Source organism: Phenylobacterium sp. GW823-FHT02A09 (genome assembly GCF_058797775.1).
The window spans coordinates 612,611-670,281 of sequence record NZ_JBXAJZ010000004.1; the positions used below are offsets into that span (position 1 = coordinate 612,611).

General features: G+C 68.7%; 37 protein-coding genes (1 of these 37 cut by a window edge). 24 read left to right on the forward strand and 13 right to left on the reverse strand.

All coding sequences use genetic code 11. From position 1 onward, the window contains the following. A protein-coding gene (locus AC1Q87_RS19470) for an amino acid adenylation domain-containing protein (protein ID WP_492610483.1) crosses the window boundary here: on the forward strand, positions 1–7,862 show its 3' portion. It extends 1,420 nt beyond the left edge of the window; only the last 7,862 of its 9,282 coding nucleotides appear in the window; its start codon lies off the left edge, out of view; its stop codon occupies positions 7,860–7,862. On the opposite strand, the gene AC1Q87_RS19475 is transcribed toward AC1Q87_RS19470, so the two are convergent. After that, positions 7,784–8,605: an alpha/beta hydrolase gene (locus tag AC1Q87_RS19475; protein ID WP_492610484.1), complete on the reverse strand. Its 822-nt coding sequence runs from the start codon at positions 8,603–8,605 to the stop codon at positions 7,784–7,786. The genes AC1Q87_RS19470 and AC1Q87_RS19475 overlap by 79 nt on opposite strands. A gap of 90 nt (positions 8,606–8,695) precedes the next feature. Then, the gene (locus AC1Q87_RS19480) at positions 8,696–9,280 is read right to left on the reverse strand and encodes a hypothetical protein (protein ID WP_492610485.1); all 585 of its coding nucleotides are present in this window, start codon (positions 9,278–9,280) and stop codon (positions 8,696–8,698) included. Positions 9,281–9,494: 214 nt separating this feature from the next. On the opposite strand from AC1Q87_RS19480, the gene AC1Q87_RS19485 reads away from it, so the two are divergent. Then, a complete protein-coding gene (locus AC1Q87_RS19485; protein WP_492610486.1) occupies positions 9,495–12,266 on the forward strand; it encodes a M14 family metallopeptidase in 2,772 nt (923 codons plus the stop codon). Positions 12,267–12,397: 131 nt separating this feature from the next. On the opposite strand, the gene AC1Q87_RS19490 is transcribed toward AC1Q87_RS19485, so the two are convergent. Together AC1Q87_RS19490 and gcvA are read right to left on the reverse strand one after the other, a co-directional pair. Then, on the reverse strand, positions 12,398–14,650 hold the full coding sequence (locus AC1Q87_RS19490; RefSeq protein WP_492610487.1) for a TonB-dependent receptor: 2,253 nt from the start codon (positions 14,648–14,650) through the stop codon (positions 12,398–12,400). Between the two features lie 138 nt (positions 14,651–14,788). Further along, complete coding sequence (gene gcvA, locus AC1Q87_RS19495; protein WP_492610488.1) at positions 14,789–15,694, reverse strand: transcriptional regulator GcvA; 906 nt, start codon at positions 15,692–15,694, stop codon at positions 14,789–14,791. 106 nt (positions 15,695–15,800) lie between these two features. Between gcvA and AC1Q87_RS19500 the strand changes: the two genes are divergently transcribed. The 6 genes from AC1Q87_RS19500 to AC1Q87_RS19525 all read left to right on the forward strand — a co-directional run bounded on the left by AC1Q87_RS19500 (position 15,801) and on the right by AC1Q87_RS19525 (position 21,063). Then, positions 15,801–16,832 carry a DUF1338 domain-containing protein gene (locus AC1Q87_RS19500; RefSeq protein WP_492610489.1) on the forward strand — a complete coding sequence of 344 codons (1,032 nt, stop codon included), beginning with the start codon at positions 15,801–15,803 and terminating at the stop codon, positions 16,830–16,832. Continuing rightward, positions 16,829–18,274 (forward strand): FAD-binding oxidoreductase, encoded by a 1,446-nt coding sequence (locus AC1Q87_RS19505; RefSeq protein WP_492610490.1) that lies wholly within the window; start codon positions 16,829–16,831, stop codon positions 18,272–18,274. The genes AC1Q87_RS19500 and AC1Q87_RS19505 overlap by 4 nt, the downstream gene beginning before the upstream one ends. 134 nt (positions 18,275–18,408) lie before the next feature. Beyond that, a complete protein-coding gene (locus tag AC1Q87_RS19510) occupies positions 18,409–19,716 on the forward strand; it encodes a dicarboxylate/amino acid:cation symporter (RefSeq protein ID WP_492610491.1) in 1,308 nt (435 codons plus the stop codon). A 205-nt stretch (positions 19,717–19,921) separates the two neighbouring features. After that, a complete protein-coding gene (locus AC1Q87_RS19515; protein WP_492610492.1) occupies positions 19,922–20,557 on the forward strand; it encodes an RNA polymerase sigma factor in 636 nt (211 codons plus the stop codon). Beyond that, positions 20,514–20,711 carry a hypothetical protein gene (locus tag AC1Q87_RS19520; protein WP_492610493.1) on the forward strand — a complete coding sequence of 66 codons (198 nt, stop codon included), beginning with the start codon at positions 20,514–20,516 and terminating at the stop codon, positions 20,709–20,711. The genes AC1Q87_RS19515 and AC1Q87_RS19520 overlap by 44 nt, the downstream gene beginning before the upstream one ends. A 19-nt stretch (positions 20,712–20,730) precedes the next feature. Continuing rightward, on the forward strand, positions 20,731–21,063 hold the full coding sequence (locus AC1Q87_RS19525; RefSeq protein WP_492610494.1) for a c-type cytochrome: 333 nt from the start codon (positions 20,731–20,733) through the stop codon (positions 21,061–21,063). Here AC1Q87_RS19525 and AC1Q87_RS19530 read toward each other — a convergent pair. Further along, positions 21,060–21,413 carry a c-type cytochrome gene (locus AC1Q87_RS19530; protein WP_492610495.1) on the reverse strand — a complete coding sequence of 118 codons (354 nt, stop codon included), beginning with the start codon at positions 21,411–21,413 and terminating at the stop codon, positions 21,060–21,062. The two genes, AC1Q87_RS19525 and AC1Q87_RS19530, sit on opposite strands and share 4 nt — an antisense overlap. Before the next feature lie 11 nt (positions 21,414–21,424). After that, positions 21,425–23,251 (reverse strand): thiamine pyrophosphate-binding protein, encoded by a 1,827-nt coding sequence (locus AC1Q87_RS19535; protein ID WP_492610496.1) that lies wholly within the window; start codon positions 23,249–23,251, stop codon positions 21,425–21,427. A gap of 335 nt (positions 23,252–23,586) precedes the next feature. On the opposite strand from AC1Q87_RS19535, the gene AC1Q87_RS19540 reads away from it, so the two are divergent. Further along, a complete protein-coding gene (locus tag AC1Q87_RS19540) occupies positions 23,587–26,403 on the forward strand; it encodes a M14 family metallopeptidase (protein ID WP_492610497.1) in 2,817 nt (938 codons plus the stop codon). A 121-nt stretch (positions 26,404–26,524) separates the two neighbouring features. Beyond that, entirely contained in the window at positions 26,525–27,856 is a 1,332-nt protein-coding gene (locus tag AC1Q87_RS19545) for an OprO/OprP family phosphate-selective porin (protein WP_492610498.1), read from the forward strand. Here the strand turns inward: AC1Q87_RS19545 and AC1Q87_RS19550 are convergent. Further along, positions 27,853–29,106, reverse strand: a complete 1,254-nt coding sequence (locus AC1Q87_RS19550) for a pyridoxal phosphate-dependent aminotransferase (protein WP_492610499.1) — start codon at positions 29,104–29,106, stop codon at positions 27,853–27,855. The genes AC1Q87_RS19545 and AC1Q87_RS19550 overlap by 4 nt on opposite strands. Before the next feature lie 305 nt (positions 29,107–29,411). Here AC1Q87_RS19550 and AC1Q87_RS19555 point away from each other — a divergent pair, with 305 nt between their 5' ends. From AC1Q87_RS19555 to AC1Q87_RS19575, 5 genes are all read left to right on the forward strand, one after another. Further along, positions 29,412–29,894: an RNA polymerase sigma factor gene (locus AC1Q87_RS19555; protein ID WP_492610500.1), complete on the forward strand. Its 483-nt coding sequence runs from the start codon at positions 29,412–29,414 to the stop codon at positions 29,892–29,894. Further along, positions 29,891–30,907, forward strand: a complete 1,017-nt coding sequence (locus AC1Q87_RS19560; protein WP_492610501.1) for a FecR family protein — start codon at positions 29,891–29,893, stop codon at positions 30,905–30,907. The genes AC1Q87_RS19555 and AC1Q87_RS19560 overlap by 4 nt, the downstream gene beginning before the upstream one ends. A 71-nt stretch (positions 30,908–30,978) precedes the next feature. After that, the gene (locus tag AC1Q87_RS19565) at positions 30,979–34,149 is read left to right on the forward strand and encodes a TonB-dependent receptor (protein WP_492610502.1); all 3,171 of its coding nucleotides are present in this window, start codon (positions 30,979–30,981) and stop codon (positions 34,147–34,149) included. A 58-nt stretch (positions 34,150–34,207) separates the two neighbouring features. Continuing rightward, positions 34,208–35,911: a gamma-glutamyltransferase gene (gene ggt / locus AC1Q87_RS19570; RefSeq protein ID WP_492610503.1), complete on the forward strand. Its 1,704-nt coding sequence runs from the start codon at positions 34,208–34,210 to the stop codon at positions 35,909–35,911. Between the two features lie 75 nt (positions 35,912–35,986). After that, entirely contained in the window at positions 35,987–37,669 is a 1,683-nt protein-coding gene (locus AC1Q87_RS19575; protein ID WP_492610504.1) for a sulfatase-like hydrolase/transferase, read from the forward strand. Between the two features lie 7 nt (positions 37,670–37,676). Here AC1Q87_RS19575 and AC1Q87_RS19580 read toward each other — a convergent pair whose 3' ends face one another. Further along, on the reverse strand, positions 37,677–38,579 hold the full coding sequence (locus tag AC1Q87_RS19580) for a haloalkane dehalogenase (RefSeq protein ID WP_492610505.1): 903 nt from the start codon (positions 38,577–38,579) through the stop codon (positions 37,677–37,679). Positions 38,580–38,666: 87 nt separating this feature from the next. Between AC1Q87_RS19580 and AC1Q87_RS19585 the strand changes: the two genes are divergently transcribed. From AC1Q87_RS19585 to AC1Q87_RS19595, 3 genes are read left to right on the forward strand one after another with little or no spacing between them, the layout of a single operon-like run. Next, on the forward strand, positions 38,667–39,761 hold the full coding sequence (locus AC1Q87_RS19585; RefSeq protein WP_492610506.1) for an MBL fold metallo-hydrolase: 1,095 nt from the start codon (positions 38,667–38,669) through the stop codon (positions 39,759–39,761). Positions 39,762–39,773: 12 nt separating this feature from the next. Then, on the forward strand, positions 39,774–40,805 hold the full coding sequence (locus AC1Q87_RS19590) for a glutathione S-transferase family protein (protein WP_492610507.1): 1,032 nt from the start codon (positions 39,774–39,776) through the stop codon (positions 40,803–40,805). Positions 40,806–40,855: 50 nt separating this feature from the next. Then, complete coding sequence (locus AC1Q87_RS19595) at positions 40,856–41,425, forward strand: TetR/AcrR family transcriptional regulator (RefSeq protein WP_492610508.1); 570 nt, start codon at positions 40,856–40,858, stop codon at positions 41,423–41,425. Here the strand turns inward: AC1Q87_RS19595 and AC1Q87_RS19600 are convergent. From AC1Q87_RS19600 to AC1Q87_RS19615, 4 genes are all read right to left on the reverse strand, one after another. Then, on the reverse strand, positions 41,422–42,918 hold the full coding sequence (locus AC1Q87_RS19600; protein ID WP_492610509.1) for a S10 family peptidase: 1,497 nt from the start codon (positions 42,916–42,918) through the stop codon (positions 41,422–41,424). The genes AC1Q87_RS19595 and AC1Q87_RS19600 overlap by 4 nt on opposite strands. Continuing rightward, positions 42,906–44,621: a M61 metallopeptidase family protein gene (locus tag AC1Q87_RS19605; RefSeq protein ID WP_492610510.1), complete on the reverse strand. Its 1,716-nt coding sequence runs from the start codon at positions 44,619–44,621 to the stop codon at positions 42,906–42,908. Before AC1Q87_RS19605 ends, AC1Q87_RS19600 begins: the two co-directional genes overlap by 13 nt. Further along, on the reverse strand, positions 44,621–45,871 hold the full coding sequence (locus tag AC1Q87_RS19610; protein ID WP_492610511.1) for an aminotransferase class V-fold PLP-dependent enzyme: 1,251 nt from the start codon (positions 45,869–45,871) through the stop codon (positions 44,621–44,623). Before AC1Q87_RS19610 ends, AC1Q87_RS19605 begins: the two co-directional genes overlap by 1 nt. A 159-nt stretch (positions 45,872–46,030) precedes the next feature. Continuing rightward, positions 46,031–46,513, reverse strand: a complete 483-nt coding sequence (locus tag AC1Q87_RS19615; RefSeq protein ID WP_492610512.1) for an Lrp/AsnC family transcriptional regulator — start codon at positions 46,511–46,513, stop codon at positions 46,031–46,033. 199 nt (positions 46,514–46,712) lie between these two features. Between AC1Q87_RS19615 and AC1Q87_RS19620 the strand changes: the two genes are divergently transcribed. The 6 genes from AC1Q87_RS19620 to AC1Q87_RS19645 all read left to right on the forward strand — a co-directional run bounded on the left by AC1Q87_RS19620 (position 46,713) and on the right by AC1Q87_RS19645 (position 56,070). Further along, positions 46,713–47,831 (forward strand): pyridoxal phosphate-dependent aminotransferase, encoded by a 1,119-nt coding sequence (locus AC1Q87_RS19620; protein ID WP_492610513.1) that lies wholly within the window; start codon positions 46,713–46,715, stop codon positions 47,829–47,831. A 243-nt stretch (positions 47,832–48,074) separates the two neighbouring features. Then, complete coding sequence (locus AC1Q87_RS19625; protein WP_492610514.1) at positions 48,075–51,047, forward strand: TonB-dependent receptor domain-containing protein; 2,973 nt, start codon at positions 48,075–48,077, stop codon at positions 51,045–51,047. Between the two features lie 103 nt (positions 51,048–51,150). Further along, positions 51,151–52,128: an ornithine cyclodeaminase family protein gene (locus AC1Q87_RS19630; protein WP_492610515.1), complete on the forward strand. Its 978-nt coding sequence runs from the start codon at positions 51,151–51,153 to the stop codon at positions 52,126–52,128. Next, on the forward strand, positions 52,125–53,432 hold the full coding sequence (locus tag AC1Q87_RS19635) for an APC family permease (RefSeq protein ID WP_492610516.1): 1,308 nt from the start codon (positions 52,125–52,127) through the stop codon (positions 53,430–53,432). The genes AC1Q87_RS19630 and AC1Q87_RS19635 overlap by 4 nt, the downstream gene beginning before the upstream one ends. After that, positions 53,432–54,382, forward strand: a complete 951-nt coding sequence (locus AC1Q87_RS19640; RefSeq protein WP_492610517.1) for an ornithine cyclodeaminase family protein — start codon at positions 53,432–53,434, stop codon at positions 54,380–54,382. Before AC1Q87_RS19635 ends, AC1Q87_RS19640 begins: the two co-directional genes overlap by 1 nt. Continuing rightward, complete coding sequence (locus AC1Q87_RS19645; RefSeq protein ID WP_492610518.1) at positions 54,382–56,070, forward strand: M61 family metallopeptidase; 1,689 nt, start codon at positions 54,382–54,384, stop codon at positions 56,068–56,070. The genes AC1Q87_RS19640 and AC1Q87_RS19645 overlap by 1 nt, the downstream gene beginning before the upstream one ends. A 15-nt stretch (positions 56,071–56,085) precedes the next feature. Here AC1Q87_RS19645 and AC1Q87_RS19650 read toward each other — a convergent pair whose 3' ends face one another. Continuing rightward, on the reverse strand, positions 56,086–57,573 hold the full coding sequence (locus tag AC1Q87_RS19650; RefSeq protein WP_492610519.1) for a S10 family peptidase: 1,488 nt from the start codon (positions 57,571–57,573) through the stop codon (positions 56,086–56,088). Between the last annotated feature and the right edge of the window lie 98 nt (positions 57,574–57,671).

A 57,671-nucleotide genomic window follows, 5' to 3' on the forward strand; every position in this document is an offset into this window, starting at 1 on the left:
GCGACGTTCCTGGCTTGTCCCACATCGCCTTCACCCTGCGCGAGGGCCGCCGGACTTTCGGCGAGCGCGTCGTCGTCGCCGCCCGGCACGCCAAGGAATTGCAGTCGGCAATGGCCGCGCGCAACTCGGCCTATCGCCAACAGGGCAGCGCAGGCGATCGCGCGCCGCGGGTCGTCTTTCTCTACCCTGGCGGCGGCGCGCAATATCCTGGGGCCGGCGCGGGAATGCTGGCGTCCTACCCGGTCTTCGCCGACGCCGTGCGCGCGTGTTTCGCCGGGCTGCCGCCGATCGCGCCCGCAGACCTCTACGAGATCATGTTCCGCCGCGAGCGCGACGACGCCGAGGCGAAGGCGAAGCTCGAACGCTCCGGCTACGCTATCCCGGCGCTGTTCATTCTCGAGTACGCCTACACCAAGCTCTGGCAGTCCTGGGGGGTGAAGCCGGCGGCGATCCTGGCCCACTCGGTCGGCGAGTACGCTGGCGCGGTCGCGGCCGGCGCCATGCAACTCGCCGACGCGCTCAAGATCGTCGCCTTGCGCGGCAAGGTCATGGACGAGGCTCCTGCGGGCGCGATGACGTCGGTGCCGCTGTCCGTCGATCGCGTGCAGCCCTATCTCGGCGACACCCTGGACATCGCGGCGATCAACACCGCCGAAACAACGGTGCTTTCGGGCCAGATCGCCGACATCCAGCGGGTCGAGGAAGCCTTGGCGAAGGCGGGCGTCGAAGCGCGGCGCATCCACATCGAGGTCGCAGCCCACTCTCGGCAACTGGACGGCCAGCTTGAGCCGTTCCGGGCCGGGTTCGCCGGCGTGACGTTCGATAAGCCGACCGTGCCGATGGCGTCGTCCATGCGCGGCGGTTGGGCGACAAACGAGGATCTTTGCTCGGCCGACTACTGGGTGCAGCACCTGCGCAGCACCGTGCGCTTCGCCGACGCCGCGCGGACGGTCCTGGCCGGCGAACCGAGCATCGTCATCGAGGTCGGCCCCGGGCAGTCGCTCGGGCCGTTGCTGGAAGCCTGCAACGCGCCGGTGCCGCCACGCGCCGTGCTCTACTCCTCGCCGCGCCCGCGTGACACGAACGACGAAGCCGGTGTCGCGCTCGCCGCGTTCGGCGGGGTCTGGGCTCACGGGGCCGACGTCGACTGGTCGCTCGCCGCGCCGACGGACGGCGCGCGCGTCTCCCTGCCCACCTACGCCTTCGCCAAGGAACGGCATTGGGTCGAACCGGGGCGCGGCGCGGCCCTCGCCGAGGCCGAGGAGGCCCCTGAACTCGTCCGCAAGCCGGACCTTGCCGAGTGGTTCGAGGATCTCGGCTGGAACGAGCAATCGCGCAACGGCGTGGCGGCGAAGCTGGACGGCGACTGGTTGGTCTTCGCCGGCGCCGACGAACTGTCCGAGGCGGTGTTGGCGCGGCTCGGCGCCGACGGCGCCCGTGCGGTCGCAGTTCGTATGGGCGCCGGCTTCAGCCGAGGCGGCGAAGGCTTCACGGTTCGCCCGGACGCCCAAGAAGACTTCGATGCGCTGGGCGAAGCCTTGCAAGCGCCGCCGGCGCGCATCCTCTACCTTTGGGGCGTCGATCCGAACTCGGCGGCCGACGCGTTCTCCGGCGCGTATCTGCTGGCGCGCCTGCTGCAACAAGCCGATTGCGGACAGCCGACACATCTGACCTTCGTCGTGCAGGGCGCTGCGAGCGTCGCCGGCGAGCCGGTCGCCAATCCCCAGGCCAACGCGCTGCTCGGGCCGGCCCGGGTCGCCCCGCGCGAGGTCCCGGGCCTGACCTCGGTGCTTGTCGATTTCGGAGAGGGCTCCGACCTGGACGCGCTCCTGGCCGAAGCTGCGGCGCCTGGCGACGCCGACCACGTGGCCCTGCGCAAAGGCCGCTTCGTGCGGTCGCGAAAGGCCGCCTCCGTCGTCAAGCCGCGGGACCTGCCGCAGCGCCTGCGCAAGAACGGCGTCTATCTGATCACCGGCGGCGTCGGGGGCATTGGTCGGGAACTGGCCCGCTGGCTGGCGGATGCCGCGCAGGCCCGGCTGGTGCTGCTGTCGCGCCACGCTGCCGAAGACGCCTCGCTTCGCGCCGAGATCGAGGCGCGGGGCGGGGAGGTCATGTTCGTTCAGGCCGACCTCGCCGATCCTGACGCGACCGCGTCGGCCTTGCGGACGGTCGCCGAACGTTTCGGCGCGCTGAACGGGGTCGTCCATGCGGCCGGCGTTTTGGACGACGCACCGCTCGCCCTGCAGCCGCTCGAAGCGGCGCTCGCGGTCATGGCGCCGAAGCTCACGGGCGCGCGCACGCTGGGCCAGCTCTATCCTGACGGCAGTCTCGATTTCTTCGCGGTTGTTTCGTCGACCTCGGTCCTGCTCGGCGGCGTGGGGCAGACGTCCTACGCCGGGGCCAACGCCGCCCTGGAAGCTTTCGCCGCCACTCGCAAGGACGGCTTCTCCATCGCCTGGGGAGCCTGGCGCGACATCGGCATGGCTGCGCGCGCCTATGGCGCCGGCGCGGTCGCCGCCAACTCCGATCCGTTGCTCGGCAGTCGCCAGGATGCGACCGGCGGCTCGATCGTGTTCGAGAGCGTGATCGATCCGGATACCGATTGGCGCGTGGCCGAACATCTCGTGGACGGCGTGCCGGTGCTGCCAGGGGCCGCCTCGATGGAACTGGCGCAGGTCGCGGCGCTCGCGGTCATGGGGCCGCGACCGTTCGTCCTCGACGCACTGCAATTCACCGCCGCCATGACTTTCGAGCGCATGCCGCGCCGGGTTGCGGTGCGGCTCGAGCCCGCGTCGGACGGCTTTGAACTGACGATCGAGAGCCGGGCCGTCATGAGCGCCGAGCCGGTCGAGCACATGCGGGCCCGCGTCGTGGCGCTGGAGGCGCCGACGCCCCGGCCAAAGCCGATGAGCGTTTCCGACTGGCCGGTTTCGGCGGCCAGCGGCCAACCGGTGCAGAGCCGGCTGATCGGCTTCGGGCCCCGTTGGTACTGTGTGGGCGAGATCCGCGCGGCGCAGAACCAGGTCTCGGGCCAATTCGCCTTGGCCGAGGCTTTCCACGGCGACCTCGTTGAGCACCCGCTGCATCCGGCCTTGCTCGACATGGCGGCGACGATCGGCATGGCCCTCGTGCCTCTGACCGGCAGCGTCTATGCGCCGATGTCGGCCGGCAGGATGCAGGTCTTTGCGCCGCTGGCCGATCGCATCGTCGCGCATGCGGAGTTGATCGCCAGCGAAGCGGGGCGGTTCGCGTCGTTCAACGTCGCTATCTGCGACATGGCGGGCGACGTCCTGGTGCAGATCGACGACTTCGCGCTGCGCGCCATCGCCGCCGGCGGGCTCGCCGTGGCGCAACCGCGGCAGAGCCTCAGCAGCCAGTTGCTGTCGACAGGCATCCGGCGCCTGGAAGCGCCAGAACTGTTCGCGCGGGTCTTCGACCACGACGCGCGCCAGATGGTGGTCTCGCCGGTTTCGATCGATCTCCTGCGGTTGGCCATGGTCGAGGCGCCCGCGGCCGACAAGCAGGTCAGCCAGAACCGGCCCGAGCAGCAGATCGCCGATCCGGTGACCGCGCGGCTGGCGGCCATCTGGAGCGACATTCTCGGCGTTTCCGGCATCGCGCCCGACGACGACTTCTTCGCGCTGGGCGGACACTCGCTGAACGCGGTCCGCATGATCGCGCGGGTGCGCAAGGAATTCGGGGTGTCGTTGCCGCTCGGCAAGCTGTTCGAGGCGCCGCGCCTCGAAGCCTTCGCGGTGCTGCTGGGCGCCGGCGCGTCTCCGTCGGAGCAAGCCACGGACGCGCCGTCGACGACTTCCGAGCGGAAGCGGAGCTCGGAGCCGCGGCGTATCGCGATGACGGAGGGGCAGCGGGAAATCGCCGGCAGCATCCTCGTCGATCGCTCGGCGCTCATCGCCTACAACCTGTCCTTCTCCATGCACGTGGCGGGCGCTCTCGACCTGCCGGCCCTGCGCACCGCGTTCGAGGCGCTCGTTGATCGGCACGAGGTGCTGCGCGCCGCCTTCGATCTGGAAGGCGCGACGCTGAACATCCTGCCCCAGGGCGGCTTCGACCTGGATGAGCAGGACCTCTCTGAGCTGGACGACGGGCGAGCTCAGGCGCAGCGCGACGCCCTTATGCGTGAGGCGGCTGGCGCGCCGTTCGACCTGACGGGAGGCCCGCTGCTGCGCGGCCTGTTGCTGCGCGTGCCTCATGGCCGATCCGAGTTGGTGCTGATCGTGCACCACATCGTCTGCGACGGCTGGTCGGCCGGCGTGCTCATGCGCGACCTCGCGTCGCTGTACACGGCCGCGCTGAAGGGCGAGGTGGCCGCCTTGCCGCCAGCCGAGGGCGTCAGCGACCTGGTCGAGGCAGAGGCGCAGTGGCGCGGTTCGGCCGAGGCTGAAGCGCATCGCCAGTTCTGGCTCGAAAAGTATGCCGGCCCGCTGCCGGTCATGGATCTGACCTTCGACAAGCCGCATCCGGCGATGCCGACGACCGCGGCGGCCCGTGTCGTCACCCGGATCGACGGCGAGTTGGAAGCGGCGCTGCGCGACGTGGCCCAGAGGGCCGATACGCCGCTGCGCAATCTTATTTTCGCGAGCTTCCGCTACTACCTGTCGCTGATGGCCGGCACGACCGACGTCACTGTGGGGATCCCGGTGGCGGGGCAGATCGCGCACGGCCTGGAGGACGTCGTCGCCCACGGCGTCAGCTTCCTCCCGGTGCGCGCCACCATCGAACGCAACGGCACGCTGCGCGACCTGCTGAGCCAGGCGCGTCGAGACATGCTCGAGGCGGTGGAGCATCAGAACTACACCCATGGGGCGTTGGTCCGCGACCTGCAGGCGCCGCGCACCTCCGCACGCCATCTGCTTGCGCCGGTCGTCGTCAACATCGACGGCCTGGCCGATCTCGAAAGCATCGCATTGGGCGGCGCGCCCGCGCGTATCGAGGTCAATTCGACCGGGCACGAGTTCTTCGATCTGTTCTTCAACCAGTTCGATGCGCCGGGCCGGGTGGAGCTGACCTGGAATTACAAGACCGACCTCTTCTACGATGCGACCATCGAGCTGCACGCGGCCAACGTGCTGAGCCTCCTTCGGGCCATCGCCGCGACGCCTGACGCGATCGACCAGCCGCTCGCCGCGCTGCTCGCCTCCGGCCGTGAGATCGGCCCGGCCAGCGGTTCCCATCTCGATCCGGGCGCGGCTGGACCGCAGACCGTCACCGAAGTCTTCCGAGACGTCGCAAAGAGGCACGCCGGCAAGGTCGCCGTGCGGTTCGGCGACCAGGTGATGACCTATGCCGAACTGGACCAGCGATCGGATGCGCTGGCCGCGATGCTGATCGCAGCCGGCGTTCGTCCCGGCGACCTGGTCGGGATCTCGTCCCAGCGCTCGCTGTCGCTGGTCGTCGCGGTGTTCGGCGTCTTGAAGGCGGGGGCGGGCTACGCGCCCTTCGACGTCAGTTTGCCGGCTGACCGGCTGCGCTTCATGGCGCGGGATACGGGCATCTCCATCCTGCTCGGCGATTGCCCCGCCGCAGCGCAGGAAGGCGTGCGCATCATCTCGTGGGCGGAGTTCCCGCAGACCCCGGCCGTTCCCCCGACCGTGGCGATCGACGGCGCTTCCATCGCCTATGTGATGTTCACCTCCGGCACGACGGGGGTTCCGAAGGGAGTCGTGCTGCCGCATCGCTCCATCATCCGGATGCTGCGTGACACCGACTGGCTGCAGATGTCGGACGCGACCGTCACGCTGCATTCGTCAGCCTTCGCGTTCGACACCTCGATCATCGACCTGTTCGCGTCGCTGCTGCATGGCGGGACCCTGGTGGTGCCGCCGGACGGCGCTCTTTCGATCTCGCAGCTCGCCGACGCGATCCAGAGCCACGGGGTCAACACGCTCTGGCTGACCTCCGGTCTGTTCCACGCCATCGCCGACCTGCGGCCGCAGACCTTCGCCAGCGTGGCGCAGGTCATCGTCGGCGGCGACGTGGTTTCCCCCGCCCACGTGGGACGGGTCATGGCGGCCTGTCCGAACATCGCCGTCATCAACGGCTATGGACCGACAGAGAGCTGCGTGACTAATGCGCATAAGGTCACGCCGGCAGATCTGTCGCGCGGCTTGCCGTTGCCGATCGGGCCGGCCATTCCGGGCACGCAGTCCTATATCCTCGATGAAAACCTGAATCCGGTTCCGGACGGGATCATCGGCGAGCTCTGCATCGCCGGCCGCGGTCTGGCGCTGGGCTACTGGAATCGCCCGGAGCTGACGGCGGAGAAGTTCGTCACCGCGCCGTGGGACCCGACGCTCAAGCTCTACCGCTCGGGCGACCTCGTGCTGAATCCTGGAGACGGGGTGCTGCGCTTCTTTGGTCGAGCCGACACCCAGGTGAAGATCCGCGGCTTCCGCGTCGAACTGACTGAGATCGAACAGGCGTTGGACGCCCATCCGGCCATTCGGCAGTCCGTGGTGGCGGCCGTCGTGCCGCAAGGCCAGTCGGACAAGGTGCTGGCCGCCTATTTCGTGGCGCAGGGAAAGGCGCCGGAGGCCGCCGAACTGCGGGGCTTCCTAGTGTCCCGTCTGCCCGACTTCGCCATGCCGACTTTCTTCGTGGCGATGGACGAGATCCCGCTCAACGCCAACGGCAAGCCGGATCGCCGCGCGTTGCCGGCTCCGCGCAGCGCCAGATCGGACGACGAGGCGGATGCGGCGCTGCAAGGCGATGCCGAGACGCAGCTGGCGAAGATCTGGTCCGCCGTCCTCGGCGTGAAGGTGACGTCAGCCGACGCCAACTTCTTCCAGATGGGCGGCCATTCGCTCCTGGCGGTGCGCTTGTTCGATCGCATCCGGAGCGACTTCGGGCACGATCTGCCGATCTCCACGTTGTTCAGCCATCAGACGCTGCGCGAGCTTGCAGAGTTGCTCGAAATGACGACCCCGGCGACTACCGAAGCCAATCCAAACGCCGACTGGGACACGAGCGCGGTCATTCACCCCGGCCCCGATCGCGACGAGCGCCCCTTGTTCATCGCCGGCGGCGTCGGCGGCAACGTCAACAATCTCATGGAGCTGGGCGCCCAGCTGGGGCTTCACCGTGCGGTGGTGGGCTTCCAGACGCGCGGCGTGCTGGGCCACACGCCGTATGAGACCATCGAGGAAATGGCCGCCGCGAACATCCGGTACATGCGCCGTCACCAGCCGAAGGGCCCGTACCTGCTGGCCGGCTACTCGGGCGGGTCGTTCACGGCCTTCGAAATGGCACGGCAGCTCGAGATGGCGGGCGAGACGGTCGATCGGCTGTTCGTGCTCGACACCTACGCTCCGGGCTTCGCCAAGGAGTTCAGGCCGCCGGTCAAGCTGGGCGTGGGGGAGTGGTTGCTCGACGAGTTCCAACTGCTGCGCATCGAGGGGCTGCCCCTGTTCTTCGAGCGGCGCGCCAAGGCGGTGCGCACCAGGATCATGCGTGGCCGCAGGATCCGCTTCGTCGAGAACTCGAGCCTGTCGCACTCTCGCTACCAGGTGATGCAGGACATCTGGATGGCGGCCGCTCGGAAGTACGAAGGCGGCAAGATCAGCGCGCCGGTCACGTTGTTCCGCACCCGGCCGCGGCGGCTGCTGGCCCGCCGGGCGCTCGAGCTGGATCCGACGCTCGGCTGGGGAACGGTGTCCAATCCGTCGACCGTCGAGACCCCGTGGGTCGACGGCGATCACATGGGAATGCTGAAGGACCAGAATGTTCGGTTGCTGGCCAAGATGATCGAAAGTCGGATCGCGCCTCAGGACGACGGCGCCACGACCCGCGAAATGAACGACTCCATCGCATCGGCCAGCCCCAATCTGGCGAGGTCGGCGTGATGGCCGTCCGGGATCTCCAGGTACTCCTTCGGGCCCGGAGCCTCCTGGAATAGCTGGCGCGCGCGGGCGACAGGCAAGGATTCGTCCAGCGCGCCGTGCACGAAGAGCTTGGGCGCACTGATGGCGCGTACGTGGTCGATATTGTCGTATCGCTCGGCCCACATCACCGAACAGAACGGAAAGCCCTTGTAGGCGTCCTGATAGTAGAGGCACGCGCGATAGGGCGAGGCTTCGAACACCACGGCGTCGAACGGACGGGCCGTCGCAAGCCGACTGCCGACGCCCGCGCCCAGGCTGAAGCCGTGAAGAACACGCTTGTCCGCCGGCGCGCCCATCAGCTCGTCAAGCTGGTCGTAGAAGGCGAGGGCGTCGCGGGCAAAGTTCATCTCGCTGGACTTGCCGCCGGTGCCGCGCGAGCCGCGGTACTCCATCATGGCGATTCCGAAGCCGCGATCGCGCAAGGTGCGGAGCCGCTCGAACGACGAGTCCACGTCGGCTCCGTTGCCATAGAAGCTCATGATCACGGGCTTGCCCGGCGCGGGCATGGAGAGCCGCGCGCCGATCATCTGCCCGTCACTGGAGCGAAACTGGATCGACTTCACGCCATTGCGAGCATTGGGCGGAAGCGACCTCGCGTCCCGGCCAAAGTCGTAGATTCCATAATTTTGGAACGCCCAAACACTGGTGAGAGCAAGTGCGGCCAAGACGAGCAGGGCGGTCGCCGTAATATTGAATATCGACATCTCGTTGCTCGAAGCGGCGCGTGAGCCCAATCTTGCAGGAGCTTTGAACGCCTGCAATGGCGGTTCGGATGCGTCACCTGCGGGCCGTGTTCAATCCCATTCAGGGTTCTTCTTCTTTCTCGGCGCCAACAGCCCCGGGTACGGGCCTTTGCCGATACGGTACTCACACCAAACGTCGTCCTTGGGGCACTCGAACACCCCATCGAACTGCTTCTTCAGCTTGGGGCTGACGACCGCATAGATCGGGCCGTCTTTCGCCCCTGCCGCCAGCTTGCGGTTGCAGTCCTCCTGTTCGGCCTTGGTCAGCGCCAGGAAGTCCGCCGACTGGCAACCAACGCCCGCGCGGAGGGACCGGCGGACGCCTTCCGCCGGTTGGGCGCCGTCCGGCTGCACACGCCAGGCGCCACTGTCGGCGGTGGCGCGCGGCGGCGCAGCGGCGTTTGAGGACCGATGCTCGGCGAGGCGAACCTTCGCGGGCCCTGACGAGGGCCTATCCGGGGACGGCCTCGGCGGCGATGGCGTCCTCGGCGGCGGCGTCAGTATGACGTCGACGACGATGTCGTTCTCTGGAAGGGGCTCCCGCGGCGCCAGCAGCAGACCGGCGACGACCAGCCCATGAAGGGCGATCGCCAGCAGGATCGCCGTGGCGGGGCGCAGGCCGGACGTCTTGGACACGCTAGAACCTTGCAAGCGGGTCCGGCGGACCCTCAGCCGCCAATCGAAGATCGCGCTGCGGCGGCACTAAGGCCTGTCCGTGTCGTTCCTGAGCGAGAATGTAACGCGCTCGCCACAAAGCTGGGCTGTGGGCCGTCCTGGCGCGCCGGCGGGTGCGGGGCCATGGCCACCAGCCGTCCTACTCCTCGGCCCAATTTCGGGCGGAGGAGGCGAGATGCGCAGACGACTTCTGGCGACCACGATCCTGATCGGGGCACTGACGACCGCAGGACACGCGGCAGGCGCCGGGCCTACGGTGACGGCCCCGCGAGCCGCCTACGGCTTCGACATCGGCGACAACTACAAGCTCGCCAACTACACCCAGATGGAGGCGTACTGGCGAAAGCTCGCCGGTGAGAGCGACCGGATGAAGCTGGTCAGCATCGGCAAAACCGCCGAGGGGCGCGAGCAGCTGATGGCGATCGTCTCCTCTCCCGAGAACCTCAAGTCCCTCGACCGCTATCGCGAGATCGCCCGGCGGCTGGCCCAGGCCGACGACCTGACGCCGGAGCAGGCCAGGGCGCTGGCTCGCGAGGGCAAGGCCGTGGTCTGGATCGACGGCGGCCTGCACGCCACCGAGACGGTCGGGACGCAGGAACTGACCCAGATCCTCTACGAGGTGCTGAAGGGCGACGATCCGGAAACACGCAGGATCCTCGACGAGGTGATCATCCTCTTCGCGCATGCCAACCCCGACGGCATGGAGCTGGTGTCGGACTGGTACATGGCCAATCCGGTTTCCGAAAAGCGCGAGTTCGAGACCATTCCGCGGCTGTACCACAAGTATGTTGGGCACGATAACAACCGCGACTTCTTCATGTCGAACATGCCCGAGACGGAGAACATCAACCGAATTCTCTACCGGGAGTGGTTTCCTCAAATAGTCTATAATCACCACCAGTCCGGACCGCCGGGCACGGTGGTGTTCATGCCGACCCACCGCGACCCCTATAATTACAACCTCGACCCGCTGGTTCTGACCGGCCTGGACGGGGTTGGGGCCAGCATGCACGCGCGGCTGATCGCCGAGGGCAAGCCGGGCGGGGTGCGGCGGGACTATGCGCCCTACACCAACTGGGCGGGCACGACGCTACGGGCCAACGCCCTGTTCCACAACTCGATCGGGGTGATCACCGAGATTATCGGTTCGCCCAGCCCGGCGCGCCTCGAGCTGATCGCGCGCAACCAGCTGCCCACCAACGACAACTTGATGCCGGTCGCGCCGCAGACCTGGACCTTCAAGCAGTCGATCGACTACTCGATCTCGATGAACCGCGCGGTGCTCGACTATGCGGCGCGCAACCGCGAGACCCTGCTGCACTCGATCTATGCGATGGCGCAGAACGGCATCGACAAGGGATCGCGCGACAGCTGGACCGTGTCGCCCAGCCTGATCGCCAAGCTGGACGAGGAGGCCAAGAAGGTCCCCTACCGCCAGGACACCCCGCGTTGGGGCATGGGCTTCTCGTCGGCGGCGATCGAGCCCTCGCTGTACGAGCGGGTTCTGCGCAATCCCGCCAAGCGCGATCCGCGCGGCTACATCCTGACCGCCGACCAGGCCGACCTGCCGCGCGTGGTCGTGTTCATGAACGCGCTGGTGAAGAGCGGCCTGCGGGTCGAGCGGGCCACGGCCCCGTTCTCGGTCGCCGGCACGTCGTACCCGGCCGGGTCGTTCGTCGTGAAGACCGCCCAGCCGTACCGCGCCCAGGTGCTGGACATGTTCGAAGCTCAGGATCACCCGAACGACCTGGCCTATCCGGGTGGTCCGCCGATCCCGCCGCACAACGTCACCGGATATACGCTGGCCTACCAGATGGGCGTGAAGTTCGACCGTATCCTGGACGGCTTTGAGGCGCCGACGCAGCCGGTCACTGATGTGATGAAGCCCCCAGCCGCGGCCATCCAGGGAACCGGCAAGGCAGGCTATCTGGTCAGCCACGAGATCAACAACGCCTTCATCCTCCAGAACCGGCTGCTGAAGGCCGGCAAGGCGGTCTACTGGATTAAGCCGGCCGTCTCCGCGGACGGCGTCGACTTTGCGCCTGGGGCTCTGTGGATCCCGGAAGCCCCCGGCGTCCGGGCGTTGGTAGAGGCCACAGCCAAGGACGCCGGCGTGGCGGCGCTCGCCGTGGCGGCCAAGCCGGCGGGCGAGACGATCAAGATGAAGCCGATCCGCATCGGCTTGGTCGATCTCTATGGCGGCGTGATGCCGTCGGGCTGGAACCGCTGGCTGTTCGAGACCTACGAGTTCCCGTTCGAGGTGATCTACCCGCAGCGTCTCGACGCCGGGAACCTGAACAAGGACTTCGACGTGCTGGTGTTCGCCGACGACACCGTGCTCGAGCCGCCCGCCCCGGATCGACCGCGCCGCGCCCCGCCCAAGCCGCAGGACGTGCCCGCGAAGTACCGCGCCTGGCTTGGGGAGGTGAGCGAGGGCAAGACGGTCCCGCAACTCGACGCGTTCGTGCGCAAGGGCGGATCGATCGTCGCGGTCGGCAGCGCCACGCGGCTCGGCTACGACCTGAAGCTTCCGATCAGCGACGCCCTGGTGGAGACGGGCGCCGACGGGGCGGCCAAGCCGCTCGGCAGGGGGAAGTTCTACATTCCGGGGTCGATCATGGCCAATGTGGTCGACAACGAGGACCCGCTGGCCTTCGGCCTGCCCAAGGATCTGAACGTCTACTACTACAACAGTCCCGCCTTCAAAGTTGCGCCCGGAGCGACCGATGCGAGGTCGGTGGCCTACTTCTCGGGCAAGCAGACCCTGCGCAGCGGCTGGGCTTGGGGACAGTCGCACCTGGACGGCGCCAGTTCGGTGGTGGACGCCTCGCTGGGGCGCGGCAAGGTGTTCCTGATGGGGCCGGAGGTCACTCAGCTTGGCCAGTCGCAGGGCACCTACAAGCTGCTGTTCAACGGCCTGTACTACGGACCGGCGTCGGCGCGCTAAGGGGCACCTCCTCCGGTAACGACGAGGGGAGGCGCTGACCGCGCCTCCCCATTTTCATGGCCGACGCCCAAAGAAAAGCGCCGCCGGCCTTCTGGCCGGCGGCGCCTCCGCGCAAATCCTGGGGTGTGGGGTCAGAACGATTTGCGCAGGTTCAGGCCGACGGTGCGGGGCAGGACCGAGTTGGTCAGCATTTCCGAACCGGCGCTGGAGGAGACGGTGTTCGCGCCGAAGATGTCGAAGGCGTTGCGGACGAAGAGGTAGGCCCCCCAGTCCTCGCCCTCGAGGCCCGCGCGCAGGTTCACGACGCCGAAGTCGCCCTGCTTCTCGTAGTAGACGTTGGTCGGGCGGAAGTGGGAGTAGGACTTGCCGGTGTAGCTGTAGTCCATCCGTACGACGCCATCGAAGGAGTCGCTGACCGGCCACATGTACTCGACGCCGGCCGAACCCATGAACTTGGCGACCTGAGGGATCTGGTCTCCGGCGTCGCCGAGCGAAGTCGAGTCGCGGATGTTCGGGTTGATCTGGTCCTCCAGCAGCTTCGGGTCGGTGAAGGTTAGGCCGCCGTTCAGCGACAGGCCGTCGATCGGACGGGCGTTGAACTCCAGCTCGATGCCGCGGATGCGGGCCTTGCCGGCGTTGAGGATGAAGCTGCAGCAGCCGCTGAGGGTCTGGGCGGAGGTCTGAATGTCCTCCCAGTCGATCTGGTAGATGGCGGCGTTCAGGATCAGGCGCCGGTCGAACCACGAGGTCTTCACCCCCAGCTCGTAGTTCCAGACGGCGTCGGGGCCGTAGGGGACGAGGGCAGGCTCCAGGTTCGGGGTGTTGTTGGCCCCGCCGGGACGGAAGCCCTGGGCGGCCGTGGCGTAGACCAGGATGTCGCTGTTGTACTGATAGTTGACGCTGAACTTCTTCAGCCAGCCGTCGGCGTCGGCGCCGTAGCTGCGGTAGGGCTCGACCAGCGATCCGGACACCCAGTTGGGCATGTCGGTCTGGCCGCTAGTGGTCTTCTCGTACTTGTAGCGGCGCAGGCCGAGGTTGAGGGTCAGGCCTTCCAGTAGCTCGTAGGAGATGTCGCCGAAGAACGCGGTCTGGGTCGTGTCGGTGTCGATCTCGCGGTGGAAGAAGATGGTCGGCGGCACGCCGATCACGCCGGTCTTGCCATCGACGACAGCCAGGGTGCTGTCGACGTGGTCTTCGCGGACCTCATAGAAGGCGCCGACCGTCCACTGCAGCTTGCCCTCGCCGTTGGACGACATGCGCAGCTCGTTGGTAGAAGTGTGGACCCAGGCGGGCTTGTACAGAGTCGTCGGGGTCAGGGAGAGCGAGAAGGTCCTGAACTGGGCCAGCTGGGCGGCGTTGCAGGTGGTGGTCGGGATGCCCAGCGACTGGGTGAACCAGTTGCGGCAGTTGGTGGCGCTCGTCGAGTTGCTGAGCATCGTATAGGTGTAGTCGCTGGCGTTCAGCTGATCCCACTCGTAGTAGGACGACGCCCAGGTCAACGTAGCGAAGCCGGCGTCGTAGCTGAGGTCGCTGGAGACCAGCGAGAGCTCGTCGCGGTTGATCGGGATGACGTAGCGGTCGGTTGCGTAGTCCTTGGCGCCTAGGGCCGGATACCAGCTGGAGCCGCCGCCGGGCGCGTCGGTCTTCTGGTACATGCCCATGCCGTACCAGGTGATGTTCTCGGTCGGCCGCGCCGTCAGCATCAGGCGGCCGCCGTAGGTCGTCTTCTCGTTGATGTTCTTGGCCTGGTAGCGGATGTTGTCGATGAACCCGCCGCGGGTCTCCTGGTAAAGGACCGCCCGCGCCCCGAGCTTGTCGTCGAGGATCGGGATGTTGACCATGCCCTTGACGTAGTAGCTGAGGTCGCCTTCGCGCATGGCGGCCGCCTGGCCTTCGACCGTGCCGGCGTAGTTGTTGGTGTCGGCCTTGTTGAAGATCACGCGAACCGTGCCGCCCATCGAGCCCGAGCCGTAGAGGGTGCCCTGAGGACCGCGCAGGACCTCGATGCGCTCGACGTCGAACAGGTTGCCGTCCTGCGACGAACCGCCAGAGTTCTGGGTGGTGTCGGACGGGCCGGTCAGCGGGGTTTCGTCGTAGTAAAGGCCGACCGTCGCCTCGCCGGACGCCTGGATGCCGCGCAGGGTGATGCGGCCGCCGCCGTCGGCGCCGCCGCCGATCTTCAGGCTGGGGACCTGCGACGTCACATCCTGGAGCGATGTCGCGCCAATCTTTTCCAGGGTGTTCTCGCCGAGCGCTGTGATGGCGATCGGGGTCGACTGGACGGTCGTCTCGCGCCGGGTGGCGGTGACGATCAGTTCCTCGACTTCGGAGGAGGCCTGGGCGTGGCCGATGGCCGGCATGGCCACGGCCGCTGCGGTGGCCATGACGTATAGCTTGAATGTGGTTCGCGGTTTTCTCGTGCGCATGGTCTATCCCCTCGTTCGGGCGCCGCGGCGGGAGGCGCAGCTGCCTGGACAGGGAGACGGCGGGGTTGTTCGACCCCGCACATGCGGTCGTGCGGTTTAGCTTGGCTGGGCTTCGCGGGCCTTGGCGACGACCCAGCGCGTGAAGGCCTTGACCGGGGACGTGGCGACCTTTTCGTCGGGCACGACCCAGTAGTAGGCGCTGGGACTGGTCATCTCGTGGTCGAACAGCGCCTGCAGCCGCGCGGTGGCGAGTTCCTCCTCGATCAGCACCCGCGGCAGCAGCGCCGCGCCGAGCCCGGCCGCCGCCGCCTGGGCGATCATCGCGAACTGTTCGTAGCGCGGCCCACGGTGGACGCCTGGGCATTCCACGCCGAGGGACTCGAACCAATTGGCCCAGGCTAGCGGGCGCGTCGTCTGGTGCAGCAGGGTGGCTCGCGACAGGTCCTCCGGCGTCCAGAGCGCCTGGCTCTCGCGATACTCCGGGCTGCACACCGCGATCATCACCTCGTCCATGAGGTGGTAGCTCTCGGCCGAGGGCCAGGTCGGATTGCCGTAGTGGATGGCCGCGTCGAAGGCCTCTGCGCCGAAACTGAACGGCTGCAGCCGGGTGGCGAAGTTGAGCGTGATGTCGGGATACTGCCGCACGAATTCCGGCAGGCGCGGGACCAGCCAGCGGGTCGCGAAGGTCGGCAGCACCGCGATGTTCAGGATGGCGGTTGAGTCGGCGAAGGCCATGATCCGGTGCGTGGCCTCGCGCAGTTCCCCAAGAATGCGCCGGACTTCCTGCAGGTAGACCGCGCCCGCGGCGGTAAGGATCACCCGTTGGCGGATGCGTTCGAACAGCGTCACGCCGATCCGATCCTCCAACAGCCGCACCGCGCGGCTGACCGCGCTCTGGGTCAGATTCAGCTCGGCCGCGGCGCGGGTGAAGCTCGCGTGGCGCGCGGCGCTTTCGAACGCCACCAGATCTCCCATTGAGGGAAGCAGGACTTGCCTAGTCATTCCGATTTCTCATGAAGTATTCGAATTAAATCGCTTTCAAAGGCCATGGTAATCAGGAAATCTTTTGATCGATAAGTGGCGTTCACAAATAGTCTGGGGTTTTGCGATGGGCGACGTGCAGTTGTGCAAACTGGTTCAGGGCGTGCTTGACGACGTGCGCGCCGGGGCGCTGTTCAACTTGCTCGACGTCCGAGTTGAACTCTTGTCGCCGACTGAAAAAGTCTCTCGCGCAGTCATGGCGCAAGCGCTCAACATGGTGTTGTTCAACGATCTGCTTGAGCGGGTGCCGGCCGCCAAGGCCTATGCGCAGGATTGCCTGCGCGAGGGGCGCAAGGTCTTCCACGATCATGGCGCAGTTCGCACGGTCGTGCTCGACGGCATGGGTGAACTCCCGTCGGGCCAGGGCGCGCTGCTGCGCGTCCTCGCGCCGCTCGGATACAAGCTGAACGGTGTCTATCCGCTCGAGCGCCTGAAGATGACAGGGCGCTCCTACGCCCAGATCGACTATCCGGCCGACATCGCCCAATTCTTCGTCAGCGAACTGCACGTGGATCGCTTTTCAGAGGCATTCGGCGCGGCGGCCGCGCGGGTGACCGCCAGCTCGCGCGATCCGCTGACGCCGGCGGCGTCTGCGGTGCTGGATCTGTTCGAGCGCGATGGGGAAGTCGCGTTCGAGGATGCGGCGGCGGCGCTGCCGGTGCTCGCCGCGTGCTTTGACCGTCAGCACGCCGCCCCCGCCATGGCCGACTACGAGGCGCTGCTCGCCGAGTCGGCGGAGATGGCCTGGATCGCGACTGAAGGGAACGCTTTCAACCACGCGACCGACCGGGTGCCTGACGTCGAGAGCCTAGCTGAAGCGCAAAAGGCGCTCGGCCGGCCGATGAAGGATGCGGTTGAGGTGTCGCTGTCCAAGCGCGTGCGCCAGACCGCCTTCCGCGCCGCCCAGGTCGTGCGGTCCTTCGCCGACGACCGCGGCGGTCTGGTCGAGCGGACCGTGCCGGGCTCGTTTTACGAGTTCATCACCCGGCTGCCGATGATCGACGAAGCCACCGGCGAGGAGACTCTGGACCTCGCATTTGACAGCTCCAATGCTCAGGGCATCTTCAAGATGACCGAGGCGGCGAAGGTCGATGCATGACGGCTGTCGCGTCTCAGCTGGCCGCTGATCTCGAAGCCATCGTCGGCCCGAAGGGGCTGATCACGGACCGCGCCGAGATGCGCGGCTACGAGATTGCGGCGCGCTATGGCGAAGGGCGTGCAGCGCTGGTCGTGCGTCCCGCCGACGTCGCCGAAGTGTCTGCGGTGGTGGCGCTGTGCGTGCGGCGCCGGGTGCAGGTCATACCGCAGGGGGGTAATACCGGCCTGGTCGGCGGCTCGACGCCGGACGGATCGGGCGACCAGGTCGTGCTGAGCCTCGACCGCTTGCGCCAGCCTTTGAAGGTCGATGCGGTCAATCGGACAGTCGAGGCTGGAGCAGGCGTGCGATTGTCGGCGGTCAACGAATTGCTGAGCCCGCTGGGGCTTTGGCTGCCGATCGATCTGGGCGCCGACCCGACCATCGGCGGCATGGCGGCGACCAACACCGGCGGCGCGCGGTTCATCCGCTACGGCGACATGCGTCGTCAGGTTCTGGCGTTGCAGGTCGTTCTCGCCGACGAGGCGGGCACCGTGATCGAATTGAAGCGCGGCGTGCGGAAGGACAATACGGGCCTGGACCTGCGCCAGTTGTTCGTCGGGGCCTGCGGCGGCCTCGGCGTCATCACCCGCGTCGAAATGGAAGTGCACCGGCAGCCGCGCCAGACGGCGGCGGCGCTTGTTCTGCTGTCCGATCCGGCCGCCGCCCTGCCGCTGCTGGCGCATTTCGAGCGTGAGGCCGGCGAACTGCTGAGCGCGTTCGAGGGGATGTCCGGTGACGCGTTGGCGCGCGCCCTGGTGCACGTGCCTGGGCTGCGCGATCCCTTCGCCGGAGGCGGGCCGCCGCCCTACGCCGTGCTGGTCGAGTTGAGCTGCGTGCGTCCGGTGCGCATCGGCGAGACGTCCATCGACAAGGTGCTGGAGGCCTGCGTCGCCGAGTGGTGGGAGCGTGACGACGTCGCCACCCTGGACGCCCTGATCGGGCCACCCGAGGATCTGTGGGCCGTGCGGCACGCGATCTCGGAGGGCTTGCGGGAGTCGGGGCGCCTGATCGGTTTCGACCTGGCCTTCCGGCGTTCGGACCTCTTCGCGTTTCGGGATGCGGCGATCGCCATGCTGGCGGTGGAGTTTCCCGAGTTCGTGGTCTGCGACTTCGGCCACATCGGCGACGGCGGCGTGCACTTCAATCTGGTCTGCCCGTCAGCCGTCGAGGTTGACGAGGCGCGATCGCGGGTCCTGCGCGAGCGGGTCTACGAGTTAGCCGTCGGGCGGTTCGGCGGCAGCTTCAGCGGCGAGCACGGCCTGGGGCGGATGAATTTGCCCTTCTACCAAGCCTACACCCCTGCGCGGATTCAGGCGCTGGCCGGCGCTGTGCAGCGCGCGTTCACGGCAACGCCGCTTGGGGTCGTGGACTATGTGGAACTGGTCGCGGGCGAGGTCCAATAGTTGCGCATGATGAGGCGGAACGGCCCATTGATTGAGCATCGCGTGATTTGAGTAGAGTTAAGTAAAAATAGATCGATGGTTTTGCTTCTAACTGCGTAAGCTAAATATAGTTGATGTTGTTGGGGGGCGTTGTCATGAATTCTGGGGATGCGAGTGTTGACGACGGTAAATCCCGTCGGGGGTTCTCCCGCTATCTCAAGACCTATTGGTTCGACGTCGTGCTCTGGAAGCGGATCGTCGGCGCGATGGTGGTCGGGGCGCTCGTCGGCCTCGCTCTTGGCGAGGCCGCGGTCGACCTCAAGTGGATCGGCGACATTTTCGTCCGCCTCGTGCGGATGCTGGTCATTCCGCTGGTGTTCACCACCATCGTCGTCGGCGTCATCTCGATCGCCGACGTGCGCCGGCTTGGCTCGATCGGCGCCAAGACGCTGTTCCTATACTTCGTCACCACCCTGCTGGGGGCCTGTCTCGGGCTGCTCATCGGGGGACTGATCCAACCGGGCGCCGGCGTGGAGTTCGCTTCGGTCGCGGCCGCGCCGGCGTTGGCTGAACCGGCGTCGCTGAGCGAGCAGTTCCTCGGGATCATTCCGATCAATCCGGTCGCGGCGCTGGCCAACGGCGACATGCTGGCGGTGATCTTCTTCGCCATCTTGTTCGGGGCGTCGCTGCTTATGGCGCGCGAGCACTGCGCGCCGTTGAGCGCCGTCTTCGAAGGCGCGGCGGCGGCGATGCAGCAGCTGACCCGGATCGTGATGGAGGTCGCGCCGTTCGGCGTGTTCGCGCTGATCGCCTGGGTCGCGGGGACCAGCGGGCCGTCAGTGTTCGTCAACATCGGACTGCTGGCGATCAGCGTGCTGATCGGCTGCACGCTGCAGGTGCTGTTGGTTCACGGCGGGCTCGTTCGCCTGGCTGCGCGGCTGCCGGCCCGGCCGTTCTACCGGGACATCGCCGACGCCGTGGTCGTGGCGTTCTCGACCTCGTCGAGCGCCGCCACCCTGCCGGTGGTCATGCGGGTCGCCGAGGAAAACCTCGGCGTCAGCAAGGCGGTGTCGTCGACGGCGCTGCCGATCGGGGCGACGATCAGCATGGACGGCACCGCGATGTATGTCGGCCTGCTGGCGATGTTTTCGGCCCAGGCGTTCGGCGTCGAGCTGACCTGGAGCCAGTACGTGATGATCGTGCTGTCGACCGCCATCGTGGCGATCGGCTCGGCGCCGATCCCGTCCGCCGCGCTCTTCCTGCTGGCCGGCGTGCTGCAGGTCGTCGGCCTGAGCGCCGAGCAGACCGCCCTGGTGGTGGGCTTCATCCTCCCGTTCGACCGGCCGCTCGACATGATGCGGACAGTGCCGAACTGCACCTCGGACCTCTCGGTGGCGGTGACGGTGGCGCGCTGGGAGGGCGAGCTGGACGAGGCGGTCTATCGGACGCCGCCGACCAGCTGAGCGTGGTCGGAGACATGCTCAGGTTGTGCGGCGTCTCTGTGAATAAATAAGTTGCGAGTATTATTCGGGCTACTTGAGTAATTGCCGAGCAAGCAGGCGAAAGAGCAAGAGGTCGGTCCGTATTGTTGGTGGGTGTGACGGTTCCAACGGTGAAATAACAAAGTTGAAGTCACCGAGTTGGGCCATCGAGTGTTGGGGGCCAAATATGAGCGGCGGAAGGTCTGAAGTGTCGTCCAGGGCGCGGAAAAAGCGTTCGGAGGCGACGGAGTTCATCAAGCCCCTGCGGGCGTTCTTTGGGGCCCGGGCCCATCGCGACGATGTCGACGACCTGGTGCAGGAGGTCCTCATCCGCATGCACAACCGCCCGCCCGAGGAAATCCAGAACCTCGACAGCTACATCTTTCAGGTCGCGATGAATGTTCTGCGCGACGCGTACCGGCGAGATCGCGTGAGGTTGAAGACCTACCACTGCGAGCTTCTCGAAAATTCCCACCCGCTCGACGAATTTTCTCCCGAACGCATAGTGCGGGCTCGCGAGGAACTGCGTCATACGATTGCGGCGATGAGCGAATTGCCGGAGAAGACCCGCGATGTGCTGGTCCTGCTCCGGTGGGAAGGTCTGACCTACCCGCAAGTGGCCGAGCGGCTGTCCATTTCGGTGAGCGCCGTCGAGAAGCACGTGACAAGATCGATGCGTCATCTGCTGACGCGTTTGCTGGATGAAGATGAGCCGCAAGACGACGAAGGCAGGGCCGGACGAGAAGTCGCTCGCAGCGGCAAGCGCCTTGCTGGCGCGCATGTTGTCGCCCTCCGCGACGTTAGACGACGCGTCTGCTGTTGATGCGTGGCTGGCCGAGGATCCGGGCAACGTCGTCGCCTGGCGCGCGGCCTGCGCGGTCTGGGAAGAGTTGGGGGCCGCCGGCGATGATCCGGCCGTGGCGGCCCTTCGCGCGGAGACCGCACGCCGGACCGGCGGCGCCGCCAAGGGCGACTGACGCGGCCTGGGCGCTCGGCGTGCTGGCGCTGGCGCTGGCTTCGACGGCCAAAGCCGAGCCGGGAGCGGATCTCTACCGGCGCCACTGCGCCGCCTGTCATTCCCTCGAGCCGGGCGAGAACAAGCTCGGTCCTTCGCTGGCCGGGGTGGTCGGGGGCAGGGCGGGTCAGGCGCCTGGCTTCAACTACTCGGCGGCGATGCGCGCGGCCGGCGGCGTCTGGGACGCGGGGAGGCTGGACGTCTTCCTTGAAAATTCCCGAACCGCGCTGCCTGGCAACAAGATGATCTTTGCAGCCAAGACCAGCCCCGCCGATAGGGCCGCGATCATCGGCTTTCTGCGCGCTCAGCCTTAGCGGGGGCGAAGGATCGCCGGCATGTCCCGCTCGGCGCGTGGGCCGGGCAGCGCCCGCAGATAGGCGAAGACGTCGGCAAGTTCACGATCAGTCATCAGCAGGCGGCTGTAGGCCGGCATGATGTTCGACGGCGTGCGCATCTGGGCGACATAGGCTTCGTAAGGCAGTTGAGTGTCGGCGAGCACGGGACCAGGGCCGCCGCCTTGGCCGACTGTGCCGTGGCAGTTCTGGCAGCCGTTCTTCAGATAGGCCTGGCGTCCAGCCGCGCGGTCGCCGTGCGGAGTCTCCTGGGCGGCGAGCGGCTGGGCGCTGACGAGGACGGCGAGCAGCAGCGGCAGCACAAGGCGCATGATCGGAACCCTCATCGCGGTTCGACGACGGCGTCGATCAAGGCCGGCTCGCCGCGTTTGACGACGGCCAGCGCGCGCTTGATCGCGCCGCGCAGGTCCTTCGGATCGGTGATCGGCCCCTCGGCGTAGACGCCCATCGATCTGGCCATTTGCGCGAAGTCGATGTGCGGCGAGTCCAGCGCCGTGCCGATGCCGACCCGATCCATGCCCCGACTGCGGCGGGCCGCCATGTTCTGCACGTACATGACCTCCTGGTGATAGGCTCTATTATTATACATCATGTACAGAATTGGGATGTGGTGGTGCGCCGCCGTCCACAGCACGCCGGGCCCGAACATCAGGTCGCCATCGCCCTGGAAGGCGACGCTCAGCCGGCCCTTGTCGCGGTTTGCCAGCGCCGCGCCCAACGCCGCCGGCGCGAAGTAACCGAGGCCCCAGCCGCCCGAACCGCCGTTGAAGCGATAGTGCCGGCCGGCCGGCCACATCCGCCGCCAGGCCGGCATCAGCCCTTCGCCGACAAGTGACCAGTCCTCGTCGCGAATCTGGTCCCAGAGCTCGGCGGTCAGGCGGGCGGTCGTGATCGGCGTCGAATCCCAGCCGATGGTCGCCTCGCGCCGCATGCGTTCGAGGTTCGCGGCCTGGGCCTTGCCATAGCGCTGGGCGCGGGCCTCGCGCGCGTCGGCCGAGGCCGGATCCAGATGTTTCCTGACCGCCTCGATGAGCGGCCGCAGCGAGGTCTGGGCGTCGCCGGTGACCGAGATGTCGACGTCCTGGTAGCGGCCGAAGTCCTGGAAGTTCGACTTCAGGAACAGGTCCTTGGCGCCGATGTGAATGGTCTTGGCGCCCTCCCTGGTCAGCGGGCGAGAGCGGCGGACGATGCGGTCGGTCGAGGCGTTGAGCGCCTGCCAGAAGTCGTTGACCTCAAGCCCCACCACCACGTCGGCCTGGCCGATGGTCGCCGCCCCGCGGAAGCTCTGGTTGAGGCGGTGGTGGGCGGGGAAGTTGGTGCGGCCGTTGCGGTCGATGACCGCGCATTGAAGGGTCTCGGCCAGTTCGACGAGCAGGTCCATGCCCTCCTGGCCCCGCGCCATGCGGTCGGCGATCAGCACCGGGGACTGCGCCTGGGCGAGCAGGCGGGCGGTCTCCTCGATCGCCGCATCGTTGGCCTGGGGCAGGGCGAGATTGGGCGGGCGCGGGATCCGCAGCGCCTGGCGATCCTCGATCGGATGCTCCTGCAGTTCGGTGTCGACCGACAGCACCACCGGCCCCATCGGCGGGGTCATGGCGATCTGATAGGCGCGGACCAGCGACTCGCCGAAGCCCTGAAGGGTGTGGGGCTGGTCGTCCCACTTGATGTAGTCGCGGACCATGCCGACCGGGTCCTGCGCCGAATGCACCCACTCGGAGCGCTGCCGCTTGTCGGACTCCATGGTGTTGCCGCCCAGGACGATCACCGGCGCCCGGTCGCAATAGGCGTTGTAGATCGCCATGCTGGCGTGCTGCAGACCGACCGTGCCGTGGACCATCATCGCCAGCGGCTTGCCGGAGATCTTGGCGTAGCCATGCCCCATGGCCACGGCGATCTCTTCGTGGGTGCAGGTCAGCAGTTCGGGGCGGACATTGCCGCCATGGTTCACCAGCGCCTCGTGCAGACCCCGAAAACTCGAGGCCGGATTGGTCAGCACATAAGGGATGTCGAGGGAGCGGATGACGTCGACCATGTAGTCGGCGCCGCCCGAGGCCTGGATCACCGGATCGTCGGGCGGGCCGCTTTCGAGCGCCTCGTCGGGACGGGGCAGGGCGCGTGCGGCTTCGGACGTCGGCTGAGCGCCAGCCATAGAAGGCGCGGCCAAGCCCGCCGCGCCGGCGAGCGCACCGCCGCGCAGAAAGGCCCGCCTGTGAACGTCCGGAGCATCCGACACTGCAACTCCCCCTTAGCGGCGTCTGTCGGCATACGGTTCCTCAGGAGCGAAAGCGCGAAAAGCGATTTTTCCTCATTAGTTCATGCGGTTACGGAATGGAGCTGATGAGCGCTGTGCATGGTGTCCGAACGGCTCGGGAATTTTGCGCCGCTTGAGTGCGGGGTCGCCCCGCGGCGCCGTCCAACACCCCGAAGACCAAACGAGATCGAGGCGTCCGCCAAGGTCGGCGGCGTCATCCAGGGGGTACGTCAATGCGCGCGAAACTGTTAGCCGCCACCGCGGCGGGGTTGGTTCTGGGGCTGCAAGCGCCGGGGGTTTGGGCGCAGAACGCCGGGCCGATCAGCCCGCCGAAGGCTGTGTTCGGCTTCGATGTCGGCGACGACTACTCGCTCGCCAACTACACCCAGCTGCAGACCTACTGGACGAAGCTGGCGGCCGAGTCCGACCGCATGAAGCTGGTCAGCATCGGCAAAACCGCCGAGGGCCGCGACCAGCTGATGGCCATCGTCTCGACGCCCGAGAACCTCAAGAACCTGGACCGCTACCAGGAAATCTCGCGCAAGCTGGCCAAGGCCGAGGGCTTGACCGACGCCGAAGCCAAGGCGCTGGCCAAGGAGGGCAAGGCGATCGTCTGGATCGACGGCGGCCTGCACGCCACCGAGACCGTGGGGGCCCAGCAGGTCACCCAGATGCTCTACGAGATGGTCAGCGGCAACGATCCCGAGACGCTCGGCTTCCTCAAGGATGCGATCATCCTGTTCGCCCACGCCAACCCGGACGGCATGGAGCTCGTCTCCAACTGGTACATGCGCAACAAGGACCCGCAGAAGCGGGAGATGGAGGCGGTGCCGCGCCTCTATCAAAAGTATGTCGGGCACGACAACAACCGCGACTTCTACATGTCGAACCAGGCGGAAAACATCAACATCAACAAGGTGTTGTACCGCGAGTGGTTTCCGCAGATCGTCTACAACCACCACCAGACCGGCCCGGGCGGCATGGTGGTCTTCATCCCGACCTTCCGCGACCCGTTCAACTACAACCTGGACCCGCTGGCGATCACCGGCCTCGACGGGGTCGGCGCGTTCATGCACGAGCGGCTGATCCGCGAAGACAAGGCCGGTTCGGGCCGCCGCAGCGTGGCGACCTATTCGAACTGGACCAATGCGACGCTGCGTTCGACGGCGCTGTTCCACAATTCGATCGGCATCCTGACCGAGATCAGCGGCTCTCCGACCCCGATCAAGATCGACCTGATCCCCAAGGAGCAATTGGCGCGCAACGACCTGCCGATGCCGATCGAGCCGCAGAGCGACTGGAAGTTCAAGCAGTCGATCGACTACTCGATCAGCATGAACCGGGCGGTTCTCGACTACGCCACGCGCAACAAGGAGAACCTGCTCTACGCCTTCTACAAGATGGGCAAGAACGGCGTCGACAAGGGCGCGCGCGACACCTGGACGACCACGCCCAAGAAGATCGCCGCCCTGGAAGCCGCCGCCAAGGCCGGTCCCGCGTTCGATCCGGGCCCGGTCCGCTGGGGCATGGGGCGCGCGCCCAACGCCGTCGATCCCAAGCTGTTCGGGCCGATGCTGCGCAATCCGGCCGACCGGGACCCGCGCGGCTACATCATCCCCGCCGACCAGACCGACCTGCCGACCGCGGTCGCCTTCGTGAACGTGCTGATCAAGGGCGGCGTCGATGTCGAGGTCGCCAAGGCCCCGTTCACCGCCGGCGGCAAGAGCTATCCGGCCGGCTCGTACGTGGTGAAGACCGGCCAGGCCTATCGCGCCCACGTGCTCGACATGTTCGAGCCGCAGGATCACCCGGACGACTTCCCGTTCCCCGGCGGCGCGCCGATCCCGCCCTATGACGTCGCCGGCTACACCCCGGCCTATCAGATGGGGATCAAGTTCGACCGCATCCTCGACGGCTTCGAAGCGCCGACCGAGAAGCTGCCGGACATCGTCGCGCCCCCGCCGGGCAAGATCGTGGGCGCCGGCGGCGCCGGCTTCCTGATCAGCCATGAGGTCAATAACGCCTTCATCGTCAAGAACCGGCTGCTGAAGGCCGGAAAGCCGGTGTTCTGGGTCAAGTCGGCGGTCACGGCCGGCGGCAAGTCGTTCACGCCGGGCGCGATCTGGACGCCGGCCGGGCCGGGCGTGCGCGAGCTGATCGAGAAGGCGGCGCGCGACACCGGCGTGGACGCCTACGCCCTCGACGCCAAGCCGACCGGCGAGGCCATGGCCATCAAGCCGGTCCGCATCGGCCTGGTCGACGTCTATGGCGGCAACATGCCCTCGGGCTGGATCCGCTGGATCTTCGAGCAGTTCGAGTTCCCGTACGAGGTCGTCTATCCCAAGCAGCTGGACGCCGGCGGCCTGGCCAAGAAGTACGACGTCCTGGTGTTCGCCAACGACATCGTCGCAGAGCCCAACGCCCGCACGCGGCCGCAGCCGAAGGCCGAGGACATTCCCGCCGAGTTCCGCCCTTGGCTGGGGACCGTCACCGAGGCCAAGACCGTGCCGCAGCTGGACAGCTTCGTCCGCGGCGGCGGCACGCTGATCGCCATCGGCAGTTCGACCAAGCTGGCCAAGGACCTGAAGCTGCCGGTCAGCGACGCGCTGTCCGAAACCGGCGCGGACGGGAAGACGGTCCACCTGCCGCGCACGAAGTTCTTCGTGCCGGGGGCGATCATGGCCAACAAGGTCGATATCAGCGACCCGCTGGCCTACGGCATGCCCGAGGACGTGAAGGTCTACTACTACAACAGCCCGGCCTTCAAAGTGGACCCGAGCGCCGCCGGGGTGCGCAGCGTCGCGACCTTCCCCGGCCCCAAGACCCTGCTGAGCGGCTGGGCCTGGGGGCAGGAGCGGCTGGCGGGCGCCAGCTCGATCGTCGAGGCCGACCTGGGCAAGGGCAAGGTGTTCCTGATGGGCCCCGAAGTCACCCAGCGGGGCCAGTCGCACGGCACCTACAAGCTGTTCTTCAACGGCCTGTTCTACGGACCGGCCGCTGCGGCGGCCCCGAAGTCGGCCGCCCTGCCGACGAAGGCCGGCGAGGAATAGGCCGGGCGCGCGTCGCCCCAAACGGGGCGGCGCGCTTTCCCCTGACCCGAGGAGCGGTCCGATCCGCAAGCTGCAGAGTTTGTCCGGGCGGCGCGCCCTGTGCGCCGGTCTGGGCCTTGTCGTGTTGACGTCGACCTCCCCGCAGGCGCTCGCCGCCGAGGACGAGGCGGCGCTCCGTGATCTCGTCGCGCGTCAGTCCGGCGAGATCGAAGACCTGAAGGCGCGGCTGGCGGCCTTGGAAGCGGCGGTCGGCCGGCCGGCCGCGGCGCTTGTCGCCAAGCCCTTGGTCGCAGGGGCGTCGCCGCCTGCGTCCGCCACCGTCGTCAACTGGGGGCGGACGGTCCCCGAGTTCATCAATCCGGAGCGGCAGCTGAGCTTCCGGCCCAAGGGGCGGATGCTGGCCGACGCCTCGACGACCTGGGGCTCGGAGCATCCCGCCCGCAACATCTCCGGCACCGAGCTGCGGGCCCTGCGGCTCGGCTTCGAGGGCGGCCTCGGCCCGAACCTCGCCTATGCCTTCGAGGTCGACTTCGCCGACAACAACGCCTCGGTGAAGGGGGCCTACCTCGCTTGGCGCGAGCGCTGGGCCGAGACCGACTTCGAGGTCTCGCTCGGCAACCGGCTCAGCGAGCGCAGCATCGAGGGCTCCAGCAGTTCGGAAGCCACGCCGTTCATGGAGCGGAACGCCGTGGCCTCGGCGATCACGCCTCTCAAGGGCTTCTACGGCCTGGGCGTGCTGGGCAAGGCCTATGGGCCCGACTGGCACTTGGCGGCCCAGGTCGCCGGCGACGACGTCAGCGGCGGCGAGGCGCGCGACACCCTGACCTACATGCTGCGCGGACACTGGAACCCGGTCCGCTCGTCCGGCGGCTCAATCCACGTGGGCGGCTGGGGCTTCTACGAGGCCTATCCGGCCGGGATGGCGAGCCTGTCGCGGAGCAGCCTCTGGGGCGGCCATTTCAACGACAATGTGCAGGTCCCGCTGGGGACCATAGGCGCTCCGGACCGGGGTTATGGCTATGGCCTGGAACTGGGCGGCGTACGCGGCCCGCTCTGGAGTTTCCTCGAGGCCGGTCGCCGCACGATCGACGCCGCCGGCGGCCAGGTCGAAGTCGACGCCTGGGCGCTGTCGGCGGGATGGATCCTGACCGGTGAAGGCGCGCCCTACAGCGCCCGCGGCGGCACGTTCGTGCGGATCGCGCCGAACGCGCCGCTGTCGAAGGGCGGGCTCGGCTCGCTGGAGCTGACCGCCCGCTACCAGGGCCTCGACAACCGCGCCGCGCCGCTGGGCGGCGAGGGGCGGGAGGCGACGCTGGGCGCGACCTGGCGGCTGGAGGACTGGATGCGGGTCATGGTCAATCTCAGTCTCTGGGACGTGCGCCATCCGTCCGGGCCCTATGCCGGCCCGGACGACGGGGCGACCCTGGCCAGCCGCCTGCAGCTTTCGTTCTAGCCTTGGCGTCCCTCGCAACGGGGCATGGGCGGCAGGGTCAGGTCGGCGGTCGCCGCGGCCAGCTTGCGGCAGGCCTCGCGCAGCGACGCGGGCGAGGCGGCGAACGAGAACCGCAGATGCCCGGGGCCGCCGAACACCGAGCCTGGAACCGCGGCCACGCCGCCCGCGTCGAGGAAGTAGGGGGCGACGTCGAGGTCGCTGGCCAGCACCTTGCCGGCCGGCGTGCGCGCGCCGATCAGGCGCTCGATGCGCGGGAACACGTAGAAGGCGCCGTCCGGGGCGGGGCATTCGAAGCCGGGAACGGCGTTGAGCAGGGCGACCAGCTCGTCGCGCCGCTGGCGGAACGCCTCGACCATGTCGCGGCGGCGGTCCTGCGGGCCGCTGAGCGCGGCGGCGGCGGCGGCCTGGCTGATCGAGCAGGGGGCCGAGGTGGTCTGGCTCTGCACCGTCGCCATGGCGGCGATCAGCGGCGCGGGACCAATCCCCCAGCCGATCCGCCAGCCGGTCATGGCGTAGGCCTTCGAGGCCCCGCTGACGACCAGGGTTCGGTCGGCCAGCTCCGGGCGCGCCACCGGCAGCGGGGCGCGCGGCGCGGCGTCGAAGACCAGATCCTCGTAGATGTCGTCGCAGAGCACCCAGACGTGGGGATTGGCCGCCAGCACGGCGGCGATCTTGTCGACCTCGACCTCGTCGAGCACCGAGCCGGTGGGGTTGCTGGGCGAGTTGAGCAGCAGCCAGCGGGTGCGCGGGCCGATGGCGCGAGCGATGGCGTCGGCGTCGATCCGCCAGCCGCGCTCGGGCGACCAGCGACCCTTGGCGACCACCGGGCGGCCGCTGCAGATCCGGACCATGTCTGCGTAGGAGGTCCAGTAGGGGGCGGGCAGGACGACTTCGTCGCCGGGGTTGAGGGTGGCGTCGAAGGCGTTGTGGATCACCTGCTTGGCGCCGGAACTGGCGATGATCTGGCGATGGTCGAGCGTCATGCCGCGGGCGGCCATGCGCCAGGCGATGGTCGAGAGCAGGTCGTTGGAGCCGGTGAGGGCGGTGTACTTGGTCTGGCCCTGGTCGATCGCCTGCTTGGCCGCGCTCTTGATCGACTCCGGGGTGTCGAAGTCCGGCTCGCCGACGGTGAGGTCGATGATCGGCCGGCCCTGGGCGCGAAGCTCCCTGGCGCGCGCCGACAGGGCGAGGATGGGCGAGACTCCGATTTCGGAAATCCGGGCGGCGGTCCTGAGCAACGCGTCTTGCAATGGGGTTCTCTGTGTAATCGTGAATGTACTCGACTTGATGATTTAAGTGAATTTCGCGAACAATGTGGAGCGAGTATTTTAGATGAAGTCATGAAATGACGTAATAAACTCCGTCGTTTTGTATATTGCTCGATGAGCTTTGAGTATATCGACGTGCTCCAACTGGCGCTCGGGCGCGGCGGATTTGTCCCGCGCAGATTTGTCGCAGCCTGCTGAGGTGATAGACGCGCGCGGCGTCTTCATAAGGACGGCGAGACGAAAGAGGACCGCGCGACCTGGGCATGACGCAGGCAAGCAGCGTCGAAATGGACGAGATGGCGCGTCGCTATGCGGTTCCGCTGGCGCGCTATTTCCGCGCGCGCGTGCGCTCGGCGGCCGACATCGACGACATGGTGCAGGAGGTGTTCCTGCGGCTGGCGGCGCGGCGTGAGGGCGGGGCGCTCGAGGCGCCCGAGAACTACTTGTTCACGGTGGCGGCCAGCGTGTTGAACGACAGCTTCCGGCGGGCGGCGCGGCGCGGCGGCGCGCATCAGTTGTTCGACGAGCGGCTGCATGCGGAAGAGGATTTCTCGCCCGAACGGGTCTATCTGGGCCGCGAGCAGCTGCGGGTCGTCGAGACCGCGCTGCACGAGTTGCCGGAGCGCACGCGGGTGGTCTTCGTCCTGCATCGCTACGAGGAGATGAGCTACGCGCAGATCGCGCGGCAGCTGCAGGTGTCGGTGAGCGCGATCGAGAAGCACATGATCAAGGCGCTGGCGCACCTGACGAAGCGGGGGAGGCGCTCATGAGCCCGGCCCTGCTGAACCGCGATCCGGACGAGGTCGCCGCCGAACTGTTCCTGCGGCGACGCTCGGGCGACTGGAGCGAGGCCGACGCGCGCGAGCTGGCCGACTGGCTGGACGCCGCGCCGCTGCACCGCGAGTGCTTCGAGGACGTCGAGCGCATGTGGGGCGCGGCCGGCGAGGCGGCCGGCAGCCCGGCCGTGCGCGCCATGCGGGCCGAGGCCCTGGCCGCCCAGCCGCAGGGGCGGCGCTGGCCGATGCGTAGCTTCGCGGCGATGGCCGCTTCGCTGGCGGTGGTGGTCGTGGCCGGCGGCGTCGGGCTGCTGACCCAGCGCGAAGGCCTGCTGGCGCCGGCGGTCGAGCGCCAGGCGCAGGTCTATCGGACCGCCGTCGGGGAGCGCGCGACGGTCACACTGGCCGACGGTTCGCGGCTGCTGCTCAACACCGCCAGCGAGGTGCGGGTCGACTATTCGGCCAAGCGCCGCGGCCTGCAGCTCGTTTCGGGCGAGGCCTGGTTCGACGTCGCCAAGGATCCGTCGCGGCCGTTCGTGGTCGGCGCCGGCGACCATACCGTCACCGCCGTCGGGACCTCCTTCGACGTGCGCCTGGAGAAGGCCGGCCTGCGCGTGGCGGTGGTCGAGGGCAAGGTGGCGGTGGACGCGGTCGGCCGCGGCAGGGTGTCGGAGGTCAAGGCCGGCGAGCGCATCGACGTCGAGGGCCGCGCGGCGGTGCTGCGCCCGTCAGGACCGGTGGCCGGCGACTGGCGCGAAGGGCGGATCGAGTTCGCTTCGGTGACGCTGGCCGAGGCCGCGGCCGAGATGAACCGCTATCGGCGCACGCCGATCATGGTCACCGACCCGGCCGTCGCACGCATGCGGGTCAGCGGCGTGTTCTATTCCGGCGAGAACAGCGGCTTCCTCGACGCCTTGCCCCTGACCCACCCGGTCTCGGTGCAGATCGGAGGCGACGCGGTGCGCATCGGACCGGCTCGCGACAAAAAAACTTCATCTTCGAAGTGAGGCGCCCGCGCGCCCCGGCGTCTTCGCCTGGAAACCCGCAGTTCGCGGGGCGGGGTTAGAAGGGGGCGCGTATGTCGTTCAATCATCTCAAGGCCATGGCGTTCGCCAGTTCGGCGGCCGTGGCTCTGGTCGGCTCGGCCGCCTGGGCGCAGGCTCCGGCGCGGGCGCAGTTCGACATTCCGGCCCAGGACCTGGGCGCGGCGCTGCGCAGCCTGGGCATGCAGGCCGGCCGCGAGGTGCTGTTCGACCCGGCGGTGGTCGACGGCCTGCGCGCCCCGGCCGTGCGCGGCGACATGGCGGTCTCCTCGGCGGTCGAGCGGCTGCTGGTCGGGCAGGGCCTGCGGTCGCGTGAAAGCGGCCGCACGATCATCATCGAGCGTGCGCCGGCCGCAGCCAGCGTGAGCAAGGCCTCGACGGCCGGCCCGCTGGTCGCGGCGAGCGAACCGGCGGAAATCGCCGAGGTCGAAGAGATCATCGTCGTCGGTTCGAACCTGGCCGGCGTCACCGAGCGCGGCTTGCTGCCGGTCTCGGTCGTCGACCGCCGCGAGCTGGAGATGACCGGCGCGGTCACCGCCGGCGAGATGATCGCCGCCCTGCCGCAGTCCGGCGGCCAGGCGTTCAACAACGAGCAGCAGGGTCCGAACCAGGCGCGCGGCGACGTCGCCTCGGCCAACCTGCGCGGGCTCGGCTCGGGCAACACCCTGGTGCTGCTGGACGGCCGCCGGATGGTAGGGCACCCGGGCACCCAGCAAGAGGGCTCCGTCCCCGTCCAGGTCGTCAACCTGAACACCATTCCCGCCACCGCACTGAAGCGCGTCGAAGTGCTGCGTGACGGCGGCGCGGCCATCTACGGCTCGGACGCCGTGGCCGGCGTGCTGAACAACGTGCTCGACGACCAGTATGTCGGCGGCCAGATCGTGGCCCGCTACGGCGGATCGGAAGGCACCAAGCTGGCCGAGACCTCGCTCGGCGCGAAGTGGGGCCGCGATTTCAACGACGGCGCCACCCACGTGGCCCTGTTCGGCGAGTACTTCGACCGCACCGCCATGCCGGCCAGCGACCGCGACTATGCCTCGACCGACAACCTCGGCGGCCGCGTTCCCGCGCAGTACGCCGGCAGCTTCGACAACCGCTCGAGCCTGACGCCGTGGCTGACCGGCCGGGTCGGGACCGCGGTGACCAACTTCGGCCCGTCCTTCACCGCCTTCCACATGCAGCCGTGCTCGTACACCGGCTCGGACGCCCAGGTCGGCGGCGGGGTCTGCATCGACGGCGGCTCGGCCACGCTCGACACCTCGCTGCGCACCGACGAGGCCCCGGAACGCACCATGTCGCCGAGCTCGGAGCGCTACAGCCTGATGGCCGTGGCCAGCCATGACTTCGGCCCAGTCGAGTGGTTCGGCCAGGCGCTGTACTACGGCGCGACCTCCAGCTCGGTCCGCGGCGGCACCACCAACCTGACCTCGGCCCCGCTGACCATCGGCGCCAACAACCCCTACAACCCGTTCGGCTCGGGCCCCGGGCGCCTGGCCGGCTACACCGGCCCGGCCCAGGCGATCACCGTCGTCGGCCTGCGGGTGGACGATGTCGGCCGTCGCCGCATCGACGTCGACTCCGACGCCTACCGGCTGCTGAGCGGGCTGCGCGGCGACCTGGGCGACTGGTCGTGGGAGAGCGCGCTGCTCTACTCGCACGCCCGCACCAAGGACGTCGAAAGCAACCGCGTCAGCAACACCGCCCTGCAGGCGGCGCTGAACAGCAGCGACCCGACCCGCGCCTACAACCCGTTCAACGGCGGCGACCTGAGCAATGTCGGCGGCTTCGACGCCACCTCGAACCCGGCCTCGGTGGTCGATCCGCTGCGGGTCAGCATCTCGCGCGACGGCACCACCAGCCTGGCGCTGTGGGACGCCAAGATCAGCAACCCGAACGCCTTCAGCGTGCTGGACCGCAATGTCGGCCTGGCCTTCGGCGCCGAGTGGCGGCGTGAGACCTTCAAGGACGACCGCGACCCGCTGATCGACGGCACGGTCACCTTCGCGACCGCCGGCGGTCCGACCAGCGACGCGATGGGCTCCAGCCCGACGCCGGACACCTCGGGTTCGCGCAAGGTGTTCTCGGCCTTCGCCGAACTGCAGACCTCGCTGATCCCCGACGGCGTGGACATCCCGCTGGTCCAGAGCTTGGACCTGCAGCTGGCGGCTCGCTTCGAGGACTATTCGGACATCAACGAGCAGGTGCTGAAGCCCAAGGTCGCCCTCGGGTGGCGACTGAACGACTACGTCCTGGTCCGTGCCGCCTACTCGCAGGGCTTCCGCGCGCCGAACCTGGAGACGGTGAACGCCTCCGAGATCCGCCGCGTCCAGGAGAACCTGACGGACTACTACAGCTGCGCCGTGGCGCAGGGCGTGACCCAGTTCTCGCAGCTGAACCGCGCGGGCTGCTCGGCCTATCGCTACAACGTCGAGGACGTGCGGGCCGGCAACAAGGACCTGAAGTCCGAGACCAGCGACAACTTCAGCGCCGGCGTGGTGTTCACCCCGACCCCGGACCTGATGTTCTCCATCGACTGGTGGCGGATCGAGCAGGACGGCGTGGTCGGCGTGTTCGAGTCGCAGGACCACCTGAACCTCGACGCCATCGGCCGCCTGGGCGGTTCGGGCCCGAACCCGGCCCTGACCCGCAACACGCTGGGCGAGCCGATCCGGATCGCCAACCAGTTCCTGAACCTCGACTCCCGCACCATCGAGGGCATCGACCTCAGCGCCACCTGGCGGATCGACGCCACCCAGTTCGGCGACTTCCGCCTGGGCGTCGACGTGTCCCTGCTGCAGAAGTTCGACCAGACGCCGTCGGCGGAATCGGCGGCCCTGCTGGCCGCCGGCCTGCCGGCCAGCGCCGGCGGCTCGCTCATCGAGCAGGACGACAACCCCCGCACCCGCGGCCAGGCCTATGCGACCTGGACGTCCGGCCCGTGGGAGGTCTCCGGCTACGCCCGCTATGTCGGCGGGGTGAAGGATAGCTCGGCGCTGCTCTACAAGGGCGACGACTGGCTGACCTTCAACGCCGCGGTCGGCTATGCGGCGGATGAGGGCGCGCTCGCCGGCATGAGCTTCCGGGTCGGCGTCAACAACCTCACCGATGAGGATCCGCCGCTGGCCGACGAGACCTTCGGCTACTTCACGAAGCTCTACAGCAACCGCGGGCGCTACTGGTTCGCCCAGGTGACCAAGAACTTCTAACGACCCAGTACCGGCCCGCGGCGATCGCCGCGGGCCATTCTGCTTTTCCGGAGACCCCATGCGCCTGACCGCGACCCTCGCCGCCATCCTGGCGGCCGCCAGCCTCGCTGCGCCCGCCCAGGCCCAAGCCGTCAAAGGCGCGGCGGAGTACATCCTCGACTACGACGCGATCCACCACCCGGTGATGGGCCGCAAGGGGATGGTGGTCAGCCAGAGCGAGATCGCCTCGCAGGTCGGCGCCGACATCCTGCGCCAGGGCGGCAACGCCGTGGACGCGGCCGTGGCGACCGGGCTGGCCCTGGCCGTCACCCTGCCGCGGGCCGGCAATCTCGGCGGCGGCGGCTTCATGCTGATCCACCTGGCCAAGGAGAAGAAGACCCTGGCCGTCGACTATTACGGTCAGGCGCCGGCGGCGACCGACCCGGCGCTGCTGGCCGGCGCCAACGGCAAGATGGATCCGGCCAAGCGCTACTCGCACCGCGCCGTCGCCGTGCCGGGTACGGTGAAGGGCCTCTACGAGGTGCATCGCCAGTACGGCAAGCTGTCCTGGAAGAAGCTGGTCGAGCCGGCGGTGAAGCTGGCCGCCGACGGCCTGATCCTGACCGACGACATGACCTATGCGCTGGACGTCTATCGCGACGGACTGCTGAGCGACGCGCCGTCGGCCAAGGCGCTCTACAAGGCCGGCGGGGCGACCTATGTCCCGGGCGAGCGGCTGAAGCAGCCGGACCTGGCCTGGTCGCTGCGGCAGATCCGCGACGGCGGCGCCGACGCCTTCTATCGCGGCGAGCTCGGCCGCCGCGTGGTGGCGGGCGTGCAGGCCGGGGGCGGGGTGCTGACGCAGGCCGACCTGGCCGGCTACCAGATCCGTGTTTCCGAGCCGCTATGGTGCGACTATCGCGGCACGCCGGTGGCCTACATGCCGCCGCCGGCCGCCGGCGTGCTGCTGTGCGAGCTCATGAACATCGTCGAGCGCTATCCGATGGCCGAGTACGGCCAGAACAGCGTCCAGTCGCTGCACGTCACCGCCGAGGCGATGAAGCTGGTGTTCGCCGACCGCGCCAAGTTCATGGGCGGCTGGCCGCAATACCAGCCGCCCGTGGGCGGACTCGCCAGCAAGGCTTATGCGGCTGAGCGCGCCAAGCTGATCGACCTGGACAAGGCGATGGACCAGAAGGTCTCGCCCGGCGACCCGCTGCTGTTCGAGAACCGCGACACCACCCACTATTCGGTGGCCGACGCCGAGGGGAACGTGGTCAGCAACACCTTCACGCTGGGCTCGTCGTTCGGCGCGCACGTGATGGCGGCCGGCACCGGCTTCTTCCTCAACGACGCGATGGCCAACTTCGCCTGGGGCGGCGACGAGCCGGCCAATGCGCCCGAGCCCGGCAAGCGGGTGATCTCGACCATCACCCCGCTGATCGCCTTCAAGGACGACAAGCCGTGGCTGGCGGCCGGCACGCCCGGCGGCACGCGGATCATCCCGGCCATGGCCCAGCTGCTGAGCAACGTCGTCGATCACAAGCTGAACGTCGCCGAGGCGACCCAGCGGCCGCGGATCTTCCAGGCCGCCAGCGATACGCCGGTCGAGTTCGAACCCGGCTTCCCGATCGACATGCTGAAGCTGATGGAGGCCAAGGGCCACAAGACCCGCACCAGCCTGACCATGGGCTCGACGCAGTCGATCATGATCGAGAACGGCGTGTTCGAGGGCGGGGCCGACAGTCGCCGGCCGGACGCGGCCGCAGTTCCTGTCGACTAGGGGTTGCACGCCAGGGGTTGCCCCCCGATCAATGTAGTGGCACGCTTTGTGTCAATATAAGATCGGGAGGCGACGATGAAGCGGCGGTGGAAGTGGCTGGGCGCGTCCGTGCTGGTGCTGGCCGCGGGGGCTGGGCTGGCGGCGGCCAACCGCACGACAATCCTCTCGATGATCGCCCGCGCGCAGATGCCGCCGGTCGAAGACAACCGCGCGGTGGCCTGGGCGCAAGGCCCGGAGGCGCCGGCGCAGGGCGAACGCCCGCCTAACGTGGTGTTCATCCTGGCCGACGACCTCGGCTACAACGACATCACGATCAACGGTGGCGGCGTGGCGAACGGCGCCGTGCCGACGCCCAACATCGATTCCATCGGTCGGGAAGGCGTGGTGTTCGGCGCGGGCTATGCGGGCAACGCGACCTGCGCGCCGTCGCGGGCGGCGATCATGACCGGCCGCTATCCGACCCGCTTCGGGTTCGAATTCACGCCGGCCCCGGTGGCGTTCGCGCGGATGGTCGGCACCGAGGCCGAGCCCGGCGCGATCGTGAAGCCGAAGTTCTTTGCCGACCGCATCAAGGACATGCCGCCCGCCAGCACCGTGCGCAATCCGGCGGCGGTCAACGCGCTCAGCATGCCGTCCAGCGAGATCACCATCGCCGAGGTGTTGAAGACCAAGGGCTATCACACCGTCCACCTGGGCAAGTGGCACCTGGGCGGCCAGAAGGGATCGCGGCCGGAGGATCAGGGCTTCGACGAGAGCCTCGGCTTCATCGCCGGCGGGTCGATGTTCCTGCCGGCGAAGGACCCGAACGTCGTCAACTCCAAGCAGGACTGGGACGCCATCGACCGCTTCCTGTGGCCGAACCTGCCGTACGCCGTGCAGTTCAACGGATCGTCGCTGTTCAAGCCCAAGGGCTACATGACCGACTATCTGACCGACGAGGCGGTGAAGGCGATCAAGGCCAACCGCAACCGGCCATTCTTCCTCTACTACGCGCCCAACGCCATCCATACGCCGCTGCAGGCCACCAAGGCCGACTACGACGCGCTGCCGCAGATCAAGGACCACCGCACGCGGGTCTACGGCGCCATGACCCGCAACCTCGACGCCAACATCGGCCGGATCCTCCAGGCGCTGAAGGACGAGGGGCTGGACCAGAACACGCTGGTGATCTTCTCCAGCGACAACGGCGGCGCCGGCTATGTCGGGCTGCCCGACGTCAACAAACCCTATCGCGGCTTCAAGTCGACCTTCTTCGAAGGCGGGGTGCGCACCCCGTTCTTCATGCGCTGGCCGGGCGCGATCCAGCCGGGATCGACCTATGGCTATCCGGTCGGACACATCGACATCTTCGCCACCGCGGCGGCGGCGGGCGGCGCGCCGCTGCCGACCGACCGGCCGATCGACGGGGTCGACCTGCTGCCGCACGTGCAGGGCAAGAACCCGGCGCGGCCGCACCAGACGCTGTTCTGGCGTTCGGGACAGTACAAGGCCGTGCTCGACGGCGACTGGAAGCTGCAGGTCAACGGCGCGCGCGACAAGGTCTGGCTCTACGACCTGGCCAGCGACCCGACCGAGCAGCGCGACATGGCCGCCGCCCAGCCCGAGAAGGTCAAGGCGCTCAAGGAGTTGATCGCTCGCCAGGACGCCCAGAGCGTCAAGCCGATCTGGCCCTCGCTGCTGCAAGGGCCGGTGTTCATCGACAAGCCGGGCGGCGTTCCTCAGAAGGCCGGCGACGAATACATCCTGTGGGACAACTAGCCCGCGCCTAGCCGCGGCGGGCGATGAGCCCGCCGATCACCTCGACGATGGCGCCGGGGCTGTCTTCCTGCAGGAAGTGGCCGCCGTGCAGGGTGACGTGCGGTTGACCCTGGGCGCCCGGCACCCGGGCCTGGAACGGCGCCTCGCCGCCCTTGGTGATCGGGTCGCCGTCGCTGAAAGCGGTGACCAGCGGCCGCTCGAAGCGCTCGAGCACCGTCCAGGCCTCGAGGTTTTCCGCGACCGAGGCGTGCTCGGGCGTCACCGGCACCAGGGCGGGGAACTGGCGGGCGCCTTCCTTGTAGCTTTCGTCGGGATAGGGCGCGTCGTAGGCGGCGACTTCCTCGGGCGACAGGTCGCGGACCGTGCCGCCGTTGATCAGCATGCCGATGGGCATTTGCGGGACCGACTGGCTGAAGTCGAGCCAGGCCTTGAAGCCGTCGGTCATGCCGCCGCCGGTCGGCAGGCCGGTGTTGGCGACGACGACGCCGGCGAAGCGCTCGGGGAAGGCCGCGACCAGCCGCAAGCCGATCAGCCCGCCCCAGTCCTGGCAGAACAGAGTGAGGCCGGCGAGGTCGAGATCGGTCAGCCAGGCGCTCATCCAGGCGACGTGCCGCTCGTAGGTGTAGTCGGCGCGGTCGGCCGGCTTGTCGGAGCGGCCGAAGCCGATCAGGTCCGGCGCAATCACCCGGCAGCCCTTGGCGACCAGGCCGGCGATGACCTTGCGATAGAGATAGGCCCAGGACGGCTCGCCGTGCAGCAGCAGGACGGGGGCGCCGTCGCGCGGGCCCTCGTCGACATAGTGCAGGCGCAGGGGCGTTCCGTCGGCGTCGGTCAGCTGGTGATAGCGCGGCGCGTAGGGCCAGTCGGGCAGGGCGGCGAAACGGTCGTCCGGAGTGCGCAGGATCTGCATCGGGCCTCGGGGCTAGTCAGTCGTTGAAACTAATGACACTATGCGTGTCATTATAATCCGAGGCGGTCAAGCCGGGGGAGGGAAGCGATGGCGCGTGGGTGGAAGATCGCGGGGGGCGTGTTGGCCGTGGCGGTGGTCGCAGCGGTCGGCGCCTGGGCCTTCCGCGGCCAGATCGCGGTGGCGGCGATGGAGCGGACCTTCGACAAGGCCATGGCTCCCGATTTCTATTCGGATCTGCCGGACGGCCTGCATGTCGGGCTCTGCGGCTCAGGCTCGCCGATGCCCGATCCGGGCCGGGCCGGGCCCTGCACGGTGGTGCTGGCCGGGCGGCAGCTGTTCGTCATCGACGCCGGGGCGGGCGGCACCAAGAACCTCGCCCTGATGAACCTGCCGCCGGGCAGGGTCGACGCAGTACTGCTGACCCACCTGCACTCCGACCACATCGACGATCTGGGCGAGCTGTTGCTGCAGCGCTGGGCGAGCGGAGCGCAGACGGCGCCGGTCCCGGTCTATGGCCCGCTGGGCGTCGACAAGGTCGTGGCCGGCTTCCAGGACGCCTATCTGATCGATCGCGGCTATCGCATCGCCCACCACGGCGAGAAGGTCACGCCGCCGAGCGGCTTCGGCGGGACCGCCCATCCGTTCGAAGCCCCGCGCAACGGCTCGGACGTGGTGCTGATCGACACCCCCGACCTCAAGGTCACGGCTTTCCCGGTCGAGCACGCGCCGGTCGAGCCGGCGGTCGGCTACAAGTTCGTCTACAAGGGCCGCAGCGTGGTGATCAGCGGCGACACCGCCGTCTCGGCGCGGGTCGAGGCCGCCGCCAAGGGCGCCGACGTGCTGGTGCACGAAGCCCTGGCCCCCAACCTGGTCGCCATCCAGAACAAGGCCGCGACCGCGCATGGGCGCGCGAACCTGGCGGCGATCACCCACGACATCCTGTCCTACCACACGGCCCCGGAGGACGCGGCGCGGATCGCCGAGCGCTCGGGCGCGCGCTACCTGCTGCTGACCCACATCATTCCGCCGCTGCCGATCCGGGCGCTGGAAGGGCCGTTCCTGGGCGACTCCCGCAAGCTCTATTCGGGCCAGTTGCGGGTTGGGCACGACGGCGATCTGATCACCCTGCCGGCCGGGACCGACGATATTCGCTACACCAACCGACTGGCGATCTTCCGATAGGAGGCGTTCGAGATGAAGGACCCCATCGCGCTCTCAGGCGCGCCCGGTTCGCCCTACACCCGCAAGATGCTGGCGGTGCTGCGCTACCGCCGCATTCCCTACCGCTTCCTGCCGCCGTCGGGGCCGGCGCTGGCGGGGTTGCCGCAGCCGAAGGTCTCGCTGCTGCCGACCTTCTACCTGCCCGACGAGAACGGCGAGCTGGCGGCGGTCACCGACTCCAGCCCGATCATCCGGCGGTTGGAGCGCGAGCACGGCGGCCGCAGCCTGATCCCCGATGATCCGGCCCTGGCCTTCCTCGACGAGCTGATCGAGGACTTCGCCGACGAGTGGCTGACCAAGGCCATGTTCCACTACCGGTGGGCATATGAGCCCGACATCGCCAAGGCGGCGGCGATCCTGCCGTGCTGGCGCGGGTTCTGCGTGCCGGACGAGGAACTGGCCGCGCGCGGGCGGCAGTTCGCCGAGCGCCAGATCGGCCGGCTGCGCTATGTCGGCTCCAACCCCGTGACCGGGCCGCTGATCGAGGCGAGCTACACGCGGTTCCTCGCGGCGTTCGAGGCGCACCTGCGCCACTGGCCCTATCTGCTGGGCCGGCGGCCGGGAGCGGGGGATTTCGCGGTGTTCGGGCAACTGACCCAGTTGGCGGCCTTCGACCCGACGCCGATGGCGCTGACCCTGCGCGCCGCGCCGCGGGTCGCCGCCTGGGTCGGGCTGATGGAGGACCTGTCGGGGCTGGAGCCGGGGGAGGGCGACTGGATCGATCCCGCCGCGCCGCCGCCGACCCTGGCGCCGGTGTTGGCCGAGATCGGGCGCGGCTACGCTCCGGTGATGCTGGCCAATGCGCGGGCGGTGATGGCCGGCGCCGAGCAGGTCGAGGCGACCGTCGAGGGAGCGCCCTGGACCCAGCAGCCGTTCCCCTATCAGGCCAAGTGCCTGCGCTGGCTGCGCGAGTCGCACGGGCGGCTCGAGGCCGGCGCGCGGGGCGCGGTCGACCGCCTGCTGGCCGGGACCGGCTGCGAAACCATGTTCGCCCCTGGAGCTTGATCCCCGCAGGCCTTAGTCAGGGCTCGAAGAGTCTGCTGGGGGCGGAGCGCTTGAGTCAGGAACGGTCGGCGGACGGACGGCGGCGGCGGGGCGAGGACAACCGCGCCCGCATTGTCGCGGCCATGCTGGAGATCATCCAGGAGGGCGAGGTCTCGCCCGGCGCCGAGCAGGTCGCCGAGCGCGCCGATGTCGGCCTGCGCACCGTGTTCCGGCACTTCAACGACATGGACAGCCTCTATTCGGAGATGTCCGAGGCCATCGAGCAGGAGATGCAGGCCGCGGTCGATGCGCCGTTCAAGTCGGCCGACCCGCGCGAGCGCGTCGTCGAGCTGGTCGCCCGGCGCGCGGCGGTGTTCGAGAAGATCGCGCCGTTCAAGCGCGCCTCGGACGTCCTGCGGCACCGGTCGCGGTTCCTGGAGGCCGGAAGCGAGCGGCTGGTGGCGGCGCTGCGCACGATCCTGGTGCGCGAGCTGCCGGCGGGCGTCGATCCGCTGACGGTCGAGGCCCTGGATCTGCTGCTGAGCTGGGAGAGCTGGGCGCGGCTGCGGCGCGAGCAGGGCCTCAACCCCGCCCGCGCACGCCAGGTGCTCGAAGCCTCCGTTCGGAGATTGCTGGCCTAGGGCCGGGAACGCTCCGCCAGGAACGCGCGGATGTCGGCGGCCAGCAGCCGGGCGCTGTCGTCGCCCAGATAGGGCATGTGCCCTGAGGGATAGACCTTCATGGTCAGACGCTCGCGCGCCAGGCCCGAATGGCGGGCCACGGCCTCGGCCGCGCCGAAGGTGGTGACGAGGTCGTAGTAGCCGGAGCCGACGAACACCCCGAGCGCCGGGTTGCGGCGCATGGCGGTGGCCAGATCCTCGGCGTAGTTGCGCGGGCCGGCGCCCCAGTTCCAGCGCGAATTGACGTCGGCGAAGGCGATCGACTGGTAGGTCGAGGGCGCCTTCACCCTCAGATCCTGCTCGACGTATTGGTTGAGGCCCGCGACGAACGAGGGCGTGTACTGGCCCATGGCCGGATCGTCGGCGACGGGATCGCCGCCGCTGGCGGCCAGCGGCAGGGTGTAGCGGCCGTCATAGGCGCCGATCTGCAGGCCTTTGTCCTTCAGCAGCAGTTCGCCGAACTTCGAAAGCGAGATGCGCAGGTCGGCGTCCAACCAGGTCCGGGCGGGCAGGCCGGTGAGAGCGGCGAGGCCCTCGGCGACCTTGGTCTTGTCGGCGGCGGGCAGCTCCTCGCCGGCGTAGAGGGCGGGCAGGTAGACCTCGCGCGCGAACTTGCGGGCCGCCTCGGCGGCGCTTTGCGCCGACGTCCCGGCGGCCTTGCCGTGGACCCAGGCGGTGGCGGCCATGGTCGGCAGGGCCGACAGCGCGCCGCGATCATCGCCGGCGCCGCCGCCGCGGTTCATGTCGAACGACGGCCCCAGGATGATGACGCCGTTCAGCGTCGTCGCGCCCAACGCGCCGGCCGGCGACATCGGTCCGCCCATCAGATTGGTCGCCACGACCGAGGCGCGGACCGTGCCGTAGCTTTCGCCCATCAGGAACTTCGGCGAATTCCAGCGGCCGTTGGCGGTCAGCCAGCCCTGGATGAACTCGCTGGTGGCGCGCGCGTCCTGGGCGACGCCGTAGAAGTCCTCGGCCCTGCCGCCCGGCAGCAGGCGGCTGTAGCCGGTGCCGATCGGATCGATGAACACCATGTCGGCGACGTCGAGCAGCGAGTAGGGATTGTTCTCCAGCGCGAAGGGCGGAACCGTCGGCGGCTTGACCGGGTCGGCCATGGCGATACGGCGCGGACCCAGCATGCCCATGTGCAGCCAGATCGAGGACGAGCCAGGGCCGCCGTTGAACACGAAGACCACCGGACGGTCGGGCTTCGCGCCCTTGGCCACGTAGGAGAAGCTGAACAGGCTGGCGGCCGCCTGGCCGTTGGCGGCCTTGAGGATCGTCTCCTGCAAGGTGGTGCGGTAGGCGACCTTCTTGCCCATGAAGACGCCGGCGTGGTCGCTGGCGAACGCGCGCGGCGCGGCCGCGACGGGGACGGGATCTTGCGCAGCCTGGGCCGCCGGCGCCGAGGCGAGGAGCAGGACGGCGAGGCCGGCCGAGATCAGATGGCGCATTGGCTGTCCGGAACTTGGGTGCGGGCCCAGCGGTAGCCGTCCTGGGCCTGACCGCGGGGCAGGTAGGTGATCGTCAGATCCTGGCCGTCGCGGCGGATCTTCAGGGTGATGGTCTGCTCGGGCTTGGCCTGCACGGCGTCCAGCACCACGGCTTCGGTGATCTCGTCACCGTTGCGGACCCCGGCGACGGCCGCCTGCGATCCGGCGACCAGACCCTTCACGATCCGCGGGCTGCTGGTCAGCGAGGCGCTGTCGAAGCCGAGCTCGAAGGCGCGGAAGCTGGCGGCCTCGCGCTTGAAGCAGGGGCCGTAGGCGTCCGAGGGCGGGACCAGCAGCTTGCCGGCCATCATCGCCGCGTGCTCGTCGCGCGCCTGCGGGCCGAGTTCAGCGGTCACGATCTCGAGCCAGGCGTCGGTGTCGTACGACTTGCCGGCCTCACGTCGCGCGATCATCGCCTTGACCAGGTCGTCCAGCCGGCGCTTGCCGCCCGACTCGGCGCGGACCTGGGCGTCGACCATGGCCATGTAGAAGGCGCCGCGGTCGTAGGGCAGCTTGCGCACCCGCGTGTCGCTCCAGAACTTGGCGGCGATCTCGCTGGCCGGGGCGCTCCGCACCGGGTTGCCGTAGTAGCTCTGCGCGCGCTCGTTGATCTGGGCCAGGAAATCGTCGGTCGAGATCGGGCCCGAGCGCCAGGGGATGGTCGCCGAGTAGAACTCGGCCAGGCCCTCGCCGTACCAGGAGACGATGCCGTTCGGGCCGTTCAGGCTGCCCGGCCAGTTGTGGACGATCTCGTGCGCCAGGTGATGGCGCATGCCGTCGACCGTCGGGGGCGGATCATCGCCGAACCCGGACATGAACGAGTTGATCAGCCCAGCGCCGCCCGTGCCCGGATAGGGGTTGTGACGGAAGAACACGCGGTAGGGCTTGCTCGGCTCGCCGAAGAAGGTGGCGATGGCGGTGCGGGCCTTCTCGGTCCAGCTGGCCACCGCCGGCACGTCGAACGGCGGGGTTCCGAGCCAGTAGATCGCGAACGGCTGGCCGCTCGAGGCCTCCGGATAGCTCCGCATCGGGCCGGCCATGTAGAAGGTGTTGGCCAGAAGCTCGACCGGGCCGACCATCTTCAGCGGGCCTTCGCCGAGGCTCTGGGCGCCGCGCGACCCGGCCGGCATGGCCGCCAGGTCCCAGTCGAGGCCCAGGCTGTAGGGGCGGCTGTTGTCGGGCAGGGCGAGGAACGTCACGCCCGCGCCATTGAGGCCGCCGGCCTCGGGCCGCAGGTCGAAGGGCGGGCCCGAGCCGAGCTTGGGCCGGAACGCCGCCGCTGCGGCCGTGTAGCGGACGGTGACGTCGCCCTGCGTCGGGCGGGCGACCTGCCAACGGCGGAAGTAGAGGAAGTTCGCCGCGTCGGCCGGGTCGTCCTCCTGGACCAGCGGCACGGCGCCCTTGGCGTCGGTCACCTCGATCTGGGCGGCCTCGTAGCGCTGGGTCTCCACCGACGCGAAGACCATCGGCAGGCGCAGGAAAGGATCGCCCGGCTTGGCGTCGGGCGCCTGCAGCTTGAGAGTGACGGCCACCTTGTCGACCGCGCCGCCGCTCTGGTGCGGGGCGAGGGTGAGGTTCAGAGCTGGAGGCGAGTTCTGGGCTCCGGCGCTCGTGGCGAGCGCCAGGGCGGCCGCGGCGGCGGCCAGCAGGGTCTTGGTCTTCATCAGGCGGGCGGGGTCCGTGGCAGCGCCGACAGCAGGCGGTCGACGTCGTTCATGTCGTTGAACACCGCCAGCGAGACCCGGAAGCGGTTCTGCGAGACGGTCAGGCGGATGTCGGCGGCCTTCATCAGGTCGCCGAGCTTGGCGCGGGCGTCCTTGAGCGCGAAGGCGACCAGGGCGGTGCGCGAGTCCAGCGGCGTCATCGGCTGGTAGCCGCGTCCGCGCAGTTCGGTCTGCACGGCCGTGATCAGCGGCTGACGGGCGGCCTCGATGGCCGGGACACCCAGGTCCTTGATCAGGCCCAGCGAATAGTCGAGCTGAACGACCCCGGTCCACGAGGTCGTGCCCATGGCGAACTTGCCGGCGGCGTCGGGCGACATGCCGTAGGTGGCCGCGCCGGGGCCCGGCTCGTCATACGGGAAGACGTGCGACTTGAAGGCGTTGACCTGGTGATAGCCCCACCAGGGGCGCTTCACCTTGTCCTGGATCTCCTTGCGCACGTAGAGGAAGCCCAGGCCGAAGTCGCCCATCAGCCACTTGTAGGAAGACGAGGCGGCGAAATCGACGCCGGCCGCGCGCAGGTCGATCGGCGTCACCCCGACCGCATGGACCATATCGACATAGACATAGGCGCCGTGGGCGTGGGCCAGGTCGCAGACCGCCTTCAGGTCGTGCGCGAAGCCGTTGGTGGTCGAGACGGCGCTGATCGAGACCAGCTTGGTGCGGTCGTTCACCGCGGCCGCCATCTGGCCCATGTCGATGCGGCCGTTCCGGGTCATCGGCAGGGTGACGACGTCCATGCCGGCCTTGCCGAGTTCGCCGTAGGTGTAGAACGAGCCGAAGAAGTGCAGGGCGTCGGTGACGATGCGCCCGCCGCTCTCGGGAATGCCGAGGGCGCGGATCACCAGATTCTCGCCCATGGTGGTCGACTGGATCAGCGACAGTTCGTCCGGCGCGGCGCCCACCAGCTCGCCGAACTTGGCGATCATCGCGGCTTCCTTGGCCCCGACGCTGTAGTTCGAAGCCGTGCCGTCCTGGGTCTTGTAGCGGAGGTACTCCTCCAGCGCCGTGCGCGCGCCCAGCGGCATCGGATGGGTCGAGCCGGCGTCCAGGTGGGTGAACGGCATGCTGGCGAACTCGGCCTTGGCCGGCAGTCGGGCGGCGGGCGAGGCCTGGGCCGCGGCGGCGGCCGACTGGGCCAGCGCGCCGCTCGAGGCGGCGGCGACGACGAGGGCGCGGCGCGTCAGCTTCATGGTGATCTCGCACTCTTGCGGCCGGTCCGGCCGTGTTCGAAACGCTATGAGCCGCCGGGCGGATTTTCTTGTCGTTCTCCACGGCGAAGGTCGCCGCCCTGGCGAGGATTATGCGGTCCTCGGCGCCCGCGCTGCATTACTCATGCGCCAGCGGGGCGGTCAGCGGAACTTGCGCGCGCGCATCGGGATGGCGGTGGTGCTCTTGGACTCGGTCAGAGTCACGATCGAGCGCACGTCGACGACGCCCGGCAGCTTGAGCAGCGTCGAGAAGATGAAATCCTGATACCAGATCACGTCCGGCGCCAGGATCTTCAGCATGGCGTCCATCTCACCGAAAACCGTATAGCATTCAAGGATTTCGGGGATGTCGTTGATGGCCTTGTGGAACTTGGCCCGATCCTCGTCGCTGAGCGTCGTCATCTTCACTTGGGCGAAGATCTGCATCTTGAAGCCGAGCTTCTCGCGATCGACGATCACCACCTGGGCCTTGATGTAGCCGTCCTCGCGCATGCGCTGGATCCGGCGCCAGCAGGGCGACTGCGACAGGCCCACGCGCTCGGCGAGCTCAGCCGTCGAGAGCGATGCGTCGCGCTGCATCAGCTCCAGGATCTTCATGTCGATGGCGTCGAGCTCGGCGGGCATAGCTTATGTCCTTGGTTCGATATGGGCGCATAGCGGATGCGGGTATCGGCGATGTCAAGGCCGAGTAAGGCAAGATAATCCCGTGTGGCGGAATAGGCTCACTCCATAGTCAGCAACTGTCGCCGCACGGCGCAGGCAGCGCCTTGGGGGCGACGAAGTGAATATGCCGAGTAAGTCGCCCAAGGCTGAGGGGACGCACGTGCCGCCGCCAGAGGACTATTCCAACTGGGTGCGGGCGATGATGCGCAACATCGCCGCCGCCCCTGACGCGGCGGTGCTCTACGACTCCACGATCCGCGAGCCGACCGAACTGCTGGCCCAGGTCGTCCGCGGCGCGTTCGGCGGCGAGATCACCGACCGCTACGAAAGCGTATTCGCCAACGGCAACCGCTTCGTGGCCGCCGCCGTCGCGCGCCGCTACGGCGTGCAGCCGGCCAATGTGCTCTGCACCACCGGCGCGACCAGCGCCATGGGGCTGGCGATCCGCGCCTTCGTGCGGCCCGGCGACCACATCATCGTCGAGACCCCGTGCTTCGACCTGCTGCCGGGCCTGGCCGCGGCGGCGGGCGCGAGCATAAGCTATCTGTCGCGCCGCGCGCCCGACTTCGCCATCGACACCGCCGAGCTGGAGAGCCTGATCCAGCCGGAGACGCGGCTGGTGCTCCTGACCGACCTGCACAATCCGTCCGGCGCGGCCCTGGGGCAGGGCGCCCTGCTGGCCCTGGCCGCCCTGGCCGGCAAGAGCGGCGTGCGCATCGTCATCGACGAGGTCTATGGCGACTTCGCCGGGCCGCGTCCGGCCGCCGCCACCTATTCGCCGGAAATCATCAGCGTCGGCAGCCTGACGAAGGTCCAGGGTCTGTTCGCGCTCAAATGCGGCTGGGCGATCGCCGCGCCCGACAAGGTCGAGGCGATCCTGGCGGCCAGCGAGCAGGGCGACCTCGGGGTCTCCAAGCTCTCGCACGCGGTCGCCGCGCGGGTGCTCGAGGACATGGCGCCGTTCGACGACTATTGGCGCGGGCTGCTGGCGCGGACACGGCCGGTGCTCGAGCGGCATGCCGGCGCGATGATCGCCGAGGGGCTGCTGGCGGGGGAGGTGCCGGCGCAGGGCTGCATGTACTTCCCGCGCGTCGTGGGTGTCGCCGACACCTACGCCCTGGCCGAATGGCTGTGGCGCGAGCATCGCGTCGCCGTCGCGCCGGGCGAGTTCTTCGGTCTGCCGGGCCATATCCGGATCGGCTTCGGCGGCGACGCCGACCAGCTCGACCGGGCGCTTGGGCGCTTCGCCGATGCGCTGCGCCGCTATCGGCCGTCCTGATGGCGGCCTTGTGCGCCTCGTCTGCCTGCACCGCATCGGCCATGCAGGCGCGTGACGCCGAGCGCATAAACAATCTGCGACGCTTCGACGTCGGTTTGAAGAACGAAAAGAAAAACCGCGTTGCGGCGCCTAGGTTTTCCACAAGCGCCACAACGCAAAAGCGGACTTTGCGGCCCGCCCCTATCGGGGAGCGGCGGGGCGCGTCGGAGCCGGAGGGGCTCCGTGACAGAAGGGGGATATAGGATGGTTCAGTCAGTTCGCGGGCGCATGCTCGCCACCAGCATGATGGGCGGTTTGGCGATCGCAGCGGCCATGGCCGTTCAGCCGGCCTTCGCGCAGAACGACGTGGCGGTCGAAGAGATCGTCGTCACCGGCTCGCGCATCCGTCGCGTCGAGACCGAAACCTCGGCGCCCGTTTCGGTCGTCACCGCGGAGACCCTGACCGATCGCGGCGTGGTCCAGGTCGGTGAAATGCTGAACCAGATCAGCTCCAACGCCCCGTCGTTCGCGATGGCTGACGGCACTGGCAACGAGGCCGGCAGCGGCCAGACATTCCCGAACCTGTTCGGCCTGGGCGCAGGGCGCACCCTGACCCTGGTCAACGGCCGCCGGATGGTGACCACTTCGCAGTCGCGGGCGGTCAGCGGCATCGACGGCCTGGGCGATCGCGTGGTCGACACCAACATCATCCCGACCGGCCTGATCCAGCGCATCGACGTGGTCCAGGCGGGCGGCGCGGCGGTCTACGGCTCGGACGCCATCGCCGGCGTCGTCAACTACGTGCTGAAGGACAGCTTCGAGGGCCTGGAGCTCGACGCCCAGTACGGCATCTCCTCTCGCGACGACTACCCGACCCAGGCGCTACGGGCGACCGCGGGCAAGAACTTCCTGGACGGCCGCGCCAACATCGCGGCGAACGTGGAATGGTCGAAGACGGACTCGCTGCTGGACTACGACCGGCCGCGCACCAATCTCGGCCGCGTGACCGTGTCGAACCCGGCCAACCGGACGCCGACCGACGGCATCCCCTCGCTGGTCGAGAATCTCAACACCCGCTTCGTCACCTTCAACGCCAACGGCGTGATCTCGCGCGCCGGCCCGCCCTTCGCCAGCCAGATCGGCGCCGTCGCCGGCCAGCCGATCCAGAGCAACGCCACGGGCGACGCCTTCATCCCCTACAACGTCGGCACGCTGGTCAACCCGAACGTTCCGCCCTTCACCAGCGGCGGCGACGGCCTGCCGTATCAGGAACTCGCGGCCCTGCAGGTCGGTATCGAGCGCTGGGTCGGCAACGTCATCGGCCACGTCGACCTGACCGACCGCATCCGCCTGTCGGGCGAGTTCATGTACGCCAAGGTCGAAGGACGCGACCCGTACGGCCAGCAGGCCAGCAACACGGTGCTGAACAACGCCGCCTCGGGCGCCGGCGCCATCGCCCTGTCGCGCACCAACCCGTTCCTGACCCCGGCCATGTCGGCGGCGCTGGGCGCCGGCGGCCCCCCGCTGTTCATCTCGAAGTTCTGGACCGACCTGCTGCCGACGCGTGAGAACGTCAGCACCACGAACACCGCCCGCGCCGTTGTCGCGCTGGATGGCGACTTCGACTTCGCTGACCGCAACTTCTACTGGAGCGTGTCGGCCAGCCGCGCCGAAACCGACGGCGAGAGCACCGGCTGGGGCGTGATCACCTCGCGCTTCAACAACGCCGTGAACGCCGTGCGCAACAGCTCGGGCGCGATCGTCTGCGCGATCAACGCCGACGCCTCTACGGCCAACGACGATCCCGCCTGCACCCCGCTCAACCCGTTCGGCGTCGGCAACGTCACCCAGGCCAACCGCCTGTACCTGACCGCGCCGATCGGCCAGGACTACCTGAACACCCAGGACGACTACCTGGCGACCATCGGCGGCGACATCTTCAACCTGCCGGCCGGCGCGGTGAAGTTCAGCGCCGCCTACGAGCACCGCCGCGAAGAGGCCAAGTACACGCCGTTCGTCGCCAACCAGCAGGGCATCGTCGGATCGCAGGTCGCTTCGCAGGCCACCAAGGCCGCCTACAACACCGACGAGTTCTCTGGCGAACTGCTGGTGCCGATCTTCGGCGGCGACTTCACGCTGCCGGGCGTCCGCTCGCTGGAGTTCGACGGCGCCTATCGCCGCGTGAAGCACTCGATCGCCGGCTCGGAGAACATCTGGGGCGCGGGTCTGCGCTGGGAAGTCTTCGAGGGTCTGACCATCCGCGGTTCGCGCAGCCGCAACTTCCGGGCGCCGACGCTGGACCAGCTGGCCGCGCCGTCGCGCACCGACCTGTCGAACGCGGGCTGGGATCCCTGCGACGCCGACCGCATCAACTCGGGCCCGAACCCGGCGGTGCGGCTGGCCAACTGCCAGGCCCTGTTCGCCGCCAATCCGAGCTTCGGTCCGCTGGCGACGTTCCAGAACCCGTCGGAGAACTTCTCGAACACCCTGGTCACTTCGGGCGGCAATCCGAACCTGCGCAACGAGCTGTCGGACACCAGGACCATCGGCTTCATTTATCAGCCGACCTTCGTGCCCGGCCTGACCATCGTAGTCGACCGCATCGACGTGGACCTGACGGACGGTCTGTCGCCGTTCACGCCGCAGGACTTCATGGCCGCCTGCTATGACTCGACGAGCCCGTCGGCCGAGATCTGCGGCACCTTCACCCGTGACTCGACCGGCGCCATCGCGACGGCCATGTCGACCACCTTCAACGCCGGCACGGTGGCGTTCCGGGGCGAGACCTACAACGTCAACTACCGCTTCCCGGTGGGCCGCTTCTTCAACGATGCGGACTATGGCGAACTGGAGCTGGCGCTCGATGCGACCCACACCACCCGCTACGAGCAGTCGGTCACCGGCTTCGACGTGAACCGCTACGACGGCACCACCCGCCAGCCGGACTGGGTGGTCGACTTCGACGCGACCTACTCGAACGGCCCGCTGCGGCTCTACTACTCGATGCTCTATCGGCCGGAAGCCAAGATCAACAGCTTCGACACCATCGAGAGCACGCCGACGCCGGAGATCAAGGAGAACTACGTCCACAACATCTCGGCGCAGTACGCCTTCGACAAGTACACGGTCCGCGCGGGCGTTCTCAATCTGATGGACGAACAGCCCTCGTTCCCGACCCGGAACTACGGCGACATCCTGGGCCGCCGGTACTATGTCGGCCTGAACGCGCGGTTCTAGGGCCGGGCTGAACCGTCGCGCGGATCACTCTCGTCCGCGCGCGGCAGGCGGCGCCGGTCTGACCCACGGACCGGCGCCGTCACGCATTTCGGGGCGTAAGGACATGAGCTTGGCGAAGGATGATCTCGGCGACCTGATCGTGCTGGACGCCGCCGCCGTCCGCGCCCGACTGAGCTACGACGCGGCCATTCCGGTGGTCCGCGAGGCGATGATCGCGCTCTCCGACGGGCGGGTCCGCCAGCAGCTGCGCAGCTTCGTGCCCTGGGGCGAGGGCAAGACCTTCGCCATCATGCCGGCGGCGATGTCCGAGGCCGGCGTGTTCGGCGCCAAGCTGGTCAGCGTCTTCAAGCGTCCCGACGGCGCCAAGGCCCACGAGGGCGTGGTGCTGCTGTTCGATCCGCAGAGCGGCGCGCCGGTCTGCCTGGCCGACGCCGGCGAGATCACCGCCATCCGCACCGCCGCGGCCAGCGCGGTGGCCACCGACGCCCTGGCGCGCCCGGACGCCGCCGTCCTGACCCTGCTGGGCGCCGGCAAACAGGCCGCCGCCCACGCCCAGGCGATCGCCAAGGTCCGCGCCCTGCGCCAGATCCGCGTCTGCGCCCGCTCCGAGGAGCAGGCGCGCGGGCTCGCCGCGGAGCTTGCCGCCTCCTTCGGGATCGAGGCGCTGGCCGCGCCGCTCGACGACGCGCTGTCTGGGGCCGACATCGTCTGCACGGTGACCGCCGCTGCCGATCCGATCCTGTCGGCCGCCCAAGTGGGCCCCGGAACTCACATCAACGTCGTCGGCTCCAGCGGCCCGGCGCAGGCCGAGATCGCCGCGGACCTCGTCGCCGGCGGCCGCTTCGTCGTCGACCACCGCGAACACGTGCTGGCGCATGGCGGGGAGTTCCTGCGCGCCAAGGCCGCCGGCCTGGTCGGCGACGAGCACATCGCCGCCGAGATCGGGCAGGTGCTGGCCGGTGCGCGGCCGGGCCGCACGTCGCCTGACGAGATCACCCTCTACAAGTCGCTCGGCCACGCCGCCCAGGATCTGGCCGCGGCGGCCTGGCTCTATCACGACGCTACCGGGAAGACGCTATGACCGATCAGACCGCCCGCATGCACAAGGGCGTCGACCTCTGGGCCGTGGTCGCCCTGGGCCTCGGCACGGCCGTCGGCGTCGCCATCTTCTCGGTCATCGCCCCGGCCACGGCCCTCGCAGGGCCCGGCATGCTGCTGGCGGTCGTCGTCGCCGCCGTCCCGATGTTCGTCATCGCCATGACCTACGCCTTCATGGGCTCGGCCCTGCCGACCTCGGGCGCCTCGTTCGAGTGGTCGCGCAGGTTCGTGCACCCGTTCGTCGGCTATCTGATCGCCTGGATGCGGATCGTCTCCAACGTCGGGGCCATGCTGATCCTGGCGCTGGTCATGGTCCGCTATCTGTCGATGGTCATTCCGCTGCCGACCAAGCCGACCATGCTGGCGGCCTTCGTGATCTTCTTCTTCGCCAACTACTTCGGCGTCGGGCTGGCCGCGCGGCTGCAGGTGATCTTGATGGGCGCGCTGGTCGTGCTGTTCATCGTCTTCTCCGCCTGGGGCGCGCCGCACGTGCAGGCCGCCCAGTTCGAGCCGTTCCTGCCCAACGGCACGGCGGGGATGCTGGCGGCGATCCCGCTGCTGATCGGCCTGTTCTTCGGCATCGAGGCGGCGACCGAGATCGGCGACGAGGTCAAGGACAGCAAGAGGACCATCCCGCTCGGGATCGGCCTGTCGATCCTGACGGCGGTGGTGCTCTACCTGATGGTCGGCGCGGTCGCGATGGGCGTGATCGGCCCCGAAGCGCTGGCCGCCAGCGAGACCCCGCTGCTCGACGCGGCGACCCCGTTCATGGGCCCGGTCGCCAAGCCGCTGATCGTCTGCGCGGCGGTGATCGCCATCGCCAAGTCGATCAACTCCCTCTACCTCGGCTTCTCGCGCAGCCTGTTCGCCATGGCCCGCGAGGGCATGCTGCCGGCCGCCCTGGCCAAGGTGCACGAGAAGCACGGCACCCCGCACTACGCCCTGGCCACGATCCTCGGCGCCACGTGCCTGGGCCTGCTGGCGCCCATGAACCTGACCAGCCTGTTCCTGGCCGTGAACATCCCGACGCTGCTGAAGTACGCCGCCACCTGCATCGCCGCGACCGTGGTGGTGCGCAAGCATCCGGACATCTACGAGGGCGCGCGGTTCAAGCTGTCGAAGGGCGCGACCGTCGGCTGGGCCTATGCCGGCTGCGCCGCGGCGCTGGTGGTGGCGGTGCTGGGCTTCTCGGCCGACTGGACGCCCTATGCGGCGCTGGCGGTCTGGGCGGCGATCGGCGTCGCCTACTATGCGGTGTCGGGCCGTCAGCGGGCGGCAGCGGCCTGATGCGGATCATCGACCGCGAGGAAGTCGCCCAGCGGCTGACCTACGAGCTCGCCGTCCCGATCGTGCGCGAGGCGATGATCGCCTTCTCGACCGGCCAGACGCGCCAACTGCTGCGCTCGATCATCCCGCTGGCCGAAGGGCGGATGTTCGGCCTGATGCCGGGCGCGATGGGCGATGACGCGCCGTTCGGGGCGAAGGTCATCAGCGTCTATCCCGAGAACTTCGCCAAGGGCCGCCAGTCGCACCAGGGGCTGATCGTGCTGTTCGATCCGGAAACCGGCGCGCCGGCCTGCGTGGTCCATGCCGGCGAGGTGACGGCGATCCGCACCGCCGCCGCCAGCGCCGCGGCCACCGACGCCCTGGCGCGGCCGGACGCGCGGCGGCTGGCCCTGCTGGGCTACGGCGAGCAGGCCGCGACCCACGCGCGCGCCATCGCCAAGGTGCGGCCGCTGGAGCAGATCAGCGTCTGGGGCCGTTCGCTGGACCGCGCGCAGGCGTTCGCGGCGAGCATCGGCGAGGAACTAGGCGTCCCGACGACCGCCTTCGCCGAGGCCAAGGACGCGGTCGGCGAGGCCGAGATCATCTGTACGGTCAGCGCCGCCAAGGAACCGATCCTCAAGGGCGCGTGGGTCGCGCCGGGGACCCACGTCAACGTGGTCGGGTCGAGCTATGCCGGCCCGATCGAGATCGACGACGAACTGGTCGTGCGCGCCCGCTTCATCGCCGACAGCCGCGACGGGGTGCTGGCCCAGGGGGCGGAGTTCCTCAAGGCCAAGGAGGCCGGCCTGATCGACGACGCCCATGTGGTCGGCGAAATCGGCCAGGTGTTCGCCGGCCAGCTCGAAGGGCGGCAGAACCCGTTCCAGGTGACGATCTACAAGTCCCTCGGCCACGTCGTGCAGGACCTCGCCAGCGCCGGGGCGCTCTACAAGACTTCGGAGACTACTTGATGCGTAAGGCCGTTTTCGCCGCCGCGCTGCTCGCCTCGGCGAGCCTCGCCACGATGGCCCAGGCGCAGCAGCGGTTCGAGGTGACGCTGACCCCGGGCCCGCTGGCCGCCGACGCCGAGCAGGGGCATCTGGACGTCACGCTGAAACTGTCGGGCCTGGACGCGCCCGCCGGCCAGCCGCTGCTGACCCTGCCGGTGGTGATCGCCAACACCGCCACCGTCGCCACGACCCTGCAGAACCTGCGCGCCGTCGATGCGGCGGGCGAAGTTCCGCTGAGCTTCAAAGACGATCCGGTCGCCATCGCCTATGCGCGCCACTGGGTTCCGGGTCGGGCGGTGAAGGGCGACCTGACGGTCAGCTACCGCGCGCCGATCGACAACACCCCGCCCAAGCGCGGCGCAGGGCCGCCCTACCAGCTGCGCACCGAGGGCGGTGGACTGTCGGGGGTGGGCAACACCTTCATCCTGATCCCCGAGGGCCAGCAGGCCTACGACGTCAGCCTGCGCTGGGACCTGTCGCGGCTGCCGGGATCGGCGGCGACCTCGAGCTATGGCGACGGCGACGTCTCGCTGGGCGTCGGGCCGGCCGGACGGCTGATGTCGACGGTGTTCATGGCTGGGCCGATGCACCGCTATCCGCAAGTCCCGAAGGGCGGGTTCTCGGCGGTCTGGCTGGGGACGCCGCCGTTCCAGCCGGGTCCGGTCATGGACTGGACCCAGCAGCTGCATAGCTGGATGATCAAGTTCTTCCGCGATCCCAGCGAGCCGCCGTATCGCGTCTTCCTGCGCTACAACCCGATCAACGCCGGGGGCGGGGCGGCGCTGACCAACTCGTTCCTGACGACCTACGGCAAGACCGGATCGGGCGAGGCGCTGAAGGGCACCTTGGCCCACGAGATGATCCACACCTGGACGGCGGTGGACGGTCCCGGTCAGTGGTTCGGCGAAGGAAATGCGGTTTTCTATCAAGCGCTTCTGCCGCTGCGCGCCGGGCTGATCACGCCGGACGACTATCTGGCCGACATCAACGAGACCGCGCGGCGCTACTACTCCAATCCGCTGAACGACACGCCCAACGACCAGATCGCCCCGCGCTTCTGGGAGGACTCCCGCGTGCGCGTGCTGCCCTATGACCGAGGGGCGATGTACTTCGCGGTGCTGGACGGCCAGATCCGCAAGGCTTCGGGCGGCAACCGCTCGGTCGACGACCTCGTCATCGAGATGGTCGAGCGCGAGCGTCGCGGCCAGACGACCGGCGAGGCCGACTGGCTGGCGCTGCTGGACAAGGAGCTCGGCGCGGCGGGGGCCAAGACCCACGCGGCGATGGTGGCGGGGGGGCTGATGCTGCCGGAGGCCGACGGCTTCGGGCCCTGCTTCACGCGCACGACCGACAAGGTCCGCCGCTTCGAACTGGGCTTCGAGCCCAAGTCGCTGGTCGGCGACGTCAAGACGATCCGCGACCTGCAGCCGGGCAGCGAGGCGGCCAAGGCCGGCCTGCGCAACGGCGATGTGGTGACCTACGGCCAAGCGCTGGACGCCCTGCAGGGCGATCCGGAAAAGCAGCTGACCCTGCAGGTGACGCGGGACGGAAAGACCTTCCCGATCAGCTACTTGCCGCGGGCCGAAGAGGTCGAGATCTATCAGTGGAAGCGCGTGCCCGGCGTGCCGGACACGGCGTGTGGTCGCTGACGGAGAGCGGGGCGCTTAGCGCCCCGTCACGAACGCCCGCACGTCGGTGCTGAACGCCTTGAGGGCGTCCTCGTTGGTATAGGCCATGTGGCCGCCTTCGTAGTCGTGCAGGACCACGCGGTCGGCGGGCAGGGCGCCGTGGGATTTCAGGTAGCGGGCCGGGCCGATGGTGGTCGTGGTGTCGTAGTAGCCGGTGCCGATCATCAGCCGGAACTTCGGGTTGGCCTTCAGCGCCTGGCCGAAATTGCTTTGATAATCAAAGTCGTTGAACGGTCCGCCGATGCCGCTGGTGGGCGACCAGCCCCAGCCGAGGGTCTCGGGCGCGAAGGAGCGGTACTCGGCCATCGGCCACGTCACCTTCAGCTCGCCGGCCATGTAGGCGTCGAGGCTCGGCTTGACCATGTCTGAGACCTTGCCGAACGGGTCGGTGGCGCGCCCGCCGGGCGCGGCGGCGGGCCCGGCGTAGCGGGCGTCGTACATCCCCAGCACCTGGCCCTTGTCCTTGAGCAGCTCGCTCACGAAGTCGACCTTGGAGATGATCAGGTCGTGGGTCAGGTAGTAGTCGGCGCTGATGCCGGTGAAGGCCTGGAGCTTGCGGGCGATGGCCTGGCGCTCGGCCGCCGGCAGGTCCTGGCCCTTGGTCAGGGCGGGGAGATATTCGTTCATTCCAAAGGCATAGGCGTCGTCGACGAAGGCCGGAACGGTCTTGCCGCCGGTGTCGGCGCGGCCGTGATAGGCGGCGACGGCGGCCAGGGCGGTGATGTTGGTCGCGAACGAGACCGCGTTGCCGGGGCGCTGGCTGGTCTCGATCATATTCACCGCCTGGCCCATCAGGATCACGCCGTCGAGGGGCGTGGTCTTGGCCAACTGGCCGGCCATCACCGCGGCGCGGATCGTGCCGTAGCTTTCGCCCAGGACGTACTTCGGGGAGGTCTCGCGGCCGTTGGCCTTGAGCCAGGCCTCGACGAAGCCGGAGACCGACTTGGCGTCGCCGTCGACCTGGTAGAAGTCGGCGCGCTTGCCGGCCGGCTGGACGCGGGTGAAGCCGGTCTCGGCCGGATCGACGAACACGAGGTCGGCGACGTCGAGCAGCGAGTAGGCGTTGTCGATCACCTTGTAGGGCTTGGGAACCTCGGCGGTCACGTCCTGCGGCGGGGCGATCCGGCGCGGGCCGAAGGCGCCCATGTGCAGCCAGGCCGAGGCCGAGCTGGGGCCGCCGTTGAACAGGAAGATCACCGGCCGCGAGCCCTGATCCTTCAAGCCTTCACGCACATAGGACGTGGTCACGAAACGGATGGTCGGCTCGCCGGCGGCGTTGCGCAGCACCGTCTCGCCGACCGTAGCGACGTACTTCACCTTCTGGCCGTTGAAGGTCCCGGTGTGGCGGGTGACGAAGCTCTCGGCCGCCGGCGCGGCGGCCGGGACGGGCGCGGCCTGGGCGTAGGCCTGCGGGGCGCCGGCGCAGAGAAGGAGGAGGGCGAGGGCGGCGGGCTTCAGCGGCACTTTGACGGGCTCCGATGGCGGATCTAGCGGCAGGTTAGGCGGCGCACGTCGCATTATCTTGCCGATGTTCGCACGGGCGCCGCGCCGGGGCGGGGGCT

Excerpts from the sequence above, each read along its gene's own strand:
- AC1Q87_RS19635 (WP_492610516.1), top strand. The coding sequence starts at position 52,125 with ATGACCGATCAGACCGCCCGCATGCACAAGGGCGTCGACCTCTGGGCC.
- AC1Q87_RS19505 (WP_492610490.1), top strand. The coding sequence starts at position 16,829 with ATGACGGCTGTCGCGTCTCAGCTGGCCGCTGATCTCGAAGCCATCGTC.
- AC1Q87_RS19615 (WP_492610512.1), bottom strand. The coding sequence starts at position 46,513 with ATGCCCGCCGAGCTCGACGCCATCGACATGAAGATCCTGGAGCTGATG.
- AC1Q87_RS19485 (WP_492610486.1), top strand. The coding sequence starts at position 9,495 with ATGCGCAGACGACTTCTGGCGACCACGATCCTGATCGGGGCACTGACG.
- AC1Q87_RS19610 (WP_492610511.1), bottom strand. The coding sequence starts at position 45,871 with ATGAAGCTGACGCGCCGCGCCCTCGTCGTCGCCGCCGCCTCGAGCGGC.
- gcvA (WP_492610488.1), bottom strand. The coding sequence starts at position 15,694 with ATGACTAGGCAAGTCCTGCTTCCCTCAATGGGAGATCTGGTGGCGTTC.
- AC1Q87_RS19510 (WP_492610491.1), top strand. The coding sequence starts at position 18,409 with ATGAATTCTGGGGATGCGAGTGTTGACGACGGTAAATCCCGTCGGGGG.
- AC1Q87_RS19490 (WP_492610487.1), bottom strand. The coding sequence starts at position 14,650 with ATGGCCACCGCAGCGGCCGTGGCCATGCCGGCCATCGGCCACGCCCAG.
- ggt (WP_492610503.1), top strand. The coding sequence starts at position 34,208 with ATGCGCCTGACCGCGACCCTCGCCGCCATCCTGGCGGCCGCCAGCCTC.
- AC1Q87_RS19475 (WP_492610484.1), bottom strand. The coding sequence starts at position 8,605 with ATGTCGATATTCAATATTACGGCGACCGCCCTGCTCGTCTTGGCCGCA.
- AC1Q87_RS19555 (WP_492610500.1), top strand. The coding sequence starts at position 29,412 with ATGGACGAGATGGCGCGTCGCTATGCGGTTCCGCTGGCGCGCTATTTC.
- AC1Q87_RS19515 (WP_492610492.1), top strand. The coding sequence starts at position 19,922 with ATGAGCGGCGGAAGGTCTGAAGTGTCGTCCAGGGCGCGGAAAAAGCGT.
- AC1Q87_RS19585 (WP_492610506.1), top strand. The coding sequence starts at position 38,667 with ATGGCGCGTGGGTGGAAGATCGCGGGGGGCGTGTTGGCCGTGGCGGTG.
- AC1Q87_RS19565 (WP_492610502.1), top strand. The coding sequence starts at position 30,979 with ATGTCGTTCAATCATCTCAAGGCCATGGCGTTCGCCAGTTCGGCGGCC.
- AC1Q87_RS19575 (WP_492610504.1), top strand. The coding sequence starts at position 35,987 with ATGAAGCGGCGGTGGAAGTGGCTGGGCGCGTCCGTGCTGGTGCTGGCC.
- AC1Q87_RS19500 (WP_492610489.1), top strand. The coding sequence starts at position 15,801 with ATGGGCGACGTGCAGTTGTGCAAACTGGTTCAGGGCGTGCTTGACGAC.
- AC1Q87_RS19530 (WP_492610495.1), bottom strand. The coding sequence starts at position 21,413 with ATGCGCCTTGTGCTGCCGCTGCTGCTCGCCGTCCTCGTCAGCGCCCAG.
- AC1Q87_RS19520 (WP_492610493.1), top strand. The coding sequence starts at position 20,514 with ATGTTGTCGCCCTCCGCGACGTTAGACGACGCGTCTGCTGTTGATGCG.
- AC1Q87_RS19580 (WP_492610505.1), bottom strand. The coding sequence starts at position 38,579 with ATGCAGATCCTGCGCACTCCGGACGACCGTTTCGCCGCCCTGCCCGAC.
- AC1Q87_RS19560 (WP_492610501.1), top strand. The coding sequence starts at position 29,891 with ATGAGCCCGGCCCTGCTGAACCGCGATCCGGACGAGGTCGCCGCCGAA.
- AC1Q87_RS19645 (WP_492610518.1), top strand. The coding sequence starts at position 54,382 with ATGCGTAAGGCCGTTTTCGCCGCCGCGCTGCTCGCCTCGGCGAGCCTC.
- AC1Q87_RS19640 (WP_492610517.1), top strand. The coding sequence starts at position 53,432 with ATGCGGATCATCGACCGCGAGGAAGTCGCCCAGCGGCTGACCTACGAG.
- AC1Q87_RS19535 (WP_492610496.1), bottom strand. The coding sequence starts at position 23,251 with ATGGCTGGCGCTCAGCCGACGTCCGAAGCCGCACGCGCCCTGCCCCGT.
- AC1Q87_RS19630 (WP_492610515.1), top strand. The coding sequence starts at position 51,151 with ATGAGCTTGGCGAAGGATGATCTCGGCGACCTGATCGTGCTGGACGCC.
- AC1Q87_RS19605 (WP_492610510.1), bottom strand. The coding sequence starts at position 44,621 with ATGAAGACCAAGACCCTGCTGGCCGCCGCCGCGGCCGCCCTGGCGCTC.
- AC1Q87_RS19600 (WP_492610509.1), bottom strand. The coding sequence starts at position 42,918 with ATGCGCCATCTGATCTCGGCCGGCCTCGCCGTCCTGCTCCTCGCCTCG.
- AC1Q87_RS19625 (WP_492610514.1), top strand. The coding sequence starts at position 48,075 with ATGGTTCAGTCAGTTCGCGGGCGCATGCTCGCCACCAGCATGATGGGC.
- AC1Q87_RS19540 (WP_492610497.1), top strand. The coding sequence starts at position 23,587 with ATGCGCGCGAAACTGTTAGCCGCCACCGCGGCGGGGTTGGTTCTGGGG.
- AC1Q87_RS19590 (WP_492610507.1), top strand. The coding sequence starts at position 39,774 with ATGAAGGACCCCATCGCGCTCTCAGGCGCGCCCGGTTCGCCCTACACC.